This window comes from Aquibium carbonis (assembly GCF_003970795.1).
GTDB lineage: Bacteria > Pseudomonadota > Alphaproteobacteria > Rhizobiales > Rhizobiaceae > Aquibium > Aquibium carbonis.
Genome location: NZ_RWKW01000099.1, coordinates 1 through 55,999, shown reverse-complemented (window position 1 = coordinate 55,999; position 55,999 = coordinate 1). Strand labels below are relative to the sequence as shown.

At 66.7% G+C, this 55,999-nt stretch carries 56 protein-coding genes (1 of these 56 cut by a window edge); 36 read left to right on the top strand and 20 right to left on the bottom strand.

Annotation, left to right across the window (positions count from 1 at the left end; translation table 11 throughout):
• On the top strand, nt 1-926 hold the 3' portion of the coding sequence (locus tag EJC49_RS21895; protein ID WP_126702058.1) for a zinc-dependent alcohol dehydrogenase. The gene continues 109 nt to the left of window position 1, outside the view; 926 of the gene's 1,035 nt are visible here — the last part of the coding sequence; the start codon falls outside the window, past its left edge; it ends in the stop codon at nt 924-926.
• Between the two features lie 172 nt (nt 927-1,098).
• Here EJC49_RS21895 and EJC49_RS21890 read toward each other — a convergent pair whose 3' ends face one another.
• Both EJC49_RS21890 and EJC49_RS21885 read right to left on the bottom strand, forming a co-directional pair.
• Nucleotides 1,099-2,286 (bottom strand): M24 family metallopeptidase, encoded by a 1,188-nt coding sequence (locus tag EJC49_RS21890; RefSeq protein ID WP_126702057.1) that lies wholly within the window; start codon nt 2,284-2,286, stop codon nt 1,099-1,101.
• Nucleotides 2,287-2,312: 26 nt separating this feature from the next.
• Nucleotides 2,313-3,155 (bottom strand): sugar phosphate isomerase/epimerase family protein, encoded by an 843-nt coding sequence (locus EJC49_RS21885; RefSeq protein ID WP_126702056.1) that lies wholly within the window; start codon nt 3,153-3,155, stop codon nt 2,313-2,315.
• 165 nt (nt 3,156-3,320) lie between these two features.
• Here EJC49_RS21885 and EJC49_RS21880 point away from each other — a divergent pair, with 165 nt between their 5' ends.
• From EJC49_RS21880 to EJC49_RS21860, 5 genes are read left to right on the top strand one after another with little or no spacing between them, the layout of a single operon-like run.
• Nucleotides 3,321-4,310: a TRAP transporter substrate-binding protein gene (locus tag EJC49_RS21880; RefSeq protein ID WP_126702055.1), complete on the top strand. Its 990-nt coding sequence runs from the start codon at nt 3,321-3,323 to the stop codon at nt 4,308-4,310.
• 5 nt (nt 4,311-4,315) lie between these two features.
• Entirely contained in the window at nt 4,316-4,786 is a 471-nt protein-coding gene (locus EJC49_RS21875) for a TRAP transporter small permease (protein ID WP_126702054.1), read from the top strand.
• Nucleotides 4,783-6,060 (top strand): TRAP transporter large permease, encoded by a 1,278-nt coding sequence (locus EJC49_RS21870; RefSeq protein ID WP_126702053.1) that lies wholly within the window; start codon nt 4,783-4,785, stop codon nt 6,058-6,060. The genes EJC49_RS21875 and EJC49_RS21870 overlap by 4 nt, the downstream gene beginning before the upstream one ends.
• 22 nt (nt 6,061-6,082) lie before the next feature.
• Complete coding sequence (locus tag EJC49_RS21865; protein WP_126702052.1) at nt 6,083-7,078, top strand: zinc-dependent alcohol dehydrogenase; 996 nt, start codon at nt 6,083-6,085, stop codon at nt 7,076-7,078.
• A 15-nt stretch (nt 7,079-7,093) separates the two neighbouring features.
• Nucleotides 7,094-7,918 carry an aldo/keto reductase gene (locus tag EJC49_RS21860; RefSeq protein WP_126702051.1) on the top strand — a complete coding sequence of 275 codons (825 nt, stop codon included), beginning with the start codon at nt 7,094-7,096 and terminating at the stop codon, nt 7,916-7,918.
• Nucleotides 7,919-7,922: 4 nt separating this feature from the next.
• Here EJC49_RS21860 and EJC49_RS21855 read toward each other — a convergent pair whose 3' ends face one another.
• The 4 genes from EJC49_RS21855 to EJC49_RS21840 all read right to left on the bottom strand — a co-directional run bounded on the left by EJC49_RS21855 (nt 7,923) and on the right by EJC49_RS21840 (nt 11,199).
• Nucleotides 7,923-8,789 carry a DMT family transporter gene (locus EJC49_RS21855; RefSeq protein ID WP_126702050.1) on the bottom strand — a complete coding sequence of 289 codons (867 nt, stop codon included), beginning with the start codon at nt 8,787-8,789 and terminating at the stop codon, nt 7,923-7,925.
• A 61-nt stretch (nt 8,790-8,850) separates the two neighbouring features.
• On the bottom strand, nt 8,851-9,591 hold the full coding sequence (locus EJC49_RS21850; RefSeq protein ID WP_126702049.1) for an SDR family NAD(P)-dependent oxidoreductase: 741 nt from the start codon (nt 9,589-9,591) through the stop codon (nt 8,851-8,853).
• Nucleotides 9,591-10,487: an NAD-dependent epimerase/dehydratase family protein gene (locus EJC49_RS21845; RefSeq protein ID WP_126702048.1), complete on the bottom strand. Its 897-nt coding sequence runs from the start codon at nt 10,485-10,487 to the stop codon at nt 9,591-9,593. The genes EJC49_RS21850 and EJC49_RS21845 overlap by 1 nt, the downstream gene beginning before the upstream one ends.
• A 40-nt stretch (nt 10,488-10,527) precedes the next feature.
• Nucleotides 10,528-11,199 carry a DUF4286 family protein gene (locus EJC49_RS21840; RefSeq protein WP_126702047.1) on the bottom strand — a complete coding sequence of 224 codons (672 nt, stop codon included), beginning with the start codon at nt 11,197-11,199 and terminating at the stop codon, nt 10,528-10,530.
• 143 nt (nt 11,200-11,342) lie between these two features.
• Between EJC49_RS21840 and EJC49_RS21835 the strand changes: the two genes are divergently transcribed.
• Together EJC49_RS21835 and EJC49_RS21830 are read left to right on the top strand one after the other, a co-directional pair.
• The gene (locus tag EJC49_RS21835) at nt 11,343-12,041 is read left to right on the top strand and encodes a GntR family transcriptional regulator (protein ID WP_126702046.1); all 699 of its coding nucleotides are present in this window, start codon (nt 11,343-11,345) and stop codon (nt 12,039-12,041) included.
• A gap of 87 nt (nt 12,042-12,128) precedes the next feature.
• Nucleotides 12,129-13,916, top strand: a complete 1,788-nt coding sequence (locus EJC49_RS21830; protein ID WP_126702045.1) for an FAD-dependent oxidoreductase — start codon at nt 12,129-12,131, stop codon at nt 13,914-13,916.
• Here EJC49_RS21830 and EJC49_RS21825 read toward each other — a convergent pair.
• The 3 genes from EJC49_RS21825 to EJC49_RS21815 are packed head-to-tail and all read right to left on the bottom strand — an operon-like array spanning nt 13,901 to nt 16,003.
• A complete protein-coding gene (locus tag EJC49_RS21825) occupies nt 13,901-14,371 on the bottom strand; it encodes a DUF3237 domain-containing protein (RefSeq protein ID WP_126702044.1) in 471 nt (156 codons plus the stop codon). The genes EJC49_RS21830 and EJC49_RS21825 overlap by 16 nt on opposite strands.
• Nucleotides 14,372-14,375: 4 nt before the next feature.
• Nucleotides 14,376-15,311: an alpha/beta hydrolase gene (locus EJC49_RS21820; protein WP_126702043.1), complete on the bottom strand. Its 936-nt coding sequence runs from the start codon at nt 15,309-15,311 to the stop codon at nt 14,376-14,378.
• A 32-nt stretch (nt 15,312-15,343) separates the two neighbouring features.
• Entirely contained in the window at nt 15,344-16,003 is a 660-nt protein-coding gene (locus EJC49_RS21815) for a TetR/AcrR family transcriptional regulator (RefSeq protein ID WP_126702042.1), read from the bottom strand.
• 202 nt (nt 16,004-16,205) lie between these two features.
• On the opposite strand from EJC49_RS21815, the gene EJC49_RS21810 reads away from it, so the two are divergent.
• From EJC49_RS21810 to EJC49_RS21780, 7 genes are all read left to right on the top strand, one after another.
• Nucleotides 16,206-17,066 (top strand): shikimate dehydrogenase, encoded by an 861-nt coding sequence (locus tag EJC49_RS21810; protein WP_280960059.1) that lies wholly within the window; start codon nt 16,206-16,208, stop codon nt 17,064-17,066.
• A 94-nt stretch (nt 17,067-17,160) separates the two neighbouring features.
• Complete coding sequence (gene dctP, locus EJC49_RS21805) at nt 17,161-18,147, top strand: TRAP transporter substrate-binding protein DctP (RefSeq protein WP_170314832.1); 987 nt, start codon at nt 17,161-17,163, stop codon at nt 18,145-18,147.
• A 60-nt stretch (nt 18,148-18,207) separates the two neighbouring features.
• Nucleotides 18,208-18,729: a TRAP transporter small permease gene (locus tag EJC49_RS21800; protein ID WP_126702040.1), complete on the top strand. Its 522-nt coding sequence runs from the start codon at nt 18,208-18,210 to the stop codon at nt 18,727-18,729.
• Nucleotides 18,716-20,017, top strand: a complete 1,302-nt coding sequence (locus EJC49_RS21795; RefSeq protein ID WP_170314831.1) for a TRAP transporter large permease — start codon at nt 18,716-18,718, stop codon at nt 20,015-20,017. The genes EJC49_RS21800 and EJC49_RS21795 overlap by 14 nt, the downstream gene beginning before the upstream one ends.
• 7 nt (nt 20,018-20,024) lie before the next feature.
• Nucleotides 20,025-20,951: an SMP-30/gluconolactonase/LRE family protein gene (locus tag EJC49_RS21790; RefSeq protein ID WP_126702039.1), complete on the top strand. Its 927-nt coding sequence runs from the start codon at nt 20,025-20,027 to the stop codon at nt 20,949-20,951.
• A complete protein-coding gene (locus EJC49_RS21785) occupies nt 20,948-21,928 on the top strand; it encodes a sialic acid TRAP transporter substrate-binding protein SiaP (RefSeq protein WP_126702038.1) in 981 nt (326 codons plus the stop codon). Before EJC49_RS21790 ends, EJC49_RS21785 begins: the two co-directional genes overlap by 4 nt.
• A 107-nt stretch (nt 21,929-22,035) precedes the next feature.
• Entirely contained in the window at nt 22,036-23,928 is a 1,893-nt protein-coding gene (locus EJC49_RS21780) for a bifunctional sugar phosphate isomerase/epimerase/4-hydroxyphenylpyruvate dioxygenase family protein (protein ID WP_126702037.1), read from the top strand.
• 113 nt (nt 23,929-24,041) lie between these two features.
• On the opposite strand, the gene EJC49_RS21775 is transcribed toward EJC49_RS21780, so the two are convergent.
• Genes EJC49_RS21775 through EJC49_RS21755 form a run of 5 tightly spaced genes read right to left on the bottom strand, consistent with a single transcriptional unit; the run spans nt 24,042 to nt 29,383 of the window.
• Nucleotides 24,042-24,800 (bottom strand): alpha/beta hydrolase, encoded by a 759-nt coding sequence (locus EJC49_RS21775; protein ID WP_126702036.1) that lies wholly within the window; start codon nt 24,798-24,800, stop codon nt 24,042-24,044.
• 10 nt (nt 24,801-24,810) lie between these two features.
• Nucleotides 24,811-25,770: an ABC transporter permease gene (locus EJC49_RS21770; RefSeq protein WP_170314830.1), complete on the bottom strand. Its 960-nt coding sequence runs from the start codon at nt 25,768-25,770 to the stop codon at nt 24,811-24,813.
• A 10-nt stretch (nt 25,771-25,780) separates the two neighbouring features.
• Nucleotides 25,781-26,713 (bottom strand): ABC transporter permease, encoded by a 933-nt coding sequence (locus EJC49_RS21765; protein ID WP_126702034.1) that lies wholly within the window; start codon nt 26,711-26,713, stop codon nt 25,781-25,783.
• Nucleotides 26,710-28,257, bottom strand: coding sequence for a sugar ABC transporter ATP-binding protein (locus EJC49_RS21760; RefSeq protein WP_126702062.1), 1,548 nt, complete (start codon nt 28,255-28,257; stop codon nt 26,710-26,712). The genes EJC49_RS21765 and EJC49_RS21760 overlap by 4 nt, the downstream gene beginning before the upstream one ends.
• A 52-nt stretch (nt 28,258-28,309) precedes the next feature.
• Nucleotides 28,310-29,383, bottom strand: coding sequence for an ABC transporter substrate-binding protein (locus EJC49_RS21755; RefSeq protein ID WP_126702033.1), 1,074 nt, complete (start codon nt 29,381-29,383; stop codon nt 28,310-28,312).
• A gap of 331 nt (nt 29,384-29,714) precedes the next feature.
• Here EJC49_RS21755 and EJC49_RS21750 point away from each other — a divergent pair, with 331 nt between their 5' ends.
• The 8 genes from EJC49_RS21750 (at nt 29,715) to EJC49_RS21715 (ending at nt 38,782) form a co-directional block, all read left to right on the top strand.
• A complete protein-coding gene (locus tag EJC49_RS21750) occupies nt 29,715-30,620 on the top strand; it encodes a LysR family transcriptional regulator (RefSeq protein ID WP_126702032.1) in 906 nt (301 codons plus the stop codon).
• 120 nt (nt 30,621-30,740) lie between these two features.
• Nucleotides 30,741-31,736 (top strand): TRAP transporter substrate-binding protein, encoded by a 996-nt coding sequence (locus EJC49_RS21745; RefSeq protein ID WP_126702031.1) that lies wholly within the window; start codon nt 30,741-30,743, stop codon nt 31,734-31,736.
• A gap of 30 nt (nt 31,737-31,766) precedes the next feature.
• Nucleotides 31,767-32,237, top strand: a complete 471-nt coding sequence (locus EJC49_RS21740) for a TRAP transporter small permease (RefSeq protein ID WP_126702030.1) — start codon at nt 31,767-31,769, stop codon at nt 32,235-32,237.
• Nucleotides 32,234-33,526: a TRAP transporter large permease gene (locus EJC49_RS21735; protein WP_126702029.1), complete on the top strand. Its 1,293-nt coding sequence runs from the start codon at nt 32,234-32,236 to the stop codon at nt 33,524-33,526. The genes EJC49_RS21740 and EJC49_RS21735 overlap by 4 nt, the downstream gene beginning before the upstream one ends.
• Before the next feature lie 14 nt (nt 33,527-33,540).
• Entirely contained in the window at nt 33,541-34,482 is a 942-nt protein-coding gene (locus EJC49_RS21730; RefSeq protein WP_126702028.1) for a dihydrodipicolinate synthase family protein, read from the top strand.
• A gap of 4 nt (nt 34,483-34,486) precedes the next feature.
• A complete protein-coding gene (locus tag EJC49_RS21725; RefSeq protein ID WP_210211841.1) occupies nt 34,487-36,754 on the top strand; it encodes a molybdopterin-dependent oxidoreductase in 2,268 nt (755 codons plus the stop codon).
• A gap of 19 nt (nt 36,755-36,773) precedes the next feature.
• Nucleotides 36,774-37,553, top strand: coding sequence for an SDR family oxidoreductase (locus EJC49_RS21720; RefSeq protein ID WP_126702026.1), 780 nt, complete (start codon nt 36,774-36,776; stop codon nt 37,551-37,553).
• A gap of 2 nt (nt 37,554-37,555) precedes the next feature.
• Entirely contained in the window at nt 37,556-38,782 is a 1,227-nt protein-coding gene (locus tag EJC49_RS21715; protein WP_126702025.1) for a D-amino acid dehydrogenase, read from the top strand.
• Between the two features lie 67 nt (nt 38,783-38,849).
• Here the strand turns inward: EJC49_RS21715 and EJC49_RS21710 are convergent, their stop codons facing one another.
• A complete protein-coding gene (locus EJC49_RS21710; protein WP_170314829.1) occupies nt 38,850-39,224 on the bottom strand; it encodes a SpoIIAA family protein in 375 nt (124 codons plus the stop codon).
• A 299-nt stretch (nt 39,225-39,523) separates the two neighbouring features.
• On the opposite strand from EJC49_RS21710, the gene EJC49_RS21705 reads away from it, so the two are divergent.
• Entirely contained in the window at nt 39,524-40,030 is a 507-nt protein-coding gene (locus EJC49_RS21705; RefSeq protein WP_126702023.1) for a YciE/YciF ferroxidase family protein, read from the top strand.
• 98 nt (nt 40,031-40,128) lie between these two features.
• A complete protein-coding gene (katE, locus tag EJC49_RS21700; RefSeq protein WP_126702022.1) occupies nt 40,129-42,237 on the top strand; it encodes a catalase in 2,109 nt (702 codons plus the stop codon).
• Between the two features lie 91 nt (nt 42,238-42,328).
• Here the strand turns inward: katE and EJC49_RS21695 are convergent, their stop codons facing one another.
• From EJC49_RS21695 to EJC49_RS25825, 3 genes are all read right to left on the bottom strand, one after another.
• Nucleotides 42,329-43,201 carry an SDR family oxidoreductase gene (locus EJC49_RS21695; protein ID WP_126702021.1) on the bottom strand — a complete coding sequence of 291 codons (873 nt, stop codon included), beginning with the start codon at nt 43,199-43,201 and terminating at the stop codon, nt 42,329-42,331.
• A gap of 116 nt (nt 43,202-43,317) precedes the next feature.
• The gene (locus tag EJC49_RS21690) at nt 43,318-43,635 is read right to left on the bottom strand and encodes a hypothetical protein (RefSeq protein ID WP_126702020.1); all 318 of its coding nucleotides are present in this window, start codon (nt 43,633-43,635) and stop codon (nt 43,318-43,320) included.
• A 112-nt stretch (nt 43,636-43,747) separates the two neighbouring features.
• Nucleotides 43,748-43,900, bottom strand: coding sequence for a hypothetical protein (locus EJC49_RS25825; protein ID WP_170314828.1), 153 nt, complete (start codon nt 43,898-43,900; stop codon nt 43,748-43,750).
• A 331-nt stretch (nt 43,901-44,231) separates the two neighbouring features.
• Between EJC49_RS25825 and EJC49_RS25820 the strand changes: the two genes are divergently transcribed.
• The 7 genes from EJC49_RS25820 to EJC49_RS21655 are packed head-to-tail and all read left to right on the top strand — an operon-like array spanning nt 44,232 to nt 50,717.
• Nucleotides 44,232-45,026, top strand: coding sequence for a DeoR/GlpR family DNA-binding transcription regulator (locus tag EJC49_RS25820; protein ID WP_170314827.1), 795 nt, complete (start codon nt 44,232-44,234; stop codon nt 45,024-45,026).
• A 14-nt stretch (nt 45,027-45,040) separates the two neighbouring features.
• The gene (locus EJC49_RS21680) at nt 45,041-46,099 is read left to right on the top strand and encodes an ABC transporter ATP-binding protein (protein WP_126702018.1); all 1,059 of its coding nucleotides are present in this window, start codon (nt 45,041-45,043) and stop codon (nt 46,097-46,099) included.
• An 11-nt stretch (nt 46,100-46,110) separates the two neighbouring features.
• Nucleotides 46,111-47,403, top strand: a complete 1,293-nt coding sequence (locus EJC49_RS21675; RefSeq protein WP_126702017.1) for an ABC transporter substrate-binding protein — start codon at nt 46,111-46,113, stop codon at nt 47,401-47,403.
• Nucleotides 47,404-47,460: 57 nt separating this feature from the next.
• Entirely contained in the window at nt 47,461-48,306 is an 846-nt protein-coding gene (locus EJC49_RS21670; RefSeq protein ID WP_126702061.1) for a carbohydrate ABC transporter permease, read from the top strand.
• On the top strand, nt 48,303-49,127 hold the full coding sequence (locus EJC49_RS21665; RefSeq protein WP_126702016.1) for a carbohydrate ABC transporter permease: 825 nt from the start codon (nt 48,303-48,305) through the stop codon (nt 49,125-49,127). The genes EJC49_RS21670 and EJC49_RS21665 overlap by 4 nt, the downstream gene beginning before the upstream one ends.
• 27 nt (nt 49,128-49,154) lie before the next feature.
• Complete coding sequence (locus tag EJC49_RS21660) at nt 49,155-49,928, top strand: metallophosphoesterase (RefSeq protein ID WP_126702015.1); 774 nt, start codon at nt 49,155-49,157, stop codon at nt 49,926-49,928.
• A 21-nt stretch (nt 49,929-49,949) separates the two neighbouring features.
• Complete coding sequence (locus EJC49_RS21655; protein ID WP_126702014.1) at nt 49,950-50,717, top strand: inositol monophosphatase family protein; 768 nt, start codon at nt 49,950-49,952, stop codon at nt 50,715-50,717.
• 20 nt (nt 50,718-50,737) lie between these two features.
• On the opposite strand, the gene EJC49_RS21650 is transcribed toward EJC49_RS21655, so the two are convergent.
• Complete coding sequence (locus EJC49_RS21650; protein WP_170314826.1) at nt 50,738-51,607, bottom strand: SMP-30/gluconolactonase/LRE family protein; 870 nt, start codon at nt 51,605-51,607, stop codon at nt 50,738-50,740.
• 123 nt (nt 51,608-51,730) lie between these two features.
• On the opposite strand from EJC49_RS21650, the gene EJC49_RS21645 reads away from it, so the two are divergent.
• Genes EJC49_RS21645 through EJC49_RS21630 form a run of 4 tightly spaced genes read left to right on the top strand, consistent with a single transcriptional unit; the run spans nt 51,731 to nt 55,246 of the window.
• Nucleotides 51,731-52,711 carry a C4-dicarboxylate TRAP transporter substrate-binding protein gene (locus EJC49_RS21645; protein WP_210211840.1) on the top strand — a complete coding sequence of 327 codons (981 nt, stop codon included), beginning with the start codon at nt 51,731-51,733 and terminating at the stop codon, nt 52,709-52,711.
• A gap of 58 nt (nt 52,712-52,769) precedes the next feature.
• Nucleotides 52,770-53,207: a TRAP transporter small permease gene (locus tag EJC49_RS21640; protein ID WP_210211839.1), complete on the top strand. Its 438-nt coding sequence runs from the start codon at nt 52,770-52,772 to the stop codon at nt 53,205-53,207.
• A 2-nt stretch (nt 53,208-53,209) separates the two neighbouring features.
• Complete coding sequence (locus EJC49_RS21635; RefSeq protein WP_126702012.1) at nt 53,210-54,493, top strand: TRAP transporter large permease; 1,284 nt, start codon at nt 53,210-53,212, stop codon at nt 54,491-54,493.
• Nucleotides 54,494-54,508: 15 nt separating this feature from the next.
• Nucleotides 54,509-55,246 carry a GntR family transcriptional regulator gene (locus EJC49_RS21630; RefSeq protein WP_126702011.1) on the top strand — a complete coding sequence of 246 codons (738 nt, stop codon included), beginning with the start codon at nt 54,509-54,511 and terminating at the stop codon, nt 55,244-55,246.
• 18 nt (nt 55,247-55,264) lie between these two features.
• On the opposite strand, the gene EJC49_RS21625 is transcribed toward EJC49_RS21630, so the two are convergent.
• A partial coding sequence (locus tag EJC49_RS21625) for a LysR substrate-binding domain-containing protein (RefSeq protein ID WP_126702010.1) occupies nt 55,265-55,999 on the bottom strand: 735 nt, incomplete at its 5' end.

The window sequence follows — 55,999 nt, the reverse complement described above, 5'->3', positions numbered from 1 at the left end:
GCATCTGCGGCACGGACGTGGCGATCTGGAAATGGCACGAGGCGGTCGTGGGCCAGTACGCCCCCTCCTTTCCGGTCGTCGTCGGGCACGAGTTTTCCGGAACGGTCGAGCAGGCCCCGCTCGGCAGCGCGCTGAAGCGCGGCGACGTGGTGGCCATCAATCCGCAGCTTGCCTGCGGCAGGTGCCGCTATTGCGGCCTTGGCCGGCCGACGCTTTGCGACGACCGACGCCTGATGGGCGGTCATATCGACGGCGGCTGGACCGAGATGGTGAGCGTGCCGGAAAAACAGGTCTACCGGCTTCCCGGCGGTCTCGACACGGCGGTGGCGCCATTGCTCGAGCCGATGGCGGTCGCCGTGCATGCGGTTTTCGAGCGGGTGCCGGTGCGCGGCGGCGACGTGGTCGCGGTCATCGGCGCCGGCCCGATCGGCCTGCTCACCGGCATACTGGCGCTCCATGCCGGCGCCTCGGACGTGCTGATCACCGGCGTGGCCGCCGATCGCGCCCGCCTCGCATTGGCCCGCTCGCTCGGCATGATCACGGTCGATGTCGGTGAGACGGATCCCGTCCTGGCGCTGCGCAGGATAGCGCCGGCCGGCGCGGACGTGGTCTACGAGACGAGCGGCAACGCGACGGTTCTCGAGCAGACGCTCGCGCTTGCCGCGAAAGCCGGTCGCGTCGGCCTGATCGGCCTTTGCCATGGTCCGGCGAGCTTCGTTACCACGCCCGCCGTCCTGAAGGAGCTCGAACTGATCGGATCTCGCGGCTACAACGACCCGACATGGCGCCTGGTCATGCGGTTGCTGCCCGCCGTGGCCCCGACGATCATGAAGCTCGTCACGCATGAACTGGCCTTCGAGGACTTCGAGCAGGCACTCGGTCTCGTGGAGCGGCGCGAGGGTGTGAAGATCATCCTGCGGCCTTGAGCCCGTGCCGAAACTCTACTCCGACGGCCGCCTGACAGCGATTTCTGCGCTCCGGTGCTCACGGACCTCATGTCCACTCCGCTCCGGTTCTCGAAATCACCGCCATCCGACTCGCCGGAGCGACTTTCGAAACGGGCTCTCAGGTTTCCACGCGCGCAGAGCGGCCAAAGCGTCAGGCGCCGGCGCGGTTCCAGCCGCGATGGCCGTCGCCGAAGGCTTCCCAGCCCGTTTCGGTGACCGCCACCGTGTCCTCGAGCTTCAGGAATCCGAGACGCGGATGCTGCCAGGTGGTTTCGATCGAGAGAACCATTCCCGCGACAAGGGGACGGTCCCGGTGCGGCGCAGGATAGGGGATCGGCCCGTCGGCCATCAGCCGGGGCGCCTCGTGGCTGACGAGGCCCATGCCGTGCGCGACGAAGCTCAGCGTTCCTTCGCGCGGGATCTCGACCAGAGCCGCCACCGCTTCGAAGATGTCCGCACCGAGGCGGCCGGGCTGGACGGGCCGGCGCGCCGCCTGCTGGATGGCTTCGATCTCCGCCAGCGCCTCGACCAGTTCCGCGGCCGGTGGTTTGCCCAGGATGCCCATGCGGCAGATGTCGCCGATGTAGCCGCCGAGGTTGCCGCCGGAATCGAGCGACAGGATGTCTCCTTCCTGGATGATTTCGGCCGAGGGCGCGCGGTTCAGGCTGCCGCCGACGGTGATCAGGCAGTATTCGAACACCAGGCCATGGGCGACTTCGCGCTGCCTGAGCGTCTCCGTGATCTGCCCCTTGGTCTGGCCCGGCCTGATCGAGGCGAAGGTTTCCAGCATCGATCGCTCGATGCGTTCGGAAGCGGACCTGAGGAGTTCGAGTTCGGCGGGCGTCTTGATCATGCGCAAGGTCTCCATCACCTCCACGCAGTCGCGGGGCGGGACGGAGCCGAGTTCGCGTGACATCAACGCCCAGGCATCGGCGGGCAGGAATCCGGCCTCGACACCGATGCGGCCTCGATCCGCGCCGATCCCGCGCAGATGGTCGATGCAGAGCGCCATCGCGTCGGTCGTGCCGCGCGCCTTCGCCACGATCGTCGCCGGCCAGAAATCGCGGATTTCCTGCTCGTAGCGCTCGTTCGGGTTGGCGATGTAGGCTGCCTTGTCGGGTGCGCCCCTGGGATAGACGAGGATCGGCAGGTAGCGGCTGAGCCCGATCGCATCCATGGTGTCGAACATGAAGAAGCGATAGCCGCCGAGCATGTACTGCACGTTGTGCTTCGACGTGAGGACGAGCACGTCGAGCCCGGCCTCCTCCATCAATGCATCGAGCAGGCCGGCGTCGAAGGGAAGTTGCGGCGTCGAAATGGGCGAAGTGGCGTTTTCCATGCGTGGCGTCCCTCGAAGCAATGGCTCTAGACGCGAGCCGGCACCGGCGATTGTCGCGCGGCGTCGAAACGCTCCATCGCCGCGCGCGAGACGTCGAGCGTTCGGCGCGCCCATTGCGCCGCGCCGACGCTGGCGATCCGGGTGTGGCTGGGAATCTCCACGCTGACGATCAGGGACGCGGGGAGGGCCGCGACCTGGGCCTCGATGTCGACGCCGCCCTCGCCCGGCAGCAAACGTTCCTGGCGCGCGGTGAACAGGAGTTCGTCGCGAGACGTCGGAACTCCGGCCGGCGCGTCGCAGATCTGGATGTAACTCATGCGCGACGGCGGTATCGCCCTCAGGTCGTCGAGCGTGGTGGTCGATCGCGCCACGTGGATCGTGTCGATCAGAACCTCCGCGTTGGCGGCGCCGGAGGCAGTCACGACATCGAGCGCCATGCGGGCGTCGCGCAGCGCCGTCCAGGGCGTGAATTCGAGGTTGACGGTCAGCCCGAACGGCGCGGCGGCCGCACAGAGCGCGGCGAAGGTATCGGTCATGCGCGAAAGGTCCGGGTCGTCGCCGGCCGCGATCACGGTCCGGGCGCCGAGGCGTCCGGCGGCCTCCAGCATGGGCAGCCAGTCCTCCGCGCCGCTCCGGCCGTCGATCCTGGCGATCTCGACGTCGAGTACCCCGATCCCCGTGTCGCGCGCACGGCGCATGGTCTCGGCGAGCAGCGCCTTGTCCCTGAAGAGAGGGAAGGCTTTTCCCTGCTCGACCGCAGGCAGTATCCTCACGCCGACATAGTCGTAGCCGGCGGTCGCGGCGTGTTCGATCGTTTCGGCGGGATCGCGCTCAAGCGTCAGATATGAAAGGGAATATTGTCTCGTCATCGGGTTCGTGTCGCCTGTTTGCCAGATCGATTTTCAAGACCCTTATTGACATACAGTACCTCATTTGCCAAGCATGCGGCCGGGATTGTGCATCGTGTGAAAAGGCTGCGCGGTCGTCGCGACGATGATCGACTGCCGCAATTTGTCCCGCATTGGAGGAGAGACATGCGTTCCATTTCGAGAAGAATTTTCGTCGCCGCCCTTTCGGCAGGCATCGCGCTGGCGGCCGGCTCGGCCCATGCGCAAGACAAGATCACCATGCGCATCGCGCACAACATGCCGGAAGCGCACAGCTATGCGCTGTGGCTCGGCAAGTTCAAGGAAGTGCTCGAGGAGAAGCTGCCCGGCCGCTTCGACGTCAAGGTTTTCCCCGCAGCGCAGCTCGGCACCGAGACCGAGTATCTGGAGTCCATGCAGCTTGGAACGCTGGACGGCGCGATCATGGGCCGTCACGGCCAGATCGACCAGCGTCTCGACGTTCTCAACCTGCCGATGATCTATCGTGACGACGCGCATGTCGACGCGGTCCTGCACAGCGGCAGCGAGGTGCAGGAGCGCCTCGACGGCATTCTCTTCGAGCGCGGCTACAAGGTCCTCGCATGGGGCGAACTCGGCTTCCGCTACATCACCACCAACGGCAAGGAAGTCCGCAACGCGTCGGACCTGCAGGGGCTCGACATCCGGGTTCCCAACGTCCAGCCCTGGCTGACCGCCTTCAAGGCCTGGGGCGCCAACCCGACGCCGCTGCCCTTCGAGGAGGTCTATTCGGCCCTGCAGCAGGGCGTCGTCAGCGCCCAGGAAAACCCGCCGGAGAACATCTGGACCTCGAAGTTCTACGAGGTGCAGAAGACGATGAGCCTCACCGGCCACGCCAACATTCCGAGCCAGTTCGTCCTGTCGCGCGGATACTGGGAGAAGTTGCCCGAGGAGACGCGTGAGGTGGTGCTCGACGCCGCGCGCCAGGGCAGCCTGATCCAGGTCGCGGCCGCGCGCCAGGCGAACGCGGATCTCGTCGCCAGGCTCGAAGCCGAAGGCCTGACCATCATCCGCGACGTCGACAAGGAATCGTTCCGCGCCGGCGCGGAGGAGTCCTACAAGGCGTCCGAGGCGACGATCGGGCGTGACCTGATCGACGCGGTCCTGCAGGCGCAGTAACCAACGTGCGGCTCGTCAACACGATCCTGCGCGCGGTCATCGGACTGCTCATCGCCACGCTGGTCGTCAGCGTGGGGATGGGCGTCTTCTACCGCTACGTTCTCAAGGAATCACTGTACTGGGCGACGGAAGTCCCCAACGTGCTGCTGATCTGGATCGTGTTCCTGGGCAGTGTCGTGGCCTTCTACGAGAAGCGGCACATCGCCTTTTCCGTGCTGGCCGAGGCGCTGCCCGCGCCGCTCTCGCGCCTCATCTGCATCATTGCCGAGATCATCGTTCTCGGCTTCTTCGTCATCATGCTCGTCTATGGCTGGCAGATCGTCACGCAGGCCATGAACAGCCTCTCCGACGCGCTCAAGATTCCCCGCGGCTATTTCTATCTCTGCCTTCCCATCTCGGCGGCACTGATGGCGGCGTGCAGCGTCGAGAATCTCGTCAAGCTGGTCAGGCACCCCGCACCCGGACGTCCGTCATGATCCTCACGATCTTCGTCGTCTTCTTCATCTGCCTGTTCATCGGCGTGCCGATCGCCATCGCGATCGGTTCAGCAGCGGTCGCTGCCTTCTATCTCGACGGAACCTTCCCGCTCGCGCAGATTCCGCACAAGATGGTCAACGGCGTCTATTCCTTCCCGCTGGTCGCGGTGCCGCTGTTCATCCTGGCCGGGTCGCTGGCCGGAGAGACCTCCATCGCGCAGCGCCTGGTGCGGCTCGCCTCGGCGCTGGTCGGCCACATCCGCGGCGGCCTCGGACACGTCAACGTCGCATCGTCGATGTTCTTCGGCGGAATATCGGGATCGGCCGTCGCCGACACCGCCGCGGTCGGCAGCCTGATGATCCCGGCCATGGAAAAGCAGGGCTACTCCCGCGAGGACGCGGGCGCCATCACCATCTGCTCGTCGACCATCGGCATCCTCATCCCGCCCAGCATCCCGATGGTGCTCTACGGCGTCACCGTGGGCACGTCGATCGGCGCCCTGTTCCTGGCCGGTCTCGTGCCGGGCATCCTCGTCGGCCTGCTTTTGATGGTGACGGTCTACGTGATGGCCAAGCGCAAGGGCTGGCCGCAGTCGGAGCGGCGAGCACCCGTCGGCGAGTTGTGGGAAGCCTTCAAGGGCGCCATCCTGTCGCTTCTGTTGCCGGTGTTCCTGCTCGGCGCCATCGTCACCGGCCTGACCACGGCGACCGAGGCCGGCGTCATCGGCGTCGTCTACGCGCTGTTCCTGGCGGGTGTCGTCTACCGCGAATACTCGTTCCGCCAGCTCTTCTGGATCACCGTCGAATCGGCGGTGAACACCGCCGTTCCGCTTTTCGTGGTGGCGACGACATCGGTCGTCGCCTGGGTGGTGGCGATCGAGCAGTTCCCGGCCGAACTCGTTTCCTTCTTCACCGAACTCGACATCGGACCCATCTTCGTCCTGCTGCTGATGAACCTGTTCCTGCTGGTTGTCGGGATGTTCATCGACCTCGTGCCGGCGCTGATCCTGTTTGCTCCGATCCTGCTGCCGGTGGCGGTCGCGTCGGGGATGGATCCGATCCAGTTCGGCACCATGATGGTGGTCAATCTGGGTCTCGGCCTGGTCACCCCGCCGGTTGGCAACTGCCTCTATGTGGGCGCCGCCATCGCCAAGGTGGACCTGTGGAAGCTGGTGCGCGCCTCGGTTCCGTTCCTGCTGGTGAACGTGTTCGTGCTGATGCTGGTGACCTACGTTCCTGCCGTCAGCACGTTCCTGCCGTCGCTGTTCTTCTAGCCGAAAGCCGGAAAGCCATCGCATGAAAGCGCTCGTCTACCTGGGCAAGGAAACCCTCGACTATCGCGATTTTCCGGAGCCGGTGGCAGGTCCGGGGGAAGCGGTCGTGCGGGTCGACAGCTGCGGCATCTGCGGTTCCGACATGCACGGCTACCATGGCCACGATCCGCGTCGCGTCCCGCCGATGGTCATGGGACACGAGGCGGCCGGCGTGGTCGAGACGGGCGCGCTCGCGGGACGCCGCGTCGCGGTCAACCCGTTCCTGTTTTGCGGCCGCTGCGTCAACTGCCAGGCGGGCGCGCAGCACCTGTGCCTGAACCAGCGCAACATCGGGCTGCCGCCGCATGCCGGCGCCTTCGCCGACAGGGTCGTCGTGCCGGAGGGAAACCTGGTCGAAATCCCCGATTCGATGGCGATGGAAACGGCCGCGCTCGCCGAGCCGCTGGCGGTGTCCTACCATGCGGTGCAGATGGCTGTCCGGCTGATGCGCCGCCCGCTTCCCGGCGCGCGCGCCGTCGTGCTCGGCGGCGGCGCGATCGGCCTCGGCACCGCGCTGGCGCTGACGATCTGCGGAGCGGGTCGCGTCTCGATCGCCGAACCGCATCCGGGTCGCCGCGACGCCGCCGCGCGCGCGCACCCCGCCATTCATGCCTATGATCCGGCGACCGAAGAGCCGGACAGCCAGAGCGTGGACGTCGTCTTCGATGCCGTCGGCGCCCGCAGCACGCGCGAAGCGGCGTTCCGCATGGCCGCCCGCGGCGCCGTCGTGATCCACCTCGGCCTTCTGCCGGGATCGGAGGGCGTCGACGTGCGGCGCATGACGCTCGGCGAGATCATCTTTGCCGGTTCCTACTGTTACTCCATGCCCGATTTCCGCGAGACGGTTGCGCTTCTCGCGTCCGGGCGGTTCGGCGACCTCGGCTGGACCGAGCAGCGGCCGATGCGCGACGGGGCGCAGGCCTTCCACGATCTCGACTCCGGTCGTACCGCGTCGGCGAAGATCATCCTGAGGAACTGAAGGCGGAGCGGAGCGATGAAGAACAAGATCATCAAGGGCGTATCGGTGCCCGCCATCGGGCTTGGAACGTTCGAGTTGACAGGACCTGCGGGCACGCGCGCGATCCGATCGGCGATCGATGCCGGGTATCGCCATATCGACACGGCGATCCGATACGGCAACGAGACGGAGGTCGGCCAGGCGATCCGCGACAGCGGCATCGCCCGCGACGAGCTCTTCGTGACGACGAAGATCTGGTTCGACAACCTCGCACCAGAGAACGTCGCCGCCCGCACCGCCGAGAGCCTCGAACGGCTTCAGCTCGATCACGTCGACCTGCTGCTGGTGCACTGGCCGAGCCGCGACATTCCGCTTGGCGAGACGCTCGCCGCCTTCGCCGAGCAGCGCGCGCGCGGCCGGACCCGACTGATCGGGGTCAGCAATTTTACCACCGGGCTGCTCGACGAAGCGATCCGTGTCCACGGCGCCGACCTTTTCGCAAACCAGGTCGAGTATCACCCGTTCATGGCGCAGCCCCGCGTCATGAAGGCGGTGCGGGAGGCGGGAATGCTGATGACGGCCTACCTGCCGCTGGCGCGGGGCGCGGTGTTCCAGTCCGACCTCCTGCGCGACATCGGCGCCCGGCATGGCAAGTCGGCTGGCCAGGTGGCCTTGCGCTGGCTGATCCAGCAGGACGGCGTGGCAGCCATTCCGCGCTCGTCGAAGATCGAAAACATCAAGGCGAACCTCGACGTCTTCGACTTCGAGCTGGAGACCGGTGACATGGACCGGATTTCCGGCCTCGACGAGCACAGACGCCTGTGCGACTTCGACTGGTCGCCGGCCTGGGATCCGGCCTGAACGGTCACGTCCGGTTTTCGCGCCACCAGATGTAGAGGCCGCTCGCGACCAGCAGCACCGTTCCGGCGATCATCGTCGGGGCAAGCGGATCGCCGAACCAGTACCAGCTGTAGAGGGCGGCGAAGATCACCTGGCCGTAGAGAAACGGCGAAAGCAGCGACGCCGAGGCATGGGCAAAGCCGCGCAGCAGCATGAAATGCCCGACGGTGGCCAATCCACCCAAAAGCACCAGCAGCGCGGCGTCGGCAAGGCCTGGCGTGACCCAGGCCGGCACGACGACGACGGACAGGATGAGGGCGCCAGCAGCCGTGGTGTGGAACTGGGCCGCCTCGCGCTCCGTCGGATCCGCGAGCTGCCGGGTCAGCAGAATGTAGATCGCATTCGCGACCGAGCCGGCGAGCGCCAGAACGTGATAGACACCGGTGTCGCCGAAGCCGGGCCGGATGATCAGGATCACGCCCGCCATGCCGCAGACCAGGGCGCCGATCCGGTGAATGCCGATGCGTTCCTTCAGGAAGATCACCGACAGGAGCGTGATGACGAAGGGCGAGAAGAACACGATCGCGGTGACGTCTGCGATCGGGACATGCGCCAGTGCCGCGTAGACGCAGGCGCTCGCCGTGAGCAACGCCATTCCGCGCAGCAAGTGGAGCACCGGGCGGCGGGTGCGCAGGAAGCGGCGGCCCGTGGTGCCTGCCAGATAGCCGGTCGAAAACATCGTGTGCACGACGTAGCGCGCCCAGAGCACCTGCACGACGGGGAGCGTGGCCATCAGCTGCTTGCCCAGGCTGTCGAGCGTCGCGAAAGTGAGGCCGGCCATCAGGATCAGCACGATGCCGATCGTCAGCCCGCCGCCGTGTCCGGTCTTCATCGATCCACCGCCGTCGTCATCCGGCCATCCGGGCGTCTGGCAGGCCGCTTGCTTCGTCGGCTCAATAGGTTGCCCGACCACCGGAAACGTCGAAGGTGAAGCCAGTCGCAAAGGAGCATTCGGGACTGGCAGCGAAGGCCGCCGCCGCCGCGACCTCTTCCGCGGTGATGAAGCGCCCGAGCGGGATCTTGTTCCGGCTCTCCTCGACAAAACGCGGCGTCATCTGGCCCAGAAGCGCCGTCTCCACCATCGCCGGCGCGATGCAGTTGGCCAGCACGCCGGATCCGGCCAGTTCCCGCGCGATGGACTTGGTGAAGCCGATCACGCCGGCCTTCGCCGCTCCGTAGGCGCAGATGCCCGGCACCGGCTCCTTGCCGCCGATCGAGGCCACATTGACGATGCGGCCATAGCCCTGGGCCTTCATGTGCGGAATGCATGCGCGACAACACAGGAAGACCGCGGTGAGATCAAGGGCCAGGACACGCAACCAGTCTTCCAGCCGGTACTGCTCCACGGGAGCGACGGGCCCGGTGATCCCCGCATTGTTGACCATGACGTCGATGCGACCGAAGCTCGACCTGACGTCGTCCATCGCCGCGGTCACCGCCTCAGGAACGGTCACGTCGACCTTGACCGCCGAAGCGGGCCGGAAACTCGTCTTGTCGGCATCGAAACCCGTCAGGTCCAGATCCCAGATGACCACGGCGGCGCCTTCGGCGGCGAGACGCCTGGCGATCGCCAGGCCCAGTCCCCGTGCGCCGCCGGTGACGATCGCGACCTGCCCGTCGAAGCGGCCGGCCATCAAGCTGGCCCCCTGTAGAAGTCGATGGTCGAGCGCAGGCCCGTTTCGAGATCGGTCGGGCGCCAGTCCGGCAACAGGCTGGCGAGCGCCGCGTCGCGGTCCGGACAGGCAATCGGCATCGGATCTCCCGCACAGTCGATGCGGGCACCGGGTACGGCCTCGCGGATGGCGGCCACGACATCATCGGCCGACGTGGACTGGCCGAGCAGGTTGACGACATGCGCACCGGCGAGCGGCATGCGAACGGCCTGGACGAACGCGGCCGCCACGTCCGCGACGTGGATCATGTCGAACGATCCGGTGATCGGCATCGTGTAGGCCTCGCCCCGCGCCGCCGCCCGGCAAGCAAGGGTCGGGCCGGCCGACAGCCCGCCATCCCGACCGGGACCGTAGACGACGTAGGGCCGGAAGCCGATCGAGGCGATGCCGTCGTCTTCGAAGAAGGCGCGGGCGGAGTGCTCCGACGCCAGCTTGTAGGCGCCATAGAGCGTGGTCGGGTGTGGTTCCGGGCCGCCATCGGGACCAAAAACGCCGATGCTGCTCATGTAGATCACGGACGGCATGCCGTGCTCACGCGCCGCCAGGAAGGCGTTGAGCGTCCCGAGGAGGTTGACCTGCGCGCCGAGGATCGGATCCGCCCTGCAGGCGGGCGTCAACAGCCCGGCTAGATGGATGATCCGTTCGCAGCCGCGTGCGGCGTCGACCACCGCGCGCGTGTCGGCGATGTCGGCCGAAACCCATTCGAGACCGGCGGCGAAGTCCAGGCCGGCGATGTGTCCGACCTTCGTTCGGTCGTCGGCACGATCGAGCACGACGGGGATGAAGCCCTCACGCGCCAGTTCCCGCAGGATCCAGGCTCCGATGAAGCCGCCGCCGCCGGTGACGAGTACTCTCATGGTCTGCCCTCTCCGCTCGCGCGTGCCGGATGACGAAGGGTCAGCGGGCATCCTCCGCGCCGATGACGTGCTGCACCCGATACATCGTCGCGATGGCGCCTTCGGCTGCGTCGCCAAGGCGGTCGAGCGTCGCGCGCAGCGAAATGCCCGCCGCGCGATGATCGTAGGAATCGATCAGGATGGCGGCGACGACGGTGCGGTCGACCTCGCCCCGGCTCTCGCGAAACGCCTTCTCGGCCGTCGGCTGCTGGCCGAGCTGCGTGTCGCCATCCAGGATGTGGGCGCCCAGCACACCCGGGATATCCGCGATGGCGGGAAGCCAGTCGATCGGCCCGAGCGGGTCGGCGAACTGGACCGTGGCGTTCCAGCCGCCGACGCCGCGCCCGATGCTCTGCCGGACACGGCAGACGGTGCGCGAAGGCGCCACATAGGCCGACAGGATGCGCCGCGTCCACGGCGTCGGGTCGTTCAAGCGGGCCAGATAGGGCGGCGAGACGAACACGTCGGCCGTCTCGGCCTCGTACATCATGAAGTATTTCTGGTCCTCGCTGGTGCCGTCCACGCCGATTGCCCGTCTTCCGCGCCGGAATCCGGGCACCGAAAGGCGCTCGGGCATGTGCTCCATGCTGTGCCAGGCGTTGTAGTCGTCCTCCTGTTCGGCGACGACGCCGCCCCAGTTCACCAGCACACCCCGTCCAAGCAGTCCGGTCACGTCGACCTCCGTCAAAACCATCGTCCGCTATTTGCCTTTTGAGGTACTGTATGTCAATGATCGACGCCGACGTGGAGGCTGTACCGTGAAGCGAATTCGTCTAATGTCTGCATCTGGTATGTCAGAAGCAGGGGGCCGGGACGATGGCGTTGAAGGCAAACAAGAACATCAACCCGATGAAGAAGAGCCCCATCAGCCGGCCTCAGTCGCTGGCGATGTCGGTTGCCGAACGGTTGAAGGCGGCCATCCTGAAGCGCGAGCTTTCGCTGGGCGAGGCGCTGTCGGAAGAGAAGATCGCGGCGGCGATGGACGTCAGCCGGACGCCGGTGCGGGAGGCGCTGACGATCCTTCAGCTCCAGGGCCTGATCACCATCGTGCCCCGCCGCGGCAGCTTCGTCTTCAGGCCGGAGAAGGAGGACCTCCAAGCGCTCGTCGAGTACCGGCTGCGGCTGGAACTGCTGGCAAGCGAACTCGCCACGGAACGCGCGCCGGAGGCGTTGCTCCAGTCGCTGTCCAAGACCATCGAGACGATGGAAAAGGCGCGCGACAATGACGACACGCTCGCCTATGCGAACGCCGACACGCGTTTCCACAATGCCTTCTTCGATCATTGCGGAAATCACTTCTTCGTCGAAGCCTACGACATCGTCGCCGGTCGCATCGCGGCGTTGCGCGCGCACATGTCCGCCGAACTCGGGCTGCATCGCCAGCGGACCTTCCAGGAACATCTCGAGATCGTCGAGGCCATCAAGAAGCGGGACGTCGCTGCACTCCACGCCGTGCTCAGGACGCATATCGCGGAGATGGAACCCAACTACGCCAACGCGCTGCAACTGGTTTGACCTTCCTCGCCTGAACGGCGGCGCCGACGCGCGGCGCGCCTCGTCGGCGGCGGGCGCGATCCGGTCACGGCCGGGAGACCGGCGGGGATGGTGACGCGCAGCGACCGGTTCCTTTCGGGGCTCCCCGAAGACGCCGTCTACGACCTCGCCGTGCTCGGCGCGGGCGCGCCGGGCCTCGCATGCGCGGCGATGGCTGCGCGTCTCGGCTGTCGCGTGCTCCTGATCGAGCGAACCGCCCATGTCGGCGGGACGTCGGCCTATTCGGCCGGGACGCTGTGGGTGCCCAACACGCGGCACGCGCAGGCGCTGGACGCCGACGACGACGTCGAGAAGGCCGCGGACTATCTCGACCGTACGGTCGGCAACCGTTCGCCAAGGGCCTTGCGCGACCGTTTCCTGGCGGCGGGACCCGACGCGGTGGCCTTCCTGGAAGACCAGGCCGGCGTGCGGCTGCGCGCGCGGCCGTTTCATCCCGACTACCTGTCCGACATCGAGGGCTCGACGCATTTCGGTCGCGCGCTGGAACCCATGCCGTTCGATGGTCGGCTGCTCGGTGACGATTTCGACCTCGTGCGGCCGCCGATCCCGGAATTCACCATTCTCGGCGGCATGATGGTCGACCGCGACGACATCGCGAGCCTGCTGACGATGACCCGTTCGGCCAAGGCGTTCGCGCATACGCTGAAGCTGGTCGGACGCCATGCCGCCGACAGGCTCCGCCGAAGCCGTGGCACGCGGCTGGTCATGGGCAATGCGCTGGTCGGGCATCTGCTTCTGGCGGCGCGGAGGGCCGGCGTCGACATCGCCACCGACGCCCGTGTCGACCGGATGCTCGCGACGAACGGCACGGTGGATGGCCTCGTCGTCGAGCAGGGCGGAGTGACCCGGCGCATTGGCGTGACGCGCGGCGTGGTTCTGGCCAGCGGCGGCTTTGCCGGCAATGCGCCGATGCGGTCACGATATCTGCCGCCGTCCGTGCCCGCGTTCGGACCAGGGGCGCCGGGACCGAAGGGCGAGCTGCACGCGATGGCGATGGAGCTCGGCGGGTTTCATGGACGGGATGCCTGGCAGCCTTGCTTCTGGGCGCCGTGCTCGGTGAACCGCCGCGCCGATGGCTCGCTGGCGGTGTTTCCGCATTTCGTCTTCGACCGCAGCAAGCCGGGCACCGTGTGCGTGGCCCGCGACGGACGCCGCTTCGTCAACGAGAGCATCTCCTATCACTTGTTCGGGGCGGCGATGATCGAGCGCGACGAGGCCGGGTCCACGATCCCGGCCTTCCTGATTGCCGATCACGCCGCGATGCAGAAATATGGTCTCGGCATGGTGCGGCCCGGCGCGCGCGGGCTGAAGCGGTATCTGGCGTCAGGCTATGTGGTGGAGGGCCGCACGCCGCGCGAGCTCGCGGAGCGACTGGGCATCGATGCCGCGAACCTCGAACAGACGATGGCGCAGATGAAGGAACATGCGGAGCGCGGCGTCGACAGCGAGTTCGGCCGTGGCTCGACGGTCTATCAGCGCGCCAATGGCGATCCGTCGCATGGACCGAACCCGACCCTCGGCGCGCTCGCGACGGCGCCCTTCTACGCCGTCCGGCTCTATCCCTGCGACATCGGCAGCGCGCAGGGATTCGTCACCGATGCAGACGCATGCGTGCTGCGCGAGGACGGCTCGGCGGTGGAAAACCTGTATGCCATCGGCAACGACATGCAGTCGATCATGGGCGGCGTCTATCCGGGGCCGGGGATCACGCTCGGGCCCGGCATCGTCTTCGGCTATATCGCCGCCAGGCATGCTGCGGCGAAGGCCGCATCGGACAGTGGTTCTGCCGCGGCGCCGACGACACCGGAGCGGCAGGATCCTCAGGAGACGACGTAGACGTCGATCGCGATCCGGCCCGCCTTCGGGTCCGGCGCGAGGCTCGCAACGAAGATGCGGTCTCGCAGCCAGGCGTGCGGTCCGTCCGGTGTCTCGAAACGCGGTGCCGAGCGAAAGTAGTACTCGTCCGTCCCGACGGTTTCGCCGGCCCGCAGTCGCGCCAGCACCTCGGGCGGGGAGACCCGCAGGCCACGGTTCCTGACCAGGATCGGCGTGCCGTCGTCCGCGATGACCGTGTAGGTGGCCTCGATCTCGCTCGTCCCGTCCGGCCGGATCAGCGGCCAGTCTGAGCCGCCGGGCATGATCGTCCCCTTCAACCGGGGACCGTCCACCGAACCGGCGAGGATCGGGATGTGCAGCCGCTCGCCAGCGGCCGAGTGCCCGCCCGACATCGGCTTGGCGATCTCCGCCACGATGGTGAAGACGTGCTCGAGCGCGGGAATCGCGGGCGTCATCGCCTCAGGCCCCGTTGCGCTCGTCGAGCCAGGCACACATCGCCTGCAACGCATCCCGGCTCGCCGCGCAGTACTCCATCGCCCGCAGGTAGCCGTGAATCAGCCCCGTGCCCCGATGCAGGACGACGGGGACGCCGGCCGCCTCCAGCGCCTGCGCATAGGCGATGCCGTCGTCGCGCAGCGGATCATGCTCGGCCACCGCCACGAAGGCGGGCGGCAATCCGGAGTGGTCCTTCGCCTTCAACGGCGCCGCGAGCGGGTCCACTCGATCCGCCTCGTTGGGCATGTACATGGCGTTGACCGCGGGCATGCCGGCGGTGGTCAGCAGCGGCCCGTCGGCATTTTCGGTGAAAGAGGGCCGGGCCTGTTCGAACTCCACGGCAGGATAGATCAGCAGCTGGGCATGGAGGGGACAATCCGACCCGCGGAACTTCAGCGCGATGGCGGCCGCCAGGTTGCCGCCCGCGCTGTCGCCGCCGATGGCGATGCGCGTCGGGTCGATACCGAGTTCACCGGCCTGCGCGAAGGCCCATTCGACCACTGCGCCGACCTGCACGATCGCGGCCGGAAACGGATGCTCCGGCGCCAGCGCATAATCGACGCTGATCACCGTCTGGCGGTTGAAGGCGGCGATCCGGGCCGTGATGTCCCAATGCGTCTCGGGGCTGCCCTGCATCCAGGCGCCGCCATGCATGTAGATCAGGCAGGGCTGGGAGGTGCCGCCGTCTTCATGTCGGAAGACCCGCACGCGAACGGCGCCCGCCGGGGTGTCGATCCATTCGACGCGGTCGGTGGAGACGCCGTCGGGCGTCGGCAGGCGCATCTCGGCGGCGACCACCTCGAAATGGGCCCGCCGGTCCTGCGGCGTGGCCTTGGCCGGGAGTTTGGCCCATTGCCGCTGCCATTCGTCGAGAAACGGCTTCAGTTCCGGATCGAGCATTGCATGTCCTCGTGGGGCTGGGAGGCGAAGGGTCAGGCCATGACGAAGCGCATGACCATCTCGACGGCGTGTCCGCGCAGGATTTTCTGGCCATCGGGTCGAAAGAGGGCGGCTCCGAAAATGCGCGAAAAGGTCGGCCTGTTGGAAACGTTGAAGAAGCTGAGCGCGCTGATCATCCAGTGCAGTTCCAGCGGTTCGATCTCCGGGCGGAAGAGCCCGGCGGCGCGCCCGCGCGCGCAGATCTGCTCCAGCTTGCGGATGGCCCCTTCATTCATCGTCGCGATCAGGTCGGACTGTTCGAGATAGGCGCCGTGGTGGATGTTCTCGATCATCACGATGCGGATGAAGTCGGGATTGGAACTGTGGTGGTCGAAGGTGAATTCGACCAGCCTGGCAAGGGCCGCGTCAGGCTCGAGGTGCTCGAGGTCCAGCTCCTGCTCGCCGCTGCGGACCTTGCGATAGGCCTCCTCGAGCACGGTGCGGTACAGCCCCTCCTTGTCGCCGAAATAGTAGTAGATCATGCGCTTGGACGTCAGGGTCTTGGCTGCGATCTCGTCGATCCGCGCGCCCGACAGGCCGTTCTGGGCGAACTCCGCCATGGCCACCGCGACGATGTTGCTGCGAACGCCCTCCGGATCCTGCTTCCAGCCGACCCGACCGGCCTTCTCGACCGAACCGATGCCTTCACCCATCCCCGTCTCCTCCCGTCATGCCACCGGCATACACGAATTAACTGCTTCGTACAAAGCCCTTGACATAATTAACCGCCCCGTACATTGTTGGGTCCATACACCGGCCGGCGAGCGATGGAGGTCGTTCGGCTCGCGCCGGGCCAGGAGGATCTGCTTGCGTCATCGCGTCGAAAGCGTTGCGGACATCGGTCCCGCCGCCGGCCTGTCACATGACAGGACCGTTCTCGTCGGCCTGCTCGGCAAGGGCATCCAGCTGTCGCGAACGCCGGCCATGCACGAGGCGGAAGGCCGGGCGCTTGGCATTCCCTATGTCTATCGCCTTCTGGACACCGACTGCATGAGTGCGGCGACCGATGTCGCAGACATCCTGCGTTTCGCCGAGGATTTCGGTTTCTCGGGTCTCAACGTCACCTTTCCCTACAAGCAGGACGTCGTGCCGCTGCTCGACGAACTGTCGCCGGCGGCGCGATCGATCGGATCGGTCAACACGGTGGTCTTTCGCGACGGCCGACGCTTTGGCCACAACACCGACATGTGGGGTTTCGCCGAAAGCTTCCGGCGCGGGCTTCCAGGCGTGCCGCGCCGGCATGTCCTGATGATCGGCGCCGGTGGGGCCGGGGCGGCCGTGGCTCACGCGCTGCTGGAATCCGGCGTCGAGCGGTTGTCGATCGCCGACACCGACACGGATCGGGCGCAGGCGCTCGCCCTCAAGCTTTCCGGCTTCTTCGGCGAAGGGCGGTGCCAGGCCTCGCCGGCCGCCGACATCGCCGGCTCGGTGGACGGGATCGTCAACGCGACGCCGGTCGGCATGGCCAAGGTGCCGGGCATGCCGATCGATCCGGATCAGATCGGAGCCGGCACGTGGGTGGCCGACATCATCTATTTCCCGCTCGAGACGGAGTTCCTGCGCGTGGCGCGGGCAAAAGGGTGCCGCACGCTTTCGGGCGAGGGGATGGCGCTGTTCCAGGCCGTGCGGGCGTTCGAACTCTTTGCCGGCGTCAAGCCGGATACGGATCGGATGAGGGCGGCCTTCGTCGCTTTCGCAGACGCAACTGCCGGGTGAGGCCCCCTGGGCCTGCCCCGGATCCGGGTCCGGCAGCAGGAACTGAACCGCGCGGCAATTGCCGGGCGAACGACGCGGAAAGGGAGGAATTTTCATGCGTTCGACGACGACAAGATTCATGGGCGGCGTGGCGGGGCTCGCCATCCTGCTCTCCGTTTCGGCAGGACAGGCGCAGGACAAGGTGCAGATCGTCTATTCCGACACGGTTCCCGAAACCGACATCCGCACGACGATCCTGCGCAAGGAGTTCGGCGAGTGCCTGGGTGACGAGTTCGATTTCAAGTCCTACCACGGGGCGACGCTGTTCAAGCAGGGCACCGAACTCACCGCCATGCAGCGCGGCAACCTCGACATGGCCAACCTCGCCATCTTCGATTTCTACAACCAGGTTCCCGCCACCAGCATTCTGGGCACCGCCTACCTGTTCCGCGACTACGACCACATGCGCAAGGTGATGAGGCCGGAGCCTCTGGCCGATCTCTGGAAGGAGATCGAGGAGAAGGCCAACGTCAAGGTTCTGGCCAATGCCTATATCGGCACGCGCCACCTGAACCTGAGGGGCGACCGGAAGATCATGGAGCCGGCGGACCTTGCCGGCGTGAAGCTGCGCATGCCGGGCGGCGAGGGCTGGCAGTTCGTCGGCGAGGCGCTGGGCGCCAACCCGACCCCGATGCCCTTCACCGAGGTCTATACCGGCCTGCAGACCGGGGCGATCGACGCGCAGGACAATCCGCTGACCGCCAACAAATCGATGAAGTTCCACGAGGTCACCGACCAGATCGTGCTGACCGGCCACCTGATCGCCAACAATCAGCATACGATCTCGATGTCGAAGTGGAACAGCATGACGCCGGATCAGCAGGCCAAGGTGCAGGAATGCGCCCTGAACTTCGAGGCGGCGCTCGACGCCGAGACCCTGCGCCAGGAAGCCGAACTGGTGACGTTCTTCGAAAGCGAAGGTCTCACGGTCTACGAGCCCAACAAGGAAGCGTTCCGCAACCACGTGCTCGAGAAGTACAAGGCATCCAAATTCTCGGCCGACTGGCCGGAAGGCCTGCTCGACAAGATCAACGCACTCTGACGCGGCGGGCCTGAACCGCGCCGGCGGCGGCGGCCGGCGCGGTTTGCAGGGGGAAACGAGATGGACAAACTGAACAGCCTGGGACGGTGGCTCGGCCGGCGCGCGGAAAACATCCTCGCGCTGCTGCTCGGCAGCATGTTCGCGGCCTTCATCGTGCAGATCGTCTTCCGCTACTTCCTGAACCTGCCGCTCGGCTGGACGGTCGAGTACGTCACCATCGCCTGGCTGTGGGGCATCTTCTTCGGCTACACCTTCGTGGTGAAGGCCGACGACGCGATCCGGCTGGACATCGTCTACCAGCTGGTTCCACCGACCGCGCGCCGCGTGATGGACGTTCTGGCAGGGCTCGCCTGCGCCGGCATCTTCGCCTGGTCGATCCCGAAGGCCTGGGATTTCGTGACTTTCATGGCGATCGAGCGGACGTCCTTCCTGCGCATCCGCTTCGACATCGTCTTCTCCATCTACATTCCCTTTGCGATCGCGGTGGTCATCCGATCCCTGATGTCCGTCTGGCGGGCGATCCAGGGCCGCCCGAGCCACCAGGATCCTCTAGAAGCACCGGTGTCCGATGAGCATGCTTGACCCCATGGGCGCAGCGCTTGGGCTGATCTTCGTGCTGGCGGTCTTCGCCTTGCCGATCGGCGAGGCGATGATCTGCGGAACGATCCTCTACCTGGCGCTGGCCGGCTTCGACACCTCGATCGCCGCCGAAACCATGCTGCAGGGCCTGTTCAACAGCTACACGCTGCTGGCCATCCCGCTGTTCATCCTGGCCGCCGACATCATGAACGTCGGCAGTCTGGCCGATCGCCTGCTGCGATTCTCGCAGGCGCTGGTCGGCCGCTTCCGGGGCGGGCTCGGGCACGTCAACGTGGTTTCCAGCCTGATCTTCTCGGGCATGTCCGGCTCGGCGCTCGCCGACGCGGTCGGCATGGGCCGCATCATCATCAACATGATGACCAAGGACGGGAAATACACGCCGAGCTATGCCGCGGCGATCACGGCGGCATCGGCCACCATCGGCCCGATCATCCCGCCTTCGATCCCGATGGTGCTCTACGCCCTCGTTTCCGACACCTCCATCGGCTACCTCTTCGCGGCGGGCATGCTTCCGGGCCTCATGATGGGCGTGGTCCTCATCCTGATGAACGCCTGGCTGGCGCGTCGCCGGCGCTTTCCGGTCGACGAAGCCGTGCCGATGCGGGCCATTCCCGGGGTGACGTTTCGCGCCATCCCGGCGCTGCTGCTGCCGGTGATCCTGCTCGGCGGCATCTATGGCGGCGTGATGACGCCGACCGAGGCGGCGGCCGCGGCCGCGGCCTATGCGCTTCTGGTGTCGGTGGTCTTCTACCGGTCGGTCAATTTCGGCCAGTTCTACGGCGCACTCTTGTCGAGCGGCCGCTCGACAGCCAACATCGGCATCCTGATCGCCGGATCGCTGGCCTTCAACTACGTCATCACCCGCGAAAACGTGCCGGACATGCTGGCCGGCTGGCTGCAGCAGTTCGAACTGTCGCAGGTCGGCTTCCTGATCGTGATCAACCTGCTTCTGCTGGTGCTCGGCTGCGTGCTGGAAGGCGGCGCGATTCTCCTGATCATCGTTCCGATCTTCATTCCAACGGTGCAGGCGCTCGGCATCGATCCCGTGCATTTCGGCGTCGTCGTCGTCGTCAACTCGATGATCGGCCTGGTGACGCCGCCCTACGGGCTGCTGCTCTTCGTCGTGCAGAACATCACCAAGGCGCCGCTATCGGCCATCATCCGCGACCTGATGCCGTTCCTCTACGCGCTGTTCGCGGCGCTCGCGATCGTCACGTTCGTGCCGGACCTGGTGCTGTTCCTGCCCCGGCTCCTCGGCTACCAGGGCTAGGCGCAGGATGAGCGGTCACAGCATCAGCATCGACGTTGCGGTCATCGGGCAGGACCAGCTCGGCGAAACGCCGCTCTGGTGCGAACGCACGCGAAGGCTCTGGTGGCTGGACATCGAGCAGCCGAAGCTGCGCTGGTTCGATCCCGCGACCGGCATCGACGGCCTGACCCGGCTGCCCGGCACCTTCGCCGGAACGCAGGCGCTGATGGCCGACGGCCGGCGATTGCTGGCCGAGGATCTCAGCCTCTACGCGCTCGATCTCGGGACCGGCGCCCGAACCGACCTGTCCGCGGTGGAGCCCGGCCTCGACAACCGGCTGAACGACGGACGCGTCGACGCGCGGGGCCGGTTCTGGGTCGGCACGATGGACAACCAGTTGCACCGACCCGCCGGCGGGCTCTACCGGATCGATCCGGACGGCAGCACAACACGGATGGCCGAAGACGTCATCGTCTCCAACGGGATCGCGTTTTCGCCCGATGGCCGAACGCTCTACTTCACCGACACGCGCCGCCATCTCGGCTTCGCCTTCGATCTCGACATGCACGACGGGGCCATCACCAATCGGCGGGTGTTTGCCGATCACACGGCGACCGGCGAGCGGCCGGACGGGGCCTGCGTCGACGTCGATGGCTGTATCTGGATGGCCTTCTTCGCCGGCGGACGCATCGTCCGGCATCGACCCGACGGGGCCGTCGACCGGACGATACCGTTGCCCGTCACCAATCCGACCTGCCTTTGTTTTGGCGGCGACGACCTGAAGACGCTCTACGTGACGAGCGCCACGAAGTTCCTCACGCCGCAGCAACGTGCCGCCGAGCCACTGGCCGGCGCGCTGTTTGCAGTTCATGGCGCGGGACAAGGGCTGCCGGAGAACCGGTTCGGCCAGACGACAAAGACTGCCACCGTTCAACCTCAGGGAGGAAAGACATGAGTTTCCACGCAATCAGATCCATCGCCGCAGGTGCCATGCTGCTCGCCGGCGCCGCGGGTGCTTCGGCGCAATCCAAGATCGAACTGATCTTCCCGGACGTGAATTCGCCCGACGTTCCGCGTTCGGTCGCCATGACGGAGATCTTCGCCACAGAGATCGGCGACGAGTTCGACTTCAAGCCCTATTTCAACGGCACACTCTTCAAGCAGGGCACCGAACTGACCGCGATCCAGCGCGGCAATGCGCAGATGGCGCTCCTGCCGCCGTCGGACTTCGCCAAGCAGGCGCCGGAGTTCGACATTCTCGGCGCCGCCTACGTCATCCGTGACGAAGCGCATCTGAAGGCCGTCTTCGACAGCGAGGTCGGCGACCAGTTCAGGCAGATCGCGCGCGAGAAGCTCGGCGTCGAGATCCTGGCGCCGGCCTATTACGGCACGCGCCATCTCAACCTGCGCGGCGACAAGCAGATCAACACGCCGGCCGACATGGCGGGCATCAAGCTGCGCATGCCGGGCGGCGAAAGCTGGCAGTTCCTGGGCGAGGCGATCGGCGCCAACCCGATCCCGATCGCCTACTCCGAGCTCTACACCTCGCTCCAGACCGGCGTCGTCGATGCACAGGACAATCCGCTGCCGAACAACAAGGCGATGAAGTTCCACGAGGTCACCGACCAGATCGTGCTGACCGGCCACAATGTCGGCTTCGGCATCCTGATCGTCAGCTCGAAGGTTTTCGACGCCTTGTCTCCGGAGCAGCAGGAGCGCATGCGCATGGCAGCGAAGAAGGCGTTTGATTCGAGCAATGCGGAGTATCTGAAGCAGGAAGCGGAGCTCGTCGCGTTCTTCGAAGGCGAAGGCCTCAAGGTCTACACCCCCGACGTCAAGGCTTTCCAGGATTTCGCCCAGAAGAAGTACCAGGAATCGCCTCTCTCGGCCTCCTGGCCGGAGGGTGCGCTCGACAAGATCAACGCACTCTGATCACTTCGGGCGGTTAGGGCGAGGCGGCGTCGGGGGGCGTCGTCTCGCCTGCCTCCAATCCGCCGGCTCAGGTCGGCGGGCATCATGCGCAGGAACGGACACCCGACATGAAGACCTCCATCGCCACGGTTTCGATCAGCGGCGACTTGCGCGAGAAGCTCGAAGCGATCGCCGCCGCGGGGTTCGACGGGGTCGAGATCTTCGAGAATGATTTCCTCGCCTTCGACGGGTCGCCCGCCGATGTCGGCCGCATGGTCCGCGACCATGGGCTCGAGATCACGCTGTTCCAGCCGTTCCGCGACTTCGAGGGCATGCCGGAGCCGCAACGCGGCCGCGGCTTCGACCGCGCGGAACGCAAGTTCGACCTGATGGCGGAACTCGGCACCGACCTGATGCTGGTCTGCTCCAACGTCTCGCCGTTGGCGCTTGGCGGCATCGACCGTGCGGCCGCCGACTTTCGCGAACTCGGCGAGCGCGCCGCCAAACGCGGACTGCGCGTCGGTTACGAGGCGCTTGCCTGGGGCCGCCACGTCAGCGATCACCGCGACGCCTGGGAGGTCGTGCGCCGCGCCGACCACGAGAACATCGGCCTGATCCTCGATTCCTTCCACACGCTCGCGCGCCGGATCGATCCGAACTCCATCCGTTCCATTCCCGGTGACCGCATCTTCATCGTCCAGCTGGCCGACGCCCCGCAGATCGAAATGGACCTGCTCTACTGGAGCCGTCATTTCCGCAACATGCCGGGCGAGGGCGACCTGCCCGTCACCGACTTCATGCGCGCCGTGGCCGCCACGGGCTATGCCGGCACGCTGTCGCTGGAGGTGTTCAACGACCAGTTTCGCGGCGGTTCGCCACGCTCGATCGCCGTCGACGGCAGGCGCTCGCTGGTGGCGCTGATGGACCAGGTGCGGCGGCTCGAACCCGATGTCGCGATCGAGACGCTCGACATGCCCGATCGCATGAACGTCGAGGGTGTGGAGTTCGTCGAGTTCGCCGCCGACGCGGACGAGGCGCAGCGCCTCGGCATGCTGTTTTCGGCGCTCGGTTTCCGAGTGGCCGGCCGTCACAGGTCCAAGGCGGTGACGCTTTACCGCCAGGGCGGGATCAACCTCGTCGTCAACACCGAACGGGAGGGCTTCGCCCATTCGTCCTTCCTGGTGCGCGGCACCTCCGCCTATGCCGTCGGCCTCAGGGTCGACGATGCGCAGGCCACGGTCGCGCGGGCGCGGTCACTCGGTGCGGAGATCTTCGAACAGGCGCCTGGGCCGGGCGAACTCGCCATCCCGGCGATCCATGGGCTCGGCGGCGGCATCCTCTACTTCATCGACGGCGGCTCCGACCTTGCCCGTGTCTGGGAGATCGAGTTCGAGCCGGTCGCCGGCATTGCAGCGGCTTCCGACGTCGGACTGTCGCGCATCGACCACGTCGCCCAGACGATGGAATACGAGGAGATGCTGAGCTGGGGCCTGTTCTACACCTCGATCTTCCGGATGAAGAAAACGCCGATGGTCGACATCGTCGATCCGGCCGGGCTGGTGCGCAGCCAGGCGATCGGCAATGCCGACGGCAGTCTGCGGCTGACGTTGAACGGCGCCGAGAACCGCCGCACGCTGGCCGGCCATTTCATCGCCGAGACCTTCGGCTCGGCGATCCAGCATATCGCCTTCGCCACCGATGACATCTTTGCAGCGGCCGCGGCGCTCAAGGCGAACGGACTGGAGCCGCTGGTCATTTCGCAGAACTACTACGACGATCTCGAAGCCCGCTTCGGGCTCGATCCGGACTTCGCCGACCGGTTGCGCGACGAAAACATCCTCTACGATCGCGACGAGGCCGGGGAGTACTTCCAGATCTACAGCCCGATCGTCGGCGAGGGTTTCTTCTTCGAGGTCGTGGAACGCCGCGGTCACTATGACGGGTATGGCGGACCGAACGCCCCGTTCCGCATCGCCGCCCAGAAGCGGCGGATGCGGCCGAAGGGAATGCCCAGGACCTGACGTCTGGTCTTCCGGCCAGGGCCCGGAAGACGCGTCGCGGGTGCGTGCTCGTCAGCGGCAGGCGCTGAGGCATCGGCCCGGATCGGTCCCGGGCCGATGCCGCCGCCGTGCCGTCAGTGCTCCAGCAGGAAGCGGATGAACTCGCCCGCGTGGGTGACGATCGCGTCCTTGTCGTTGTCGAGCGTGGCGACGTGATAGGATTCGTTGAGCCAGAGAAGACGGACATGGTCGCAGCTCGTCAGGGCATTGACGATGTCGAGGGCGTTTCGAGCCGGCACGACGTGATCTTCGCGTGACTGGATGACCATCGTGGGGCACGTGATCCTCGGCAGCAGGTTGGTGGTCAGGCCGAACAGCAGGTGTCCCTCCCGCAGGCGGCCGACCGGCACCTCCGGATAGGCCAGTTCCACCACGCCAGGCGCCTTGATGTCGGAGCCGATGCCGGGCGTGCGGGCCGGTGCGTTCGGGTCGCACAGCAGGGTCGCCATGTCGGGGCCGAGAAACAGCGCCGGCGCGTTGACGGAAATGGCGCCCTTGACGATGTCGCCGAACCGGGCCGCCAGGTTCAGGATGATCGAGCCGCCCATCGACAGGCCAAGGACGAAGACCGGACGACCTTCCGCCGCCAGCGCCTTGAGCGCTTCCTCGGCCGAGTTCAGCCAGTCGAGATAGCCGGTCGTTTCCATGTCGTCGACCGATGTGCCGTGGCCGGCGAGACGCGGGCCGCTGGCGGTAAAGCCATAGCGCTTGTTCAGCTGCTCGCCGACGTAGCGCATGCTCTGGGTCGTGCCGGTGAAGCCGTGCAGCACGAGGACGGACGCCTTGTCGCCATCGAAGCGGAACGGTTCGGCGCCGGGCATGATCGTTGTCATGAGAATCTCCTCAGTTTCTGGTTCTTGCGGAATAGGCGATCGCCGCCATGGCGATGATGGCGCCCTGCAGCATGAGCTTGCTCGGCTCCCCGAGACCAAAGCTGGTCAGCAGGTTGAACAGGAAGGTCAGCATGAAGGCTGCGACCGCCGGACCGAGAATGCCTCCTCGCCCGGACCCGAAGGTCACGCCGCCCAGGATGACCGCGGCCAGGGAGTTCAGCGCGAGATCGCGGCCGATGTCCAGGCTTCCCATGCCCACGAATCCCACCAGCAGGAAGGCGCTCACGACCGCGAAGAGGCTGGAGGCGACGTGGACCAGCACGACGACGGACGCATAGGGGATGCCGGTCGCATGGGCGGCACGCGGGTTGGCGCCGATGGCGTCGATATACTGGCCGAGCACGGATCTTTTCAGGTACCAGCCGATCGGGATCAGCAGGGCGAACCAGACGAGCGGCGCGAGCGGCACGTTCCAGATGCGCGTCTGGCCGATGTATTTCAACAACGCGGGCGCATCTCCCGGCGCGCGGAACTGGCTGAAGGCGATGACGATCCCCGTCAGCAGCAGACCCATCGCCAGCGTGACGATGACCGAGGAGGCGCGCAGGCGCACGATGAAGAAGGCATTCGCCAGGCCGACGGCCGCGCCGAACAGCAGGCTGCCGCCGATCAGCACGGCCTGGTTGCCCGGAACATAACCGCTGGTCAGGATATAGCTGACCCCCATCGCGACGCCGCCGAAGGACAGGTCGATCGACAGGATGCGTATGCAGAGCGACTGGCCGATGACCGCGACCCCGAGCGGGGCCGCCTGCCGGATGATGAGCATCAGCAGCATGGGCGACAAGAGCGCCGGCCGGAACATGTACGCACACAGCAGAAGCAGCAGCGTGCCGACATAGGCGATCGGCAATGCGGTTGCCGCCGACAGGAGCCGATAGCCGGGTCGTTCCCGGGGTGTCTCGAGCATCGCCATCGTGTCAGACCCCGATCGTCTTGCGGCGCTGGAGGCTGATCGCGCCCAGCAACAGAAGGCCGGTCGCCGCCATTCGCAGGAAGGGCGAAACACCGAGCAGATTCATGCCGTTGGTGGCGAGCCCAAGCGTGATCGCGCCCAGGATCACGCCGGGTACGCTGCCGATTCCACCCGAAAGCTGGACGCCGCCGAGCGCGATCACGGTGACCGAATCGAGACCGAACGACGCCCCGACGGTCGGATCGCCGGTCGAGACGCGGGCCGTCAGGAACACGCCCGCGGCCACCGCCGACAGGGAGCACAGCACGTAGCAGGTGATGATGGGGGCGACGACCTTGACGCCGTTGAGGGCCGCGTTGCGCGGATTTGCGCCGATGGCGTAGAGCCTCAATCCGAAGGACGATCGCGACAGCAGGAGCCAGAAGAACAGGATCGCCGCCGCACACCACAGCAGCGAGCCCGGCAGGCCGGAGATGGGGCTCTCCGCGAGCCGTTCGATCGCCGGCGGGACGACACCGCCCGGCGTCGGCAGGACGAGGAACGTCAGGCCCTGGACGAAGGTCGCCGTCGCGAGCGTCATGACCAGGGGATGCACGCCGAACACCGCCACGCCGACCCCGTTCACGACCCCGATGCAGCATCCGGCGAACAGGGCGAGCGGAATGACGATCGACGGATCGAAGGACACGATGATCGCGCTCGTCAGGCTCAAGGTGGAGCCGACGGAAAGATCGACGCCGCCGCTGATGGCGACGATCAACTGTCCGAGCGACGTGATCAGGAGCGCGGCGATCTGGTTGCTGATGTTGCCGATGTTCTGCCCCGTGAAGAAACTCGGCGCGGCAAACGACAGCAGGACGAACATGGACAGCGGCAAGGCGACCGTGATGATGCCGATGCCGGATCGCGACGATCTCGAAGCGGAGCCGCCGATCACGACTGCATTCCTTGCCGGTCCTGTGCCGAGCCGGTCAGTGCGGATGTCATGATTGCTTCCTCCGTGGCCATCGCGCCCGGCATCTCGTCGACGATCTGGCCACCGCGAACGACCAGAATGCGATCACACAGACCGATGTGTTCCGACAGTTCGCTGGAGGTCATCAGCACGGCTCCTCCCTCGTCGACGAAGGTGCGGAGCAGGGCGTAGATTTCGGACTTCGCGCCGACATCGACACCTCGCGTCGGCTCCTCGACCAGAAGGATGTCGACGCCGGCCGCCAGCCAGCGACCGATCAGGACCTTCTGCTGGTTGCCGCCGGAGAGAGCCTGCACCTCCTGCTGGGGACTGCTGGCCTTCACGTTCATGCCGGCCAGGAGGGCGGCCAGCCGATCGCGATCCACACGGGCCCGGTCCCACAGGGACGACAGGCGCATCATGCCGATGCCGATGTTTCGGTCGATGCCCAGCGGCAGGAAGAGGCCCTCCGACTTGCGGTCCTCTGGCACGAACCCTATCCCGGCGCGTGCCGCAGCGACGGGCGTCGATGGCAGTCGAATGGCTTCGCCGCTTTTCGAATGCCGCGTCACAACGCCCCCGAGCGGCGTCATCTGGCCGGCGATTGCGCGGATGATCTCGCGCTGGCCCTGTCCTTCGAGGCCGGTAAGGCCGAGGATTTCGCCGCGCCGCAGCGTCAGCGTCACCGGGGGAGCGTCGGCCGCCGCCACCAGGTCCTCGACGTCGATGGCCGATGCCTGCCCGGCGGGTGTCGCCGAACGCGGCGGAAAGAAGCGATCGAGCGAGCGCCCGACCATCAGGGACACGAGCCCGTCCCGGGTCACGTCGGCCGCGGGTTGGGTGGCGACATGCCGGCCGTCCTTCAGAACGGTGATCGTGTCGCAGAAACGGAAAATCTCGTCGAGACGATGGCTGATGTAGAATACGAGGCTGCCTGCGGCCTTGAGGGAGACGATCAGGCGCTCCAGCTTCTCGATTTCCGGCCCGTTGAGGGCGGCGGTGGGTTCGTCGAAAATGAAGATGCGGGCATCGGTCGCGACACCCTTGGCGATCTCGACCATCTGCTGCTGGGCGATCGTCAGGTCGCCGCAGTAGGAGCCCGGGTCGAGGTCGATGTCGAGCCGCGCGAAGACGTCGCGCGCCGAACGCCGCATCGCCGCGCCGTCGACGAAACCGAGCCGGCGTGGTTCGCGGCCGAGGCACATGTTCTCAGCGACGGTCAGGTTGGGGAGCAAGGTGAGTTCCTGGAACACCGTCGAGATGCCCGCCTGTTTCGCCGCCTTGGGCCCGCTGAAATGGACCTTGTCGCCGAAGAGCAGGATCTCGCCGGACGTCGGCTTGAGGACGCCGGCCAGGAGGTTCATCAGCGTCGACTTGCCGGCGCCGTTTTCCCCGGTGACGGCATGCACCGATCCGGTACGCCCCGTGACGGACACGTCGTCCAGCGCTGTGTTCGCGCCGAAGCTCTTCGTGATGTTGCGGAAGCTGACCGCCTCGCCTCCGGCGGCAGTGCCGGAGGCGAGCATGGTGCGGTTCAAGACGTCGGTCATCGGCCGGCCTCGATGCGTCGGAGCCCGATCAGCGCTTGAACAGCCTCTGAAGCTCTTCCTCGGGCAAGGTCGACGGAACCCAGAACGCATCGTTGAGGTCGGGACGGAAGTACTTGTCGATGTCCGCATTGGTCAGCGGCTCCGGCGCCGAGAAGTAGGTCCGGTGCAACGACTTGCCTTCCAGCAGGGCGACCGCCGCGCGCAGGACCGCAGGTCCGAGACCGGGCGTGAACACCGGCGAGACGGCTTCGACGCCCGACTCCGTCCAGGTCTTGAAGAACCCGTTGTTGCCTTCGCCGGTCATCGGCACCAGCGGCTTGCCGACCGACTGGAACACCTCGATGCAGGCACGCGTCATCTCGGCGCCGGACGACCAGATGCCGTCGACCGGCTGGCCCGAGAGGACCAGGTTCTCGCAGAGGCCCTTGGCCTTCGCGTAGTTCCAGTCGCCGAACACCTCGGCGCCGATCTTGATCTCGGTGCCTTCGATGGCGCGCCTGAACCCGTCGTAGCGCAGCTGTTCCTCGCCGACGCCTGCGACGCCGCGGATGGCCCAGATGGTGCCCTTGCCGCCGAGCTTCTCCTTGAGGAACGTGCCGCCGACCTCGCCGAAGTACTCTCCGGCGCCCATGATCTCGACGTCCGATTCCACCGCGCCGTTGCTGACGCCGAAGGTGATGACCGGGATCCCGGTGGCCATCGCCGCCTCGATCTGCTTCTTGACCATCGGGAAGGCGATCGGCGCGACGATCAGGGCATCGACGCCCTTGGTCAGGATGTCCTCGATGTCGGCCACCTGCTTGGCGGGCTGCCAGTTGGCCTCGGAGAAGATGAATTCCTTGACCTGCGGGTTGTTTGCGGCTTCGTACTCGGTTTCCTGGTGCATCTGCACGATCCAGGTGTTGCCGACGCCCGGAAACGACCAACCGATCCGGTAGGGGCCGTCCTTCTTGAACTTGCCCGGCTCGGTCATCGCTTCGGATTTGATGTTGAGAAGGTTGTCGGGCAGCAGTTCGACGTCATCCTGGGCAATCGACTTGCCGGATGACAACGCCATTGCAAACGCCAATGCGAGCCCGAAAACGGGCAATGAATGTCTCATGAAGTCCTCCCATTCGCTTAGCCCGCAGACGAGTTCGACCTGGGCTCCAAACGAAGGTTATCCAACTCAAAACGAAAATCAACGAAAATATATGACACGCGCTCAAAAACGACATGCGGGTGCCTGAACGGGCCGCGACGTTACACGGGACGACCGTTCCGGCGCGGGACGGGACCGGTGACGCGCGAAGCCTATTCCCTTTTGGACCTCGAAATGATGGTATCGATGGCCAGTCAATCGGTGCGGACGACACGGGTTGCGGGGAGGAAAAACGGTTGCGCGCTGGTGATCGGGCGTTGCCAGCACCGAATGTCGAAGAGAGGCCGTCGCCGTGAATGAACGACAATTGCGAGCGTTCCGGCTGGTCATGCGACACGGTTCGGTCACCGCCGCGTCCCAGGCGCTCAACATTTCACAGCCCGCCGTCAGCCGGCTGATCGCCGATCTCGAGCGCAGCGTCGGCTTTCCGATCTTTCTCCGCAAGGGGGGCAAGCTCGAGCCAACCGCCGAAGGCGGTCAACTGCTCCAGGAAGTGGAGCGGATGTTCTACGGCATCGAGCGCTTGCGCCAGGTCGCGAACGAGATTCGCGACCTGCGCCGAGCCACGCTTCACATCGCTGCCATGCCCATGGTGAGTCTGGAGGTGATGCCCAATGCGATCGCCCGGCTCCTGGCCGAGCGGGACGGCATCCGGATCACCCATGACGTCCATGGCTCGGCCCGCATCCTCGACCTGGTCTCCTCGCGTCAGGTGGAACTCGGGATCGGGCAGATGGTGGCGGAGCGGCAGGGCATCGACATCATCGCCTCCTACCGAACCTGCTGCGTGTGCGCGATGGTGCCCGGACATCCGCTCAGCGGGCGCACCGAACTGGGCCCCCGCGACCTGAAGGGTCACCCCATGGTCGCGCTTGCCCACCACACGGTCGCGGCCGGCTACATCACCCAGATTTTCGCCGAGGCGAACGTACAGCCCGAGATCGCGGTGGAAAGCCAGCCGTCCTATACCGCCTGCGGGCTAGCGGCTGCCGGCGTCGGGATCGCGATCGTCGACCCGCTGACGCCACGCGTCTTCCGGGCGGACCTGCGGCTGGTGCCGTTCAAGCCGGTCATCCCGTTCGACTTCCATGTCTTCAAGTCCGCCGAAGTGCCCCTGACGCGCGCGGCCAGCACGTTCTGCCGCCACCTCTTCGAAACGCTGGAGGGGTTCGGGGAGGTCGCGCGCATTGGTCCATAAGGATTTCACATGGCCTCTGAACCAGATTGTATTTGATCTTTGAGCCACGCGAGACACGATGCGCTCGTTGTGAAGCCGACAAAGGGCATCCGCCCCAACCCGACATCAAGGAGCACGTCGATGAGCACCAGGACCCATGCAGCCCGTGTAGCCCTTGCCATACTCAGTTCCGCGCTGGCGGGTACGACCGCCCTGGCGGCCGATTTCAACCTGCGCATCCACACGCTCGTGCAGTCGCCGCATCCCTACAACGACATGGCCGCCTTCATGAAGGAGAACATCGAGGCGCGCAGCGATGGCCGCATCGAGATCCGCATCTTCGATTCCGGCCAGCTCGGGCAGGATCCGGCCGTCATCAGCGAGGTCGGGCTCGGCACGATCGACCTGATGATCAGCACCACCAGCAATGCCGCCCAGCAGGTGCCGGAGTTTTCCATTTTCACCATGCCCTACCTGTTCACGAGCATGGACGACCTCATCGAGCGCGTGGGCCCCGGCACGCCGGTCCATGAGCACTTCGAGAAGGTCTACGAAGAGCGCGGCGTCGGCATGAAGCTCCTGGCGCTCGGCGGTTCGGGCGCGCGCAGCATGTCCACGCGATCCGTGGCGGTGGAAGGGCCTGGCGACCTGAACGGCCTGCGCATGCGCACGCCGCCGTCGCCGATGGACGCCGAAACCTGGTCCGCATTCGGCATGTTGCCGGTCACCGTGGCCTGGGGAGAGCTTTATGCCGCAATGCAGACGGGCATCGCCGACGCCTTGGAAAGCTCGCTTCCGGGCTATACCGGATCGAAGCTCTACGAGGTTGCGCCCAATCTCGCACTGACCGAGCATGTCATCCAGGTGAACCACACCTCGATGTCCAGCGTGACCTGGAACCGGCTTCCCGAAGACCTGCAGCAAATCGTGCTGGAGGTGGCCGAGGAAGCCAATCTTCACGGACTGGAGAAGGCCAAGGAGTATGACGACAAGCTGGTCGAGACGTTGCAGGCCGAACATGGCGTGACCGTCACCCGTCCCGACAAGGCCGTGTTGATCGCCGTCGCAGAGCCGATCCAGGCCAAGCTTGCGGCCGATCTCGACCTCGTCGCGGAATTCGAGCTGATGAGCCGCTGACGCCGAAGGCAGACGGGCACGGATCAGGCCATGCTGAAACGCTTCAATGATCTCGTGACCCTGGCAGTCGAAACGGCACTGGGGGTCGGGTTCCTGGCCCTCATCGGCACGGTGGCCCTGCAGGTCGTGGCGCGCAACCTGCTCGGCCTGCCGTTCATCTGGACGCTGGACCTCGCTCAGCTGCTGTTTTCCTGGCTGGTGTTCGTCGGCGCCGCCGTCGCGTTCCGGCGCGGCGCGCACTACACCGTCGATCTCTGGCCGGAAAACAGTCCCCGCATCGACCGGGTGCTGCAGGCGATCAGCCTGCTGGGGGCGGTCGTCGTGGTCTTCGTCCTGCTGCGCTACGGCTGGAACCTGACGCGCATCCGGTGGAGCGGGTCGGTGCAGTCGCTCGGCATTTCGAGGGGCTGGATGTTCGTCCCCATCCCGCTGAGCGGGGCGCTCATGCTGCTGTTCCTGATCGAATTCCTTTCCGGTGTCCTGAGGCGTAGAGAAGCATGAACCCGCTCGTCCTGCTCCTCCTCTCCTTCTTCGTCCTCATCGCGCTGCGGGTGAACATCGGCTTTGCCCTCATCATCGCCTCGGTCCTGGTGATGGTGCTGGAAGGGCTGCCGCTCACCTCCGTCGTCAACCAGATGTATTCCGGCATCGACAGCTTCACGCTGCTCGCCGTGCCCTTCTTCATGTTCCTCGGCCGCATCCTGAATGCCGGCTCCATCACGCTTCGGCTGCTGAAGGTGGCGGACAGCACGGTGGGGCACGTGCGGGGCGGGCTCGGACACGTCAATGTGTTCGTGTCGATGGTCTTCGCCAGCCTCTCGGGCTCGGCCGCCGCGGACACGGCCAGCGTCGGGTCGATCCTGATCCCGGCCATGAAGAAGGCCGGATACGATCCGGCCTTCGCGGTGGCTCTCACCGCGGCTTCGTCGACGCTGGGCGTCATCATCCCGCCATCCATCATCCTGATCGTGTATGGCGCGTTCGGCAACGTATCGATCGGCGCGCTGTTTCTCGGCGGGATCGTTCCGGGCGTTCTGATCGGCCTGTTCATGATGGGCTACACCTACGTGCTCGCGTTGAAGCACGGCTATCCGGCAAACCCTTTTCCGGGATTTCGTGCGCTGGCCAGTGCGGTGAAGCGTGGCGCTGCCCCTCTGCTGATCCCCGTCCTCGTGCTCGGCGGCATCGTGGGCGGCTTCGTCACGCCCACCGAAGGCTCGATCATCGCGGTCGTCTGGGCGCTGTTCCTGACGCTCGTCCTCTATCGCGACGTTCCGCTGGCGAAGATGCCGCGCATGCTGGCCGACGGCGCCGTAGATTTCGCGGTGCCCCTCTTCACGGTCGCCGGGGCCGCCATCTTCGGCTGGATGATCGCCTATCTGGGCGCCGCGCAGATCGTGGTCGACTTCATCACCGGCGTGACCCGGAATCCCTACGGCATCATGCTCCTGCTGATCGGATTCCTGCTGCTGGTCGGCACCGTCCTCAATCCGATCTCCGCCACCCTGATCTTTCTTCCGATCATCCAGGCGCTGGGCAATCTGGCCGGCTTCAACCCGGTGCATCTCGGTGTGCTCAGCACCATCGTCCTTTCGGTCGGCCTCATCACGCCGCCTTACGGCATCTGCCTGCTGATCGCCGCCCAGATCGGCGAGGTTCGTCTCGGCCGCGCCATGCTGGCCGTCCTGCCGATCTGCGGGCTGACGGTGTTCGTGGCGTGCCTGTCGCTCTGGTTTCCGCAGATCATCCTCGGGTTGCCCATGTGGTTCACCCCTCAATTCTTCCGCTAGAAAGGACAATTGCAATGGCGCATGTAAAGCCGAAAGGATCCTTCGTCGCGCTCGTCACGCCGATGAATGCCGATGGCTCGATCGATTACGAGGGCTTCCGCACCCTCCTCTCCTGGCACGAGCAGAACGGTACCGAAGCCGTGCTCATCATGGGGTCGACGGGCGAGGTGTCGATGCTCTCGGCCGAGGAGCGGCGCGACATTATCTCCCGCACCGCGAAGATGAAGACCGGCAAGATGCTGTTCTATTACGGCTGCACCGGCAACAACACGCAGACCACCATCGACTATGTCCGCTATGCCAAGGCCGAGGGTGGAGACGGGGCGATCATCGCGGCGCCCGCCTACATCTGCGCCGACAACGCGGCGATCACCGACTACGCCTGGGAGGTGTGCGACGCCCTCGATTTCCCGATCGGCTTCTACAACAATCCGCCGCGGGTGAAGACGGACCTGCACTGGACCGACATTCTCAAGCTTGCCAAGCACCCCAACATGGTCGTTCTCAAGGAATCGACCACTCGCGTCGGCCAGGTCGCGCAGGTCTGCGCAGCCGCGCCCGACATGGCGATCATGTGCTGCTGCTCGCCGAACCTCGGTCTCGTCATTCCCACCATGGCGCTCGGCGGCGACGGCACCGCCAACATGACCGGCAACATCATTCCGCAGGAGATGGCCGTCATCTCGAAGAAGTGGGAAAACGGCGACGATGCCTTCGCGTGCCGCGAGGCATGGCTGCGCAATCTGCCGATGCTGCATTTCGCCTATTCGGCGATCAACCCCGTGGCGATCAAGTCGCTGATGCGCGCCATCGGCCTGCCGGCCGGCCCCTTGCGCAAGCCGCTTCAGCCGGTCTCGGCGGATCACCTTCAGGTTGGTCTCGATGCCGTGCGCAGCCTTGGTCTGGAAGAACGATACGGCTTCCGCATCAAGCCGGCCGCGATCGCTGCCGAATAGTCGGGTGGCGGCCAGGGTCGGCATAAGCCTCAGCCACTGGGGCGCTTTCGAAGCCGAGGTGGCCGACGGGCGTCTCGTCTCGGCGCGGCCCTGGCGGAACGGCGGAGCCGATGCCGACATGATCGGCGCGCTTCCGGCATTCGTGCATTCGCCCTTGCGCATCGATCGGCCACACGTGCGGGAAAGCTTCCTTCGCCGACGCGAACGGGCCGGCGGGGAAGGAAGGGGGAGGGAGGCGATGGTGCCCGTGGAGTGGGACACCGTGCTCGACCTCTGCTCGTCCGAGCTCGACCGCGTGCGCCAGATGCACGGTCCCGCGTCGATCCTCGGCGGTTCCTACGGCTGGTCGAGCGCCGGCCGCCTGCACCATGCCCGCAGCCAGGTCCGCCGGTTCCTGGCCGCGGCGGGCGGTTACACCGACCAGATCGGCAACTACAGCTGGGGCGCGGCGCATGCCATCCTCCCGCACGTGCTCGGCAACGCGGACGCCGTTTCGTCGACCGCGACCGACTGGCGGACGATCGCCGACGAGACCGACGTGTTGGTCGCCTTCGGCGGTCTCAACCCGAAGAACTGGCATGTGACCTCCGGCGGCGCGGGGCATCACCACATGCCCCGTCATCTCGAGGCGGCGGCGGCGCGGGGCGTCAAGTTCGTGATCGTCTCGCCGATCGACGAGGACACGCCGCCCGGGCTCGACGCGATGCGCATCGCGCCGCGGCCCAACACCGACACCGCGCTGATGCTGGCGCTCGCGCGCCGCGCGGTCGTCGACGGACGCGCCGACCAGGCGTTCCTGGCGCGCTACGTGACGGGGCACGAAGCCTTCAGCGCCTATCTCGCCGGCGAGACGGACGGCATCGACAAGACCTTCGAGTGGGCCGCAGCCATCGCCGGCATCGACGTCGCCGACCTGGAAGCGCTTTGGAGCCTGATCAGGCGCGGCCGCGTCATGCTGACCGCCGCCTGGTCGCTGCAGCGCGCCGACCATGGCGAACAGCCGTTCTGGGCGCTCATCGCGCTCGCAGCCATGCTCGGGCAGATCGGCCTGCCCGGCGGGGGCTTCTGCTTCGGCTACGGTTCGATGAACGGCGTCGGCGCTCCCGCCCGCCGCGGCTACGTTCCGGCGATGGAGGGTCTCACCAATCCGGCCGCCAGCGCCATCCCGGTCGCCTGCGTGATCGATGCCCTGATGAAGCCCGGGGAACAGATCGACTTCAACGGGCGTCGCATCACCTTCCCGGACGTGCGGCTGGTCTACTGGGCCGGCGGCAATCCGTTCCACCACGCGCAGGATCTGTTCCTGCTCGAACAGGCCTGGCGTCGGCCGGAAACGATCATCGTCCACGAATCATGGTGGACGCCCACCGCACGCCGCGCCGACATCGTCCTGCCGGCCACCACCACGCTCGAACGGAACGACATCGGCGGCTCCTCGCGCGATCCCTTCGTGTTCGCCATGCCCAGGCTGATCGACCCGGTCGGCGGGGCACGCGACGATTTTGCGATCTTCGGCGAGCTGGCTGAGAGGCTCGGTTGCGGCGCCGCCTTCGGCGAAGGGCTGGACGAATTCGGCTGGCTGCGGCGCCTGTGGGCCAAGACCGAGCGCCATGGCGCCGGCGAGGGCGTCGCCGTGCCCGATTTCGACAGCTTCTGGGCCGACGGCGTCTTCGCCGTGCCCGAGCCCGACCTCCCCGAGGTGATGCTCGACGCCTTCCGCCACGACCCGCTGGTCAACAAGCTCGCGACCCCGTCCGGCCGCATCGAACTCCATTCCACCCGGATCGAGCATTTCGGCTATCGCGACTGCCCGCCGCATCCGGCATGGATCGCTCCGCGCGAATGGCTCGGCGACGCGGGCGAGGACGAACTGCATCTCATCACCAACCAGCCGCGGAAGAGGCTGCACAGCCAGCTGTTCCAGACCCAGCCCGACGGCGCCGTGGAGCCGATTTCCATCCACCCCGCCGACGCCGCGCGGTTTGGCATCGGCGAGGGCGACCTCGTCCGCGTCGAGAACCGTCGCGGCGCCTGCCAAGCGTGCGCGCGCCTCACGGATGGCTTGCAACAGGGCGTGGTGGTCATGGCCACGGGCGCCTGGTTCAGGCCGGACGACGAAATTCCCGGGCTGGAACGGAACGGCAATCCGAATGTGGTGACGGCCAATCGCCGGACCTCGTCGCTGGGGCAGGCCTGCGCCGCGCTCAGCACGCTCGTCAGGGTCCGGCCCATGGCCGCCCTTGCCGGCGACGACGATTCCGGCCGGCGCTGACGACGAAAAGGGCTTCCAGATGAATCTCGGTATCGAAGGACGCAAGGCGCTGCTGACCGGCGCGAGCAAGGGCATGGGCAAGGCCTGTGCGATGGCGCTCGCCCAGGAGGGGGTCGACATCACCATCGTCGCGCGCGGCCGCGAGGTGCTGGAGGCCACCGCTGCCGAAATCCGATCGCGGACGGGTACGCGGGTGACGGCGGTCGCCGCCGATCTCACCACCGCGCAGGGCCGCCGTTCGGCCCTTACGGCGTGTCCGGATCCCGATATCCTGCTCAACAATTCCGGCGGCTGCCCGCCCGGCGATTTCCGCGACTGGGAACGCGACGACTGGATCGCGGCCATCGACCTGATGATGCTGCCCCCGATCGAGATGATGAAGGCCACGGTGGACGGCATGATGGCGCGGGGCTTCGGCCGGATCGTCAACATCGCGTCGCGCAGCGTGAAGATCGCGCAGCCCGAACTCGGCCTTTCGAACGGCGCGCGCTCGGGCCTGGTCGGTTTCGTGGCCGGTCTCTCGCGCCAGACGGTGGCGTCGAACGTGACAATCAACAACCTCCTTCCCGGCATCGTCGACAGCGACGCCCAGCGCGAGCACATCGCCGGCATGCTCGATGGCATGGGCAAGAGCTTCGACGAGGTGTGGCAGGAACGCGCCAACGCCAATCCGGCGCGGCGCTACGGGCGGACGGAGGAGATCGGGGCCTATTTCGCCTTCCTGTGCAGCGTCCATGCCGGCTTCATCACGGGACAGAACCTGCTGGTCGACGGCGGCAGCTATCCGGGTACCTTCTGAGCATGCGCGTCGCGGTGTTGGGCGCAGGGGTCGTCGGCATCACGACGGCCTGGTATCTGACCGAGCAGGGTCACGAGGTGACGGTCATCGATCGTCGGTCCGGGCCGGCCCAGGAAACGAGCTTCGGCAATGCCGGCGGCGTGTGCCCGGGCTTTGCCGGTCCCTGGGCGGCGCCGGGCATGCCGCTGAAGGCGCTGAAATGGCTCTTCAAGAGCCAGGCGCCGCTGAAATGGCGGCCCCGCCCGGACATCAACCAGTGGAAATGGCTGGCGGCCTTCGTCGCAAACTGCACGCCCGAGGCCTTCGCGCGCAACAAGGCGCGCATGCAGCGCATGGCCCATTACAGCCTGGCCTGCCTGCGCGCGCTTCGCGAGGATACGGGGATCACCTACGACAATGCCGCCAACGGCGTGCTGCAGGTCTTTTCCTCCGACGAGGAAATGCAGGGCGGCGCGCGTGCCGCCCGCGTGCTGGCCGACCTGGGCATCGCGCATCGACTGGTCGACGGACCCGGCGTGCTCGACATCGAGCCGGGGCTCGCCCGCTCGGGCGCGACGTTTTCGGGCGGGCTTCACCTTCCGGGCGACGAGACCGGCGACTGCCATCTGTTCTGCGTGGCGCTGGCCGATCTGCTCGCGCAGCGCGGCTGCACGATGATGTTCGATGCCTCGATCACGCGGCTGGTGCGGGAGGGCGACCGCATCACGCATGTCGAGACCGCCGCAGGGCCCGTCCTGGCCGACGCTTTCGTGGTCGCGCTGGGTGCTTATGCGCCCGGACTGTTGCGGCCGCTCGGCATCGACGTTCCCGTCTACCCGGTCAAGGGCTACTCGATGACCTGCCCCATCACCGATTTCGACGCGGCGCCACGCTCCTCGGTGATGGACGAACACTCCAAGGTGATGGTGACGCGGCTGGGCGGGCGGCTGCGCGCCGCGGGCGTGGCCGAACTCGCCGGCTTCGACGGCCGCATTCCGGACCCCGCGACGGCCGCCCTGTCACAGCGCGTGCAGGCGCTCTTTCCAGGAGCCGCCGCCTATGAAGGCGCGCGCTTCTGGTGCGGGTTTCGGCCGATGACGCCAGACGGGCCGGCCCGGCTCGGTCCTGCGGGCTATCGCAATCTCTTTCTCAATGTCGGTCACGGTTCCAACGGCTGGACGCAGGCCTGCGGCACGGGACGGGTGGTCGCCGATCTGGTGTCGGGCCGGACGCCGGACATCGAGATCTGACGCCGCCCGACCGCGTCAGCGGTCCACGGTCTGCCCGACGGTGCCGTGCAAGGCGTATCCGCGCGGGTCAGGCGGAAACCCACCGCCATGCCGCTTCCGCTTCCTCGAGTTCGAACGTCTTCTCGTCGACGGGCGTCAGCGGCGAGAACGTGTTGATCATCGCCTTGGCCCAGGCGGGCGCGCCGACGACGGCATATTTTCGCACGTGGCTGTTGGCCTGGGCCTGCGCCGACATCGCCTTGGCATCGAACGCCGCGCCAAGCTCGATCCCGTCCCAGTCGGTGATGATGATCAGGACGTCGACCGTGCCTTGAGCCTCGAACGCCGCCTTGAGCTGCTCGGCCATGCGCTCGATGTCGGGCTTGGTGATCCGGGCGCGGACCTCGAAGGCATGCAGGTTGGGGCGGTCGGTCGGAAGGGAAACGATCGAAGGCATGGTCATGGCGCGGCGTCCTCGCATCGGGGGAACGGGTGTATCGTCGAGCTGACGAACGCGCGTCCGCGCCAACCCGTTCCCGACCGGCGCCATCGCGGCCGGCGGGGATCTTGTCACTCCGCCGTGATGCGAACCGGGCGCGATGCGCCCGGCGCGGCGACCATTGGCAACCTGCGGTGGAGGCGCGCTTTCCCAGACCCTCAAATGATGGCCGGAACGGCAGGCCGCCTTGCTCGTTAGGGTCGGTGATCACGTCCGAGTGATCACGAAGCCCCCACTCAGAATTCCGCGAAAGGAACACGCAAATGGCTAAGGAAAAGACGCTGGAAGATCTCTTCCACGACACGCTCAAGGACATCTACTACGCCGAGCGCAAGATCCTGAAGGCGCTACCGAAGATGAAGCGCGCGGCGCAGTCCGACGAGCTCAAGGCGGCGTTCGACAAGCATCACCAGGAGACGCAGGGACAGATCGAGCGCCTGCAGCAGGTGTTCGAGATCATCGGCAAGCGCGCCCAGGGCAAGACCTGCGACGCCATCGAGGGCATCATCTCCGAAGGCGAGGAGATCATGGACGAGTTCAAGGACACGGCCGCTCTCGACGCCGGGCTGATCTCCGCCGCCCAGGCGGTGGAGCATTACGAGATCACCCGCTACGGCACGCTGAAGCGCTGGGCGACCGAGCTCGGCCTGGCGGACGCGGCCAAGCTGCTCGACGCCACCTTGCAGGAGGAGTCCAAGACGGACGGCGACCTGACGAAGCTCGCCGATTCCTCCGCCAACGACAGGGCGAAGGCGCGCAAGGCCGCCTGACGCCGCACGGCCCGGGAGATCGTCTCCCGGGCCGTCGCGCTCCTCCCGTTTGACCCCGCGCGGCGGGACCATCCGCCCGAAACAGCGAGACACACCCCATGGCCCGCACCCCCGCCAAGACCCCATCCGGCAAGGCCGCCAGCCTTCACGACCAGACGCTCGTCCGAGGCACCGGCGGCGAACTGCACCAGATCGCCGAAGGCGACACCGAAATCCTCACGACGTCGCAAGGCGCGCCCGTGGCCGACGACCAGAACACGCTGAAGATCGGCCAGCGCGGCCCGACGCTGATCGAGGATTTCCATTTTCGCGAGAAGATCTTCCATTTCGACCACGAGCGCATTCCCGAGCGCGTGGTGCATGCCCGCGGCTACGGCGCGCATGGCTATTTCGAGACCTACGATTCCCTGGCGAAGTACACCCGCGCCGACATCTTCCAGCGCGCCGGGGAGAAGACGCCGGCCTTCGTGCGCTTCTCGACCGTCGCCGGCTCGAAGGGCTCGTTCGATCTCGCCCGGGACGTGCGCGGTTTCGCCGTCAAGCTCTACACGAAGGAGGGTAACTGGGACATCGTCGGCAACAACATCCCGGTGTTCTTCATCCAGGATGCGATCAAGTTTCCCGACATGGTCCACGCGGTGAAGGAAGAGCCCGACCGCGCCTTCCCGCAGGCGCAGTCGGCGCACGACAATTTCTGGGATTTCATCTCGCTGACGCCCGAGTCCATGCACATGATCATGTGGGTCATGTCCGACCGCGCCATCCCCCGGTCGTACCGCTTCATGGAGGGGTTCGGCGTCCATACGTTCCGCTTCCTGAACGCGAAGGACGAGTCGACCTTCGTCAAGTTCCTCTGGAAGCCGAAGCTCGGCCTGCAGTCGGTGGTGTGGAACGAGGCGGTGAAGATCAACGGCGCCGATCCGGACTTCCATCGCCGGGACCTGTGGGACGCGATCCAGGCCGGGGACTTCCCGGAATGGGAGCTGTGTGTCCAGCTTTTCGACCAGGAATTCGCCGACGGCTTCGATTTCGACATTCTCGATCCGACCAAGATCATTCCCGAAGAGATCATCGAGCCGATCCCGGTCGGCCGGCTGGTGCTGGACCGGATGCCCGACAATTTCTTCGCCGAGACCGAGCAGGTCGCGTTCATGACCCAGAACGTCCCGCCGGGTGTCGACTTCTCCAACGATCCGCTGCTGCAGGGCCGCAACTTCTCCTATCTCGACACGCAACTGAAGCGGCTGGGCGGACCGAACTTCACCCATATTCCGATCAACGCGCCGAAGTGCCCGATGCACCATTTCCAGCAGGACGGGCACATGGCGATGCGCAACCCGGTCGGGCGCGCGAACTATCAGCCCAATTCCTGGGGGCTCGGCCCGCGCGAGCATCCGCAGAAGGGGTTCCGCTCCTTTGCCGATGCCGAGGAAGGGCAGAAGGTGCGTCTGCGCGCCGAGAGCTTCGCCGACCACTACAGCCAGGCGCGGCAGTTCTTCGTCAGCCAGACGGTGACCGAGCAGAAGCACATCGCCATGGCGCTGACCTTCGAACTGTCGAAGGTGGAAACGCCGGTCATCCGCGAACGCATGGTCTCGCATCTGCTCAACATCGACGAAGGGCTGGCGGAAACCGTCGCCGAAAAGCTCGGCATGAAGACCTTGCCGAAGAAGGCCGATGCCGCCGTCGCGCCGCGCGACGACCTGCCGGCCTCCGACGCCCTGTCGATCGTGAAGAACGGCCCGGACAGCTTCAAGGGCCGCAAGGTCGGCGTTCTGGTCAGTGACGGCTGCGACGGCGCGCTGGTGAAGACGCTCGAGGCGGCTCTGGGCAAGGAAGGCGCGATGATGGAGATCGTGGCGCCCAGGGTCGGCGGCGTCGAAGCGTCGGACGGATCGATCATCGAAGGCAAGCAGATGATCGATGGCGGCCCGTCGGTCCTCTACGACGCGGTGGCGATCATCATCAGCCCGGAAGGCGCCGATCAGCTCCTGAAGGAGGCGACGGCCCGCGATTTCGTCGCCGACGCCTTTGCCCACTGCAAGTTCATCGCGCATGTGAAAGCCGCGCAGCCGCTGCTCGACAAGGCGGGCGTGGAGCCGGACGAGGGCGTGATGGTGCTCGACGGGGCGGCCGACGTCGCGGGCTTCGTCGAGAGCTGCCGCAAGCTGCGGCTCTGGGCGCGCGAGATGAAGGTGAAGCTGTAGTCGCCCGGACCGGTGGACCGATCGTTCCGGGAAAGAGAAGCCCTGCCCGTCGAGCGCGACGGGCAGGCCTTTTTCGGTTCGGCGCCGCGCCTCAGAGCATCGGTCGGCCGCCGGTGACCTCGTAGAGGGCGCCGGTCGTGTAGCTCGATTGATCCGACGCCAGCAGGACATAGGTCGCGGCAAGCTCGGCGGGCTGTCCGGGACGCTTGAGGGGCGTGTTCTCGCCGAAGGACTTCACCTTCTCGACGGGCATGGTGGCGGGGATCAGCGGCGTCCAGATCGGACCGGGGGCGACCGCATTGACGCGGATGCCCTGGTCCGCGACCAGGCCCGCAAGACCGGCGGTGAAATTGGCGATCGCCCCCTTGGTGGTGGCGTAGGCGAGCAGCGTCGGCGACGGGCTCGTGGCATTGATCGACGACGTGTTGATGATCGAGGCGCCGGGCTTCATGTGCTTCACGGCTTCCTGGCAGAGATAGAACATGGCGTGGACGTTGGTGCGGAAGGTGAGATCCCATTCCTGCGACGAGATGTCCTCGAGCTTCTCGAACGTCGCCTGATGGGCGGCGTTGTTGACCAGGATGTCGAGGCGTCCGCATTCCTTCATCGTCCTGTCGACGAGGGAGCGCGCGAAGCGCTCGTCACCGATGTCGCCCGGGGCGAGGATCGCCTTGCGTCCGGCCTCCTCGACCCACCGGGCGGTCTCCCGGGCATCTTCGTCTTCCTCCAGATAGGAGATGACCACGTCGGCGCCTTCGCGCGCGAAGGCGATGGCCACGGCGCGGCCGATGCCTGAATCGGCGCCGGTGATGAGCGCCACGCGATCCGTCAGCCTGCCGCTGCCGCGGTAGCTCCTTTCACCGTGATCGGGTCGCGGGTCCATCGCGCCGGTATAGCCCGGCATGTCCTGCTGCTGTTCGGGCAGCGGGGGCGTTGCGTGTCTGGTCTGCGGATGGTCATCCATGGGAGGGGTCCTTTCTGCGTTTTGCCGGCCAGGCGGGCGCACCCGCCGGGGTCCGGGATCGGGCGAAAACTCCACGGGCGGCCGGCCATCGTTGGAGGCCGCGTCCGCGCCATGCCTCAGGCAAGGGCAATCGATGCGAGGACGAGAATTGCGACGGCCATCAAGGCGGCGACAGGCAGCCACCAGCCGCGCCCGCCTGCCCGCGGCTCGACCGCAGCCATCGGCCGCATGGCGCTGCCGGTGCCGGATTCGGGCGGCCGCCCCGCCTCGGCGGCGGGACGGGTTGCCGCGCCCCCGAAGGCCGCTCCGCCCGCCTCCGCATCCGTCTCCATGGGCGCCATCGCCGGATCGAAGCCGGGGATCTTGTCGCCGGTCTGGCCGCGCTGCGTGGCCGCGCGTGCATCGAGCTCGCCGGTCTTCGACTGCTCACTCATCGTGCCTGTTCCCGTCGGTCCGGGCGGCCGCGCAGAGCGGCGCCCCGGACGATTGCAACGCCGGCCGGGTTTCGTGGCCCGGGCCGAGCGGACCGCGACCCGGCCGGGCGCCTCATCCGACCACCGCGTAGGCCGTCAACGGCCCCAGGGCCATGATGGTCGACACGATGGCCGCCGTCAGATCGAGCCGCGCGAGGCGCCGGTCGGACACCCGGCGGGGCTGGCGGTCGAGGGAAGCGTCGTGGGCGTGGACTTTCTGCAACATCGTTCTTCTCCTGAGGTTCTGGCCCGGGCGACGCATGACGACGGTGACGAAACCGCCCCGAGGGGGACCCACGGTTGCGTGCCGGGTTCTCGGCGATCAACCGTCCGCCCGGGCCTTTGTTCCCTTGGCCCGTCACTTGCGGGCGGTCGTATCTTCGCGGCGCTGCCCGTCGCTCGCGCTGGCCGGGCGGGCGAACGTCCCGATCGACCCTCGGCCGGTTGGCCTCCGGGGCGCGAATGATCGTTTCCGCGCATATTCTGATCGCTGTCATTCAGGCTTCATCTTGCCGTGCGAACAAGGCCCCGTTCCCGCCCGCACGGAGTCTGGACCCTTGGCTGAACTTCTGGATCGCGCCACCCATGCCCTGGCCCCGCAACGCCAGGCCCGCCTGCTCGAGCAGCTGGGCCGGCAGACCTATGTGGAGGTGCAGGACCTCTGCGCCGCCCTCGGCGTCTCCGAGGCGACGATCCGGCGCGACCTGACGGAACTCGAGGCGCGCGGCCTGCTCAAGCGCACCCATGGCGGCGCCCTGTCCATCCAGCAGGTCGCCAGGGATTATTCGAACGCCGACCGCAAGGTGCTCCGGAACGAGGAAAAGGCCAGGATTGCAGCGGCTACGGCCGAACTCGTGGTCGACGGCGATGCCGTCTTCATCGACAGCGGCACGACCACCGTGCAGGTCGCCCGGCAGCTCTGCCAGCGGGACACGCTGACCTTCGTCACCAACGGCCTGGACGTCTTCGCCTGCCTGGCGGCGGCCCGCGCCAGCCGGCTGTACATGATCGGCGGCGAGTATGTGGAGGTCAATCACGGGTTCGGCGGGCCGCTGGCCGCCGATGCCATCCGCCAGTTCAGCGTCGACAAGGCGATCCTCAGCGTTTCGGCCGTCGACCTGGCCCGCGGCCAGGTCAGCATCGCCGCGCCGGCCATGGTTCCGGCGCAACGGGCCATGATCGAAATCGCTCAAACGGTCATCGTCGTGGCGGATCACTCCAAGTTCGAGCGCGGCGCCCTGGCCGTGATCGCCGCTCTCGACGCGATCGACTACGTGGTCACCAACACCGCGACGCGGGCTCTGCTCGACGACATGCCCGCCGCCCTGCGCGGCAAGATGATCTTCGCCTGAGGGGAGCGCCGGCCATGTCACGCCTTTCGGTCCGTTCCCTGGTCAAGACCTGGGATGAAACGCGCGCGGTGGACGGCGTGAGCTTCGCCACCGAGGCCAGGGAGTTCGTCGCCCTGCTCGGGCCTTCGGGCTGCGGCAAGTCGACGACGCTGCGCCTCATCGCCGGGCTCGAAGCCGCCACCGAAGGCAGCGTCGAGATCGACGGCCTGGACGTGACGAACCTGCCGCCCGCGTCGCGCAGGATATCGATGGTCTTCCAGTCCTACGCGCTGTTCCCGCATCTCAACGTGGCCGACAACATCCTCTTTGGCCTGTCGGTGCGCGGCGTGAAACGGGCCGAGCAGAAGCAGCGCCTCGACCGGATCGTGCCCCTTCTCGGGTTGTCGTCGCTTCTCGACCGCCGGCCTTCGCAGCTGTCGGGTGGCCAGCAGCAGCGCGTCGCGCTGGGCCGCGCCCTGATCGCCGAGGCGCCCGTGTGCCTGCTCGACGAACCCCTGTCCAATCTCGACGCCAAGCTGCGCGCGGAAATGCGCAACGAGATCCGTTCGCTGCAACAGCGCCTCGGCCTGACCATGCTGTTCGTGACCCATGACCAGACGGAGGCGATGAGCATGGCCGACCGCGTCGTGCTTCTGCGCGACGGCAAGGTGGAGCAGTTCGCCACGCCGTCGGACCTCTACACGAAACCCAACTCCGTCTTCGTCGCGCAGTTCATCGGCACGCCGCCGATGAACATTCTCGACGCGACGCTGCTCGGCCCGGCCTGGGACCGCCTGCCGAAGAACACGCTCGTCGGCGTCCGCCCCGAGCATATCCGCTTTGCGGACCGGGGCATCGCCGCGACCGTGGTGTCGATGGAATATTTCGGAGCCGACTCCGTCGTCTCCTGCCGTATCGCGGACAAGCCCGTTCTGGTGAGAGTGCCCGGACAACCGGGGTTCGCCGGGGGCGAAACCGTGCATCTGAGCTGGCCGCAAGAAGCCCAGCACCTCTTCGACCAACACAGTGGAAAGCGCCGGGACCCCATCCCCGACCAGCGGCTGGCGCCGGCGCTCGAATTCGTCCAACCCTAAGGAACAAGGTCATGAACCTTCACAAGCTGAACCGCATTCTCGCCGGCGGCCTCGGGGCCGCGCTGCTCTCGACCACGGCGGCCTTCGCCGTCGACCTGACGTTCTACTATCCGGTCCAGGTGGGCGGCCCGCTCACGCAGGTGATCGACGGGTATGTCGCCGAGTTCGAGAAGCAGAACCCGGACATCAACGTCGACGCCATCTATTCCGGCAACTACACCGACACGACCACCCGCGCCCTGGCCGCGACCCGCAGCGGCAATCCGCCGGCGGTGGCCGTGCTTCTGGCAACCGACATCTTCACGCTGATCGAGGAGGACGTGATCACGCCGATCGACACGTTCATCTCGACGGACGAGGACAAGGCCTGGCTGGCGGGCTTCATGCCGGCCTATCTGGCCTCGGCGCAGATCGACGGCCACCTGTGGGCCGCGCCGTTCCAGCGTTCGACGGCGGTGATGTACTACAACAAGGAAGCGTTCAAGGCCGCCGGCCTGGATGCCGAACAGCCGCCGCGCACGTGGGACGAGCTGGTCGAGGTCGGCAAGGCGCTGACCGTGAAGGACGCATCCGGCAACGTCACGCAGTGGGGCCTGGGCATTCCCGGCAGCTCCAACGCGGCGCACTGGCTGTTTGGCGCCCTGGTCGCGCAGAATGGCGGCCAGCTCTCGGACGAGACCGGCACCCGCACCTTCTTCGACGACCCCAAGGTGGTCGAGGCGCTGCAGTTCTGGATCGACCTGAGCGAGAAGCACGCCGTTCACCCGACCGGCATTCTCGAGTGGGGCACGACGCCGAGCGACTTCATGGAAGGCCGCCTGGCCATGGCGTGGCACACGACCGGCAATCTCAGCAACATCCGCAAGAACGCGACGTTCGAGTTCGGCGTCGCCGCCTATCCGGGCAACCCGAACCCCGCTTCGGTGCTCGGCGGCGGCAATCTCTACATCTTCAAGGATGCTTCCGAGGAACAGAAGGCGGCCGCGTTCAAGTTCGTGCAGTTCATGACCTCGGCCGAACTGCTCGCCGACTGGGGCATCCAGACGGGCTATGTCGCCCCGCGCGACGACTCCTGGGAAACGGAAGCGCTGAAGGCCTATGTGAAGGAGGTGCCGCAGGCCGACGTCGCCCGCAGGCAGATCGCCGACTCCAAGCCGGAAATCTCCACGTTCGAGAGCGCGCGCGTGACGCAGGTGCTCAACGATGCGCTTCAGGCCGCGCTGACCGGCCGCTCCACGCCGCAGGAGGCGCTGTCGGCCGCGCAGGCCGAAGCCGAGCGCATCCTGAGCGCCTACCGCAACTGATGACGTCGCGACCGCAGGGATAGTCCGGTGAAAGTCTCGCGCAACCTGACCTACAGCATGCTCCTGCTGCTTCCCGCGGTGGTGCTGCTCGTTGCCTTCACCTACTATCCCACGGTCGCGACCATCATCGACAGCTTCTTTTCCACGCCTCGCGGGCGCAGGCCGGCACGCTTCGTCGGCCTCGCCAACTACGAGACGATGCTGGCCGATCCGGTGTTCCGCAAGGCGATCGTCAACAACATGATCTATGCGGCGGTGATCATCCCCTGTTCGATGGGGCTGGCGCTGGCGATGGCGCTGCTGGTCAACGCCCGGATCGCAGGGCGCGGCTTCGTCCGGCTCGCCTATTTCACCCCGACCGTGCTGCCGATGATCGCCGTCGCCAACATCTGGATGTTCTTCTACGCGCCCGACTACGGCCTCATCGACCAGGTGCTGGGCCATTTCGGGCGGGGCGGCAACAACTGGCTCGGCAATCCCGACACCGCCTTGTGGGCGATCATCGTCATCACCGTCTGGAAATGCGCCGGGTTCTTCATGATCTTCTATCTCGCCGCCCTGCAGCAGATCCCGCCGTCCCTGCTGGAAGCGGCCGAAATGGAGGGGGCGACCTACTGGCAGCAGCTTCGCCGCGTGATCCTGCCGCTCCTGATGCCGACGACGCTGTTCATTTCGGTCAACGCCGTCATCGAGGCCTTTCGGCTGGTCGACCACATCATCGCGATGACCAGAGGCGGGCCGGACAATTCCACCCAGCTGCTGCTGCACTACATCTACCAGGTCGCTTTCGGCTTCTGGGACACGGCCTACGCGGCGACGCTCAGCGTGGTGCTGCTGGCGATCCTGGCGCTGATCGCGCTCGTCCAGTTCGGCTATGCAGACCGCAGGATCTTCTACCGATGAGCGTCGACCGGCGATCAGCGACGACCCGTCTGGCGATCAATGTCGTCGCGTGGGCGCTCGCCCTGCTCTGGGTGCTGCCCTTGCTCTACGCAGTGTGGACCGCCATCCACCCGCCGCTCTATGCCGCGCGCTTCGACCTGTTCGCGCCGCTCACGCTGGACAATTTCGTCCGGGTCTGGAACGCAGCGCCCTTCGACCGCTATTTCCTCAACACGATCGGGCTGGTGGTGTTCGTGGTCATCGCCCAGTTCGTGGTGTGCACCATGGCCGCCTACGCCTTCGCGGTCTATCCGTTCCGCGGTTCGGAATGGCTGTTCATGCTGTTCCTGATCCAGCTGATGGTGATGCCGGAGGTGCTTCTGGTGCGGAACTACAGCACCATCGCGTCGCTGGGGGTGATGGATACGATGCTGGCCATCGCGCTCCCCTACCTCGCCTCGGCGTTCGGCATCTTCCTGTTCAGGCAGGCGTTCAAGAGCGTCCCCAAGGAGCTCGACGAGGCCGCCCGGATGGAAGGCGCCGGGCCGATCCAGGTGCTCCTGCGCGTCTACGTGCCGCTGGCCCGGCCGACCTATCTCGCCTACGGGCTGGTGATGGTGGCCTATCACTGGAACAATTTCCTCTGGCCCCTGATCGTGACCAACTCTGTCTCGACCAGACCGATCACGGTCGGGCTCGGGATCTTCTCCACCGTCGAGCAGGGCATCGACTGGCCCACCATCACCGCCGCCACGCTGGTCTCGATCGGGCCGCTGCTGGTCGCCTTCCTGCTCTTCCAACGCCAGTTCGTGCAAAGCTTCATGCGGTCCGGCATTCGCTGAGACCGTTCCAGCCAGAGGACATACACCTTGCGCATCGCCCATCTCTCGGACCTCCACGTCCTCGTCGACCCTACCGGCAGGGGGCTCGTGCGCGGCGATGCCGTTTCGCGGGCCCGAGCGCTCGTCGCGGACGTCGCCGCCCTCGCGCCGAAGATCGACGTGGTGGCGATAACCGGCGACCTGACCGATGATGGCGAGGAGGCCGACTACGCGCTCGTTCGCGACCTGCTCGCGCCGCTCGACGTTCCCGTGCTCGCGGTGCCGGGCAATCACGACCTCCGCGTTCCGATGCGCGCGGCCTTCGACGCGGCCGCCTACGAAGACCCCTTCTTCCTCCATCACGAGGCTGTCCTGGGATCGACGCGCTTCCTGGCGCTCGACAGCCTGTCGGCCGGCGAAGTGGGCGGACGCCTTTGCCCGGCCAGGCTCGACTGGATTGCCGGCAAGCTGTCCCGGCCGTTCGAGGGCGACACGTTCCTGCTGATCCATCATCCGCCCTGTCCCACCGCGACGGGCGTCCTCGACGACGCCATCCTCATCGAAGGCAATGCCGAACTGCGCGCCATCCTCGCGGGCCTGGAGCGGCCGGCGCACATTCTTTGCGGCCATCTCCATCGGCCGATCCAGTGCCTGTGGGACAGGAGCCTGGTCTCGGTGGCAACCAGCACGGCGTTCCAGTTCGCGCTCGAGATCGATGCCGAGCGCCAGCCGCCGCTGTCCGACGAACCCTTCGCCTACCGCATCCACATCGTCGACGGCACCGGCACGCACGTCATCCAGCGCCGTTTCGTTTCCTTCTGAACTCCCATCTGACAGGCAGACATGCTCGATTTTCTCACCGAACTCGCCCAGGAGGCGGGCGCGCTCGCCCTTTCCCATTTCGGCCGGCTGTCGGCGGACGCCGTGGAATCCAAGGGGCACCTCGATCTCGTGACGGTCGCCGACCGGGCGGTCGAACGGCACGTGGTCGCCCGGCTGCAGGCGAGATATCCGGACGACGGCATCTTCGGCGAAGAGGGAAGCGCCGTGGACGGCACCTCCGGACGCGTGTGGGTGATCGATCCCATCGACGGAACGTTCAACTTCGTCCGCGGCGGCGCGCAATGGGCGGTCTCCATCGGGCTCTACGAGGCCGGGCGTCCGGTGCTCGGCGTGGTTCATGCCCCGGTGATGGGGATGACGCTCGCCGGCGGCGCGTCGGCGTGGCCGACCCTGAACGCGAAGGCGCTGGCGCCGCTGTCGTCCTACGACCAGCGCAAGGCCTCGGTGGGCGTGGGGCTCGGCCGCGCGGTTCCCGAGGCGGACCGGCTCGCGATGTTGCGGTTGCTGATGTGCGACGCGCGCATCAGCTTTCGATGCTGCAACTCGGCCACGATCTCGATGCTGGAAGTCGCGACCGGCGAAGTCGACGGCTATGTCGGCTACGGCGAATCCAGCTGGGACGTGATGGCCGCCTATCCGATCCTCGTCGCGCTCGGCGCCGGTTCGACGCTGGACTGGTCGACCACGCCGCTCGACGCGAAACTCCGCTTCGCGATCGGCAAGCCGGGCCTGCTCGAGGCCATCGCCGGCCTGAACCACGCGGGCTGACGGGCGGCTCGGTCGACAGGTCAGCGCCGGCCGGCCTGCCAGAACGCGACGGCGGGACCACGAAGGTCGGGCGGCAGGCCGGTCGCGATGGCCATCTGGCCGCCATGGCCGCCCTGCGCCTTGGCGGTGACGACCAGCCCACCGTCGACGAAGGCGAGCTTGGTCGGCGCGATGAAGGGCAGCGGCACGGTGCTGTGCAAGACGCCCTGTCTGGAGAAGCCGCAGAGCGCGCCTCCGTCGACGGCGGCGATCCAGTAGGTGGCGCCGTCGGCGCCCAGCGCCGCCCCGTCGGGACGGCCCGCCATGTCGCGCATCGAGGCGAAGACGGTGCGGGGACCGACGAGGCCGGCCGCGCCGTCGCACGCGGCGGTCCAGATCGTCCGGGCGTCGGGATGGGAATCCGACAGGTAAAGCCGGGCTGCGGTCACGTCGACGGCAAGCCCGTTGGGGGTGGTGAGGCCATCGAACACGGTGTTCAAGGCAAGTTCCGCCGTCACGACGTGGATCGCGCCGCGTCCCGGCGCGGCATCCAGCGCCATGGTCGACACCCAGAGCCGCCCGGTCGCATCGACGGTCGCGTCGTTGAAGCGCTGGCCCAGGCCGTCAAAGGGCAGGATGCGTTCGAACCGCTCCCGTGCGCAGGAAAAGGCATAGATCCCCCGCTCCATCCCGACCATCGGTTCGTCCGGCGCCGCCAGGACGACGAAGCCCGGCATCTCGGGCGTGGTCCAGTGTCTGGTTTCGCCGGTCGAAAGCCTCGTCCTGAGGAGTTTCCGTCCTTCGATGTCGACCCACCACACGCTGTCCCGCCGGTCCCAGAAGGGGCTCTCGCCGAGAAGAGACCCTTCCCCGCTCGCCATGGCGAACGGCACGTCCAGTCTTCTCAACACCCCGCGCCTCGTTTCGTCCGCCGGCATCATCGTCCGATCGCCCCTTGACACGCGACGCCTAGACTAAGTAGGACTCCCCTGCAACTAATATATTAGTGTGCGAGCTACCCGAGGGAGGAACGAATGAAGACGCTGATGAGAAGCCTTGGCCTGTGCGCCGCGGTGATGACGATGTGCGCCGGCAGTGCGCCCGCCGTGGCGGAGACCATGCTGCGGATCGGGACCGTGCTGGCCCCGATGGACCCGATGGGGCAAGGGCTGGAGAAATTCAAGGCGGAGGTGGAAGCCGCGACGAAGGGCGAGGTGCGGATCGAGGTGTTCCACAACTCGCAGCTCGGCGACACGACCGAGATGATCGACCAGGCCCGCGCGGGCGCCAATGTCGGCACGGTGACCGACGTCGCCCGGCTGTCCAGCTTCGTCCCGTCGCTGGCCATCATGTCGGCGCCGTTCCTGTTCGACACCTACGAGCAGGCCGACACCTTCGCGCTGTCGGCCGACTATCTCGCCTGGGGCGACGCGCTGAAGGAGAAGTCGGGCCTGATGATGCTGGCGTCGAACTGGTACCAGGGGCCGCGCCACCTTTTGACGCAGAAACCCGTTTCGACGCCGGCGGACCTGGCTGGCGTGCGCATGCGCACCATCGGCGCGCCGGTCTGGATCGAGACCATCCGCGCCATGGGGGCCGAACCGACGCCGATGGCCTGGGGCGAAGTCTATTCGGCGCTGCAGCTCGGCGCGCTCGATGCCGCCGAAGCCCAGCCGACCGCGATCACCGGCGCCAAGCTCTACGAGGTGGTCAAGAACGTCACCAAGACCGGCCACATCCAGCTGGTCACGGCGCTGGTGGTGAGCGCGGAAGCCTGGGACCAGATCTCGCCCGAGAACCAGGCGATCGTGCGCGACCTTGCGGTCGAAAGCGGCCGCTACGCGTCGCGCCTGACCATCGAGCTGGGCGAGAAGTCGCTGGCCGACGTCGCGGCGTCCGGTGTATCGGTCTCGGACGTCGACCTTGCGCCCTTCAAATCCGCGGTCGCCGGCGTGTACGACATGCTGAACCTCAACGCGGAGGTCGCTTCGGTCAACAAGGTGCTCGGCCGCTGAGCGACCGACGCCCGGGCGAACGATCGAGGCCAAGTCGGGGGGCTACCGTTTGAGACGCGTGGAATTCGCATGTGCCGCCCTCCTGTTGTGCGCGGTGGTGGTGCTGGTCGGACTGGCCGCCATCACCCGCGCGATGGGCGTGCCCATCATCTGGTCCGTCGAGATCGCGCAGCTTCTGTTTCTGTGGCTGTGCATTCTCGCCATCGACCTCGCGCTTCAGGATGAACGGCATTTCGGCCTTCAGATCGTGAAGGACAACGTGCCGCCGCGCGTCGGCCAGATGGTCGAGGTCGTCAATCTTCTCGTCATCGTCGCGCTGCTGGTCTTCCTGATCCCCTATGCCTGGCGCAACACGCTGCTGATGCATGCGCGGCTCGACGGCGCCCTGCAGATTCCCGGATCCTGGTTCCATGCGTCCATGGTGGTGGGGTTCGCGCTGATGATCCGCACGCTGCTTGCCAGGCTTCTTGCCATGTTCGCACGAAGGACCGCCTGACCATGCTTCTCCTGATCGCGGTGCTTTTCGCCTGCTTCCTCCTGGTCGGGATGCCGGTGGCCTTCGCGCTGGCGCTGGCGGCCTTCCCGGTCTTCGTGCTGACGGGCACCATGCCGCCGACGGTCGCCATCCAGAAGATGGTGACGGCCACGCAGAGCTTTCCGCTGCTCGCGGTGCCCTTCTTCATCTTCGCCGGCAACCTGATGAACGCGACCGGGATCACCGAAAGGCTCGTGCGCTTTGCGCGCCTGCTGACCGGCTGGATGGCCGGCGGCCTCGGCCAGGTCTCGATCCTGCTCAGCCTGATGATGGGCGGCATCTCGGGGTCGGCCGTGGCCGACGCCTCGATGGAGGCGCGTCTGCTGGGGCCGAGCATGATCGCCCAGGGCGGCTACTCGAAGGCTGCGACGGCGGCGGTTCTCGCTTTCGGATCGATCATCACCGCCACCATTCCACCGAGCATCGGGCTCATCCTGTTCGGTTTCATCAACGAGGTGTCGATCGGCCGGCTGTTCGTGGCGGGCGTCGTTCCCGGCCTCGTGCTGACGGTGCTTCTCATGGCGACCGCCTGGGTGGTGGCCAAGCGCAACGGCTATGCCGCCGATCTCGCCGAGGTCCCGTCCTGGCGCGCGGTGTGGGCGAGCTTTCTGGACAGCGTCTGGGCGCTCGCCTTCCCCGTCATCCTCATCGTCGGCTTCCGCTTCGGGCTCTTCACGGCCACGGAGGCGGGGGCGTTCCTGGTCGGCTATGCGCTCTTCATCGGCTTCTTCGTCTATCGCGAACTGACCTGGGAGAAGCTCTACGAGGCGACGAAGGGCTCGATTTCCGATCTCGGCATGGTGATGCTGCTGATCATGATGGCCGCGGTCCTCGGCTACGCCGTGACCATCGAGCGCGGGCCGCAGCAGATCACCGAGCTGGTCACGTCCCTCACCAGCGAGCCGGCCCTCGTCCTGCTGCTGGTGGTCGTGCTTCTGGTCGTCAGCGGCATGTTCCTGGAAGGCGCGGCCAACATCCTCCTGGTCACCCCGATCGTCCTGCCCGTGCTGGTGAACGCGGGTTTCGATCCGGTGCACATGGGGATCCTGATCGTGACGCTGATCAATTTTGGCGGTCTCACCCCGCCGGTCGGGGTCATCATGTTCACCGTCTGCGGCATCCTCGACGTCAAGACCGCCGCCTTCGCCCGCGCGGCGCTGCCCTATTTCGTCGCCATGCTCGTTTTCTTCGTGGTGCTGGCGCTGGTTCCCGCGGTGTCGTTGTTCCTGCCCGGCCGTCTGATGTAGAACGGGACCCGAAACATGCGGAAGGCTTCGCCCGACATGAACGTCAGCTCGTTTTCGGCCGCGCTCGTCAAGGCCGCGGACAATCCGTCGGGAGCCGTGGCGCACGGCTCTGCGGCCATGCGCGTCTATGCGGCGTTGCGGGCGCAGATCATCTCGCTTCACCTGCTTCCCGACACGACCCTGGTGCGCAACGACATCGCCCGAAGCTTCGGCGTCAGCCAGTCGCCGGTGCGCGAGGCGATCCAGAAGCTGGAGCAGGAAGGCCTCGTCATTTCCTATCCGCAGTCGCGCACGGTGGTTTCGAAGATCGACGTCGCCCACGCCCGCGAGACGCAGTTCCTGCGGGTGAGCGTCGAGCTGGAGGTTGCCCAGACGCTGGCGCAGGCCGCGAACCCCGCCTTGCTGGGGCCGACGTCGCGGCTCCTGCGGATGCAGAAGCTGGCGGGCGACGATTGCGACATCGGGGAATTCACCACGCTGGACCGGCTGTTCCACCTGTCGCTCTTCGAAGCGGCAGGCGTGCGCGCGCTGTGGCACGTGATCGCCGACCGGTCCGGGCACATCGACCGCCTGCGGCGCCTCAACCTTCCCGATCCCGGCAAGATCGCCCAGGTGCTGCGGGACCACGAGGCGATCCTGTCGGCCATCGCATCGGGGGACCGGGGCGAGGTCGAAGCCGCGGTGAGGACGCATCTGAGCGGCACGCTGGCGGCGGTGGCGAAGATCAGGGACCAGCACCCGCACTATTTCTGACAGCCGGGCGCCGCCCCGTCACGGACCGGCGGTCGTGCGCAGATGGTTCAGCAGCGCGACATGGCGGGCCGAGGGAAACGCCCCCGCCGGCCGGGCAAGGCCGAAGACGGTGGGCGGGAGGCGCTCCTCGATCTCCATCGTCACGACCGACTGTCCGTCGTAGGTCAGCGTCGGCGCCGGCCTCTGGAACAGGACGGAGTAGCCGAGCCTGCGGCCGACGAGGCACCGCGCGAGCTCGAAATTGGTCGTCACGTGGCCGATGCGCGGCGTCACCCCGAGCGTGGCGAAGATCTGCTCGGTGTTCCGGCGCGCCGGATGCACGTCCAGCAGGACCAGCGGCTCGGCCGCCAGGTCGGCCAGCCGGACGCTGCGTCCCTTGGCGAGGGGATGCCCCGCACCGAGCAGGACATAGGGGCGGTAGGCATGCACGGGATCGAACACCAGCTGCCGCGAGACGTCGACGCTGTAGAGCAGCGCGACGTCGATCCGACCCTGCAGCAGCATGTCGTCGAGATCGGGCGCTGAGGCTTCCGCGATGTCGAGCCCCAGCCCCGGATGGCTGCGCTGGAAGTGGTCCATGATGCCCGGCAGGAGAAAGGGCGCGAGCGTGGAAAAGCAGCCGATGGCGAACCGACCCGTCAGGCTGCTCGCTTCCTCCGTCGCCGCGTCGGCGAGGGCTTCGGCCTGCGACAGCACGGCGCGGGCCGTGGCGAGGAGCCGCGCGCCGGCGGCGGTGAGCGCGACGCCCCGGCC

Coding starts and splice junctions, on each gene's coding strand:
- EJC49_RS21890 (WP_126702057.1), bottom strand. CDS start 2,286: ATGGAAAACGCCACTTCGCCCATTTCGACGCCGCAACTTCCCTTCGAC.
- EJC49_RS21885 (WP_126702056.1), bottom strand. CDS start 3,155: ATGACGAGACAATATTCCCTTTCATATCTGACGCTTGAGCGCGATCCC.
- EJC49_RS21880 (WP_126702055.1), top strand. CDS start 3,321: ATGCGTTCCATTTCGAGAAGAATTTTCGTCGCCGCCCTTTCGGCAGGC.
- EJC49_RS21870 (WP_126702053.1), top strand. CDS start 4,783: ATGATCCTCACGATCTTCGTCGTCTTCTTCATCTGCCTGTTCATCGGC.
- EJC49_RS21865 (WP_126702052.1), top strand. CDS start 6,083: ATGAAAGCGCTCGTCTACCTGGGCAAGGAAACCCTCGACTATCGCGAT.
- EJC49_RS21860 (WP_126702051.1), top strand. CDS start 7,094: ATGAAGAACAAGATCATCAAGGGCGTATCGGTGCCCGCCATCGGGCTT.
- EJC49_RS21855 (WP_126702050.1), bottom strand. CDS start 8,789: ATGAAGACCGGACACGGCGGCGGGCTGACGATCGGCATCGTGCTGATC.
- EJC49_RS21850 (WP_126702049.1), bottom strand. CDS start 9,591: ATGGCCGGCCGCTTCGACGGGCAGGTCGCGATCGTCACCGGCGGCGCA.
- EJC49_RS21845 (WP_126702048.1), bottom strand. CDS start 10,487: ATGAGAGTACTCGTCACCGGCGGCGGCGGCTTCATCGGAGCCTGGATC.
- EJC49_RS21835 (WP_126702046.1), top strand. CDS start 11,343: ATGGCGTTGAAGGCAAACAAGAACATCAACCCGATGAAGAAGAGCCCC.
- EJC49_RS21830 (WP_126702045.1), top strand. CDS start 12,129: ATGGTGACGCGCAGCGACCGGTTCCTTTCGGGGCTCCCCGAAGACGCC.
- EJC49_RS21825 (WP_126702044.1), bottom strand. CDS start 14,371: ATGACGCCCGCGATTCCCGCGCTCGAGCACGTCTTCACCATCGTGGCG.
- EJC49_RS21820 (WP_126702043.1), bottom strand. CDS start 15,311: ATGCTCGATCCGGAACTGAAGCCGTTTCTCGACGAATGGCAGCGGCAA.
- EJC49_RS21815 (WP_126702042.1), bottom strand. CDS start 16,003: ATGGGTGAAGGCATCGGTTCGGTCGAGAAGGCCGGTCGGGTCGGCTGG.
- dctP (WP_170314832.1), top strand. CDS start 17,161: ATGCGTTCGACGACGACAAGATTCATGGGCGGCGTGGCGGGGCTCGCC.
- EJC49_RS21800 (WP_126702040.1), top strand. CDS start 18,208: ATGGACAAACTGAACAGCCTGGGACGGTGGCTCGGCCGGCGCGCGGAA.
- EJC49_RS21795 (WP_170314831.1), top strand. CDS start 18,716: ATGAGCATGCTTGACCCCATGGGCGCAGCGCTTGGGCTGATCTTCGTG.
- EJC49_RS21790 (WP_126702039.1), top strand. CDS start 20,025: ATGAGCGGTCACAGCATCAGCATCGACGTTGCGGTCATCGGGCAGGAC.
- EJC49_RS21785 (WP_126702038.1), top strand. CDS start 20,948: ATGAGTTTCCACGCAATCAGATCCATCGCCGCAGGTGCCATGCTGCTC.
- EJC49_RS21780 (WP_126702037.1), top strand. CDS start 22,036: ATGAAGACCTCCATCGCCACGGTTTCGATCAGCGGCGACTTGCGCGAG.
- EJC49_RS21775 (WP_126702036.1), bottom strand. CDS start 24,800: ATGACAACGATCATGCCCGGCGCCGAACCGTTCCGCTTCGATGGCGAC.
- EJC49_RS21770 (WP_170314830.1), bottom strand. CDS start 25,770: ATGCTCGAGACACCCCGGGAACGACCCGGCTATCGGCTCCTGTCGGCG.
- EJC49_RS21760 (WP_126702062.1), bottom strand. CDS start 28,257: ATGCTCGCCTCCGGCACTGCCGCCGGAGGCGAGGCGGTCAGCTTCCGC.
- EJC49_RS21755 (WP_126702033.1), bottom strand. CDS start 29,383: ATGAGACATTCATTGCCCGTTTTCGGGCTCGCATTGGCGTTTGCAATG.
- EJC49_RS21745 (WP_126702031.1), top strand. CDS start 30,741: ATGAGCACCAGGACCCATGCAGCCCGTGTAGCCCTTGCCATACTCAGT.
- EJC49_RS21740 (WP_126702030.1), top strand. CDS start 31,767: ATGCTGAAACGCTTCAATGATCTCGTGACCCTGGCAGTCGAAACGGCA.
- EJC49_RS21735 (WP_126702029.1), top strand. CDS start 32,234: ATGAACCCGCTCGTCCTGCTCCTCCTCTCCTTCTTCGTCCTCATCGCG.
- EJC49_RS21730 (WP_126702028.1), top strand. CDS start 33,541: ATGGCGCATGTAAAGCCGAAAGGATCCTTCGTCGCGCTCGTCACGCCG.
- EJC49_RS21720 (WP_126702026.1), top strand. CDS start 36,774: ATGAATCTCGGTATCGAAGGACGCAAGGCGCTGCTGACCGGCGCGAGC.
- EJC49_RS21715 (WP_126702025.1), top strand. CDS start 37,556: ATGCGCGTCGCGGTGTTGGGCGCAGGGGTCGTCGGCATCACGACGGCC.
- EJC49_RS21710 (WP_170314829.1), bottom strand. CDS start 39,224: ATGACCATGCCTTCGATCGTTTCCCTTCCGACCGACCGCCCCAACCTG.
- EJC49_RS21705 (WP_126702023.1), top strand. CDS start 39,524: ATGGCTAAGGAAAAGACGCTGGAAGATCTCTTCCACGACACGCTCAAG.
- katE (WP_126702022.1), top strand. CDS start 40,129: ATGGCCCGCACCCCCGCCAAGACCCCATCCGGCAAGGCCGCCAGCCTT.
- EJC49_RS21695 (WP_126702021.1), bottom strand. CDS start 43,201: ATGGATGACCATCCGCAGACCAGACACGCAACGCCCCCGCTGCCCGAA.
- EJC49_RS21690 (WP_126702020.1), bottom strand. CDS start 43,635: ATGAGTGAGCAGTCGAAGACCGGCGAGCTCGATGCACGCGCGGCCACG.
- EJC49_RS25825 (WP_170314828.1), bottom strand. CDS start 43,900: ATGTTGCAGAAAGTCCACGCCCACGACGCTTCCCTCGACCGCCAGCCC.
- EJC49_RS21680 (WP_126702018.1), top strand. CDS start 45,041: ATGTCACGCCTTTCGGTCCGTTCCCTGGTCAAGACCTGGGATGAAACG.
- EJC49_RS21675 (WP_126702017.1), top strand. CDS start 46,111: ATGAACCTTCACAAGCTGAACCGCATTCTCGCCGGCGGCCTCGGGGCC.
- EJC49_RS21670 (WP_126702061.1), top strand. CDS start 47,461: ATGCTCCTGCTGCTTCCCGCGGTGGTGCTGCTCGTTGCCTTCACCTAC.
- EJC49_RS21665 (WP_126702016.1), top strand. CDS start 48,303: ATGAGCGTCGACCGGCGATCAGCGACGACCCGTCTGGCGATCAATGTC.
- EJC49_RS21655 (WP_126702014.1), top strand. CDS start 49,950: ATGCTCGATTTTCTCACCGAACTCGCCCAGGAGGCGGGCGCGCTCGCC.
- EJC49_RS21645 (WP_210211840.1), top strand. CDS start 51,731: ATGAAGACGCTGATGAGAAGCCTTGGCCTGTGCGCCGCGGTGATGACG.
- EJC49_RS21635 (WP_126702012.1), top strand. CDS start 53,210: ATGCTTCTCCTGATCGCGGTGCTTTTCGCCTGCTTCCTCCTGGTCGGG.
- EJC49_RS21630 (WP_126702011.1), top strand. CDS start 54,509: ATGCGGAAGGCTTCGCCCGACATGAACGTCAGCTCGTTTTCGGCCGCG.